Genomic DNA, 57,161 nt, shown 5'->3' on the forward strand with positions numbered 1-57,161 from the left:
CCCGCAAACGCATATTCAGATAACGTATCAGGAACTGGCGTCACCGCACCGAGAATGGTAGCTGGATCCGCACCCAGCGCCACCGAGACCGGGAATCGTTCACCCGGATGGGCCTCGCACCACTCCTGGAAATCCAGCGCGCCGCCGCGATGCGACAGCCAGCGCATAATGAGTTTATTTTTACCGATTAACTGCTGGCGATAAATCCCCAGATTCTGGCGTTCTTTATGCGGGCCGCGAGAAACCGTCAGACCCCAGGTGATCAGCGGAGCGGCATCTTCTGGCCAGCACTGCATGATAGGAATACGCGTCAGGTCAACCGCATCGCCTTCGAGGACTTTCTGCTGGCAGGGGGCGCCACGCAGCCGTTTGGTTGGCATGTTTAATACTTGCTTAAACTGCGGCAGCTTGTCGAAAAGGTCGCGAAAACCTTTCGGCGGCTCTGGCTCTTTTAAGAAGGCCAGCAATTTACCCACTTCACGCAACGCGCTGACATCCTCTTGCCCCATGCCCATCGCCACGCGCTTTGGCGTCCCAAAAAGGTTACACAGCACAGGCATGTCATAGCCTTTCGGGTTTTCGAACAATAGCGCCGGGCCACCAGCACGCAGGGTGCGGTCGGCAATTTCTGTCATTTCCAGATACGGATCAACAGGAAGCGTAATACGTTTGAGTTCGCCCTGCTTTTCCAGCAGCGCCAGGAAGTCGCGTAGATCGTTGTATTTCATGCAGTTAATCTTGGCCTCTCGGTAAGCGCTTCATTATACGGCGTAAGACCGCGTGATGCTGTATTTTTGTTAAATTAGCGTGAAGTTTCACCTTCAGCAGCCAACCCGACCATTATAATCAACTTAGCGATCCCGCCAGGGTTTTGATATGCTTGCGCCCGGAATTAAGGGAAAGAGTGATTATGCAGGCCTGGTATTTACTGTATTGCAAGCGCGGCCAGCTTCAGCGCGCGCAGGAACATCTTGAACGTCAGTCAGTCAACTGTCTGACGCCTGTGATCACGCTTGAAAAGATGCAGCGCGGCAAACGCACGATGGTGAGCGAACCGCTGTTTCCTAACTATCTGTTTGTTGAGTTTGATCCGGAAGTGATTCACACCACCACCATTAACGCCACGCGTGGCGTGAGCCACTTTGTGCGTTTTGGTGCGCGCCCCGCGGTGGTCCCCGCTTCCGTGATTCATCAGCTCTCGGTGTATAAACCAGAAGGCATCACTGACCCCGAGACCCCGTATTCGGGCGATAGCGTGGTGATCACCGAAGGTGCCTTCGAAGGGCTGGTTGCCATCTTCTCAGAGCCTGACGGCGAAGCGCGTTCGATGTTGCTGCTCAACTTGCTGAATAAACAAGTATTGCAGAGCGTGAAAAACACCGCATTCCGTAAAGTTTAAAACCGCAGGTTAAACAGACGGCGAACGTTTTCATCCGTTTGCGCCGCCAGCCAGGCGGCATCCTCGCCTCGCCAGTGCGCGATCCGCTCAACAATATGCCCCAGCCAGGCCGGTTCATTACGCCGTGAGGCCGGCTTAGGCGTCATGTCGCGCGGCAGCAGGTACGGGGCATCTGTTTCGACCAGCAAACGCTCCGCCGGGATCATCGGCAATAACTCCCGTAGCGCAAGACCACGCCGCTCATCGCACACCCAGCCCGTAATACCCAGGTAGAGCCCTCTGTCCAGACACTCAGCGGCTTCCTGACGCGACCCGGTAAAACAGTGCAGCACCGCACCCGGGAGTTTATCCAGCCAGGGGGTCAGCAATTCGAGGAAACGCGCATGCGCATCACGGCAGTGCATAAAGACCGGCATGCCCAGCTCAGCCGCCAGCGCCAGCTGTGCCGTAAACGCATGCTCTTGTTCGGCAGGGGTAGAGAAATTACGGTTAAAATCGAGACCACATTCGCCGATCGCGACTACCTGCTCCGCACGCGCCAGGGTACGCAGAGTTTCAACGCTCTGCGGCGTCCAGCTGCTGCTGTCGTGTGGGTGTACCCCAGCGGTTGACCAGCAGTGCGGGTAGCGGGACGCCAGCTGTTGTGCCTGCTCACTTTCGTGCAGATTAGTGCCCGTCAGAAGTAGGCCACTTACCCCGGCGGAAAAGGCGCGCGCCACCACCTCGTCGCGATCTTTCGCAAATTGTGAACTGGTCAGATTCAGACCGATATCGAACATACTCGCTCCCATATGACAACCGCCCTGGCGGGCGGTTGGTTTTACTCTTCGGTGGTTTTTGCGTTTTCCTCGTCTTCCATTCGCTGTCGGCCTTTGCCAACGTAGAAGCGAGAGAAGAAGACGCCGACCTCAAACAGGCAATACATCGGTATCGCCAGCAGCGTCTGCGAGAACACGTCCGGCGGGGTCAGCAGCATGCCAACCACAAATGCGCCTACCAGAATGTACGGGCGCTTCTTACGCAGATCGTCCGGCGTTGTGACCCCCATCCAGCAAAGCAGCACGATAGCCACCGGCACCTCAAAGGCCACGCCGAACGCCATAAAGAGCGCCATCACAAAACTGAGATAGCTGGCGATGTCGGTTGAGACCTGAACCCCTTCCGGCGCGGTATGCGTTAAGAACCCAAACGCCAGCGGGAAGACCACAAAGTACGCGAAGGCCATGCCGATATAAAACAGCAGCGAGCTGGAGACCAGCAGCGGGATCACCAGGCGGCGTTCGTGCTTATAAAGCGCGGGCGCCACGAAGGCCCAGACCTGGTACAAAATCACTGGCGCCGAGGCAATCAGCGACACCCAGAAAGTGAGTTTAATCGGCGTAAAGAAGGGCGAGGCCACGTCGGTGGCAATCATCGTCGCCCCCAGCGGCATCTGCTTAATCAGCGGCGAGGAGACCACCTGATAGATGTCGTTGGCGAAATAGACCAGTCCTAAGAAAATAAGGCAAACCGCGATGATGCAGTTCAGCAGGCGTTTACGCAGTTCGATCAGGTGCGTAATCAGCGGTTGAGTTTCATCTACGGCCATGTTTAAGGTTTATCACTCGACGAGGGGGTGAGGGTTCAGCGACGACATCTGCAGCCCGGGAGGTAGAAGCCGCCGTCTGCTCAGCTTTTTTGCTGGCCGGCTCAACCGGCGTCTGCACGGGCGCGCTGGCCTGATGCTCCGCGCTGGCAGGCGTGACGCCTTCATGCTGCGCTTCGTTATCTTTCACCACCGGGTTATGAATGGTGTTGGCTTCGTCGCTCGCTTTTTCCGGATCGTTGACGCTATAAGAGCGTTTCATGGACTCTGCCGCTTCACGCAGTTCATCCATTGAGGCTTTCAGTTCCGGCGTCAGGTTCTGCATGCTCGCCTTCTCAACCTTTTTCAGGCTGTCCTGAAACTCCTGCAGCTTTAGCTCTTGCGCCAGTTCGTTCTGTACCGTGGTTGCCAGCGAGCGCAGGGCGCGCACCCAGCCAGCCACAGTTTTCACTGCCACCGGTAAACGCTGTGGCCCCAGCACAATGAGGCCAATCACGAAGACCAGTATCAGTTCACCAAAACCAATATCGAACACGAATTACACCTGCTCATTATCGTGGCGTTTAATCTCTTCCTTTTTAGCATCGGCCTGCTTTTCAGCGAGGGTTTTAGCAGGGAATTCAGCGTCCTGGCTGTTTTTATCCTGCTTGTCTTCGTCATCACTGATGGCTTTTTTAAAGCCTTTAATCGATGCACCCAGATCGGAACCGATAGAACCGAGTTTTTTCGTACCAAACAGCAGCACAACGATGACGGCAATAATCAACAATTGCCAGATACTGATACCACCCATACATCTTCCTCAGTTGAAATTCATTAACGATTACTCGCGCAGTATACGTGATGCCGCTCAGCAAATCAGCGGGTTTTGCGCCAACCTACCAGCCAGACCACCAGTCCTGCGGCCATCAGCCAGGCGGGTGCCATCTCCCAGTCAGGGCGATTGATCAGCAGTAGCGTGCCGCTTAAAAGCAGCGTTGCACCGATACCGAACAGATAGCGCGACTGGCCCTGGCGAACGTGATTTGTTTGAAGCTCGCGGGCGATTTTATCCACGCTGTGTTGCAAGTTCTTGCTCTGACGCAAAGTGTCGTACACCAGTTCCGGAATTTCGGGCATTTTTTCGATCCAGAACGGGGCTTTCTCTTTTAACGACCGCGTCAGCGCAGGCAAACCAACCTGATCTTTAATCCAGGATTCAAGGAACGGTTTTGCCGTCTTCCACAAGTCTAACTGAGGATAGAGCTGGCGACCTACGCCCTCAACGTAAAGTAATGTTTTTTGCAGTAAAACTAACTGCGGCTGCACTTCCATGTTGAAGCGTCGCGCGGTGTTAAACAGATTCAGTAAGACATGCCCGAACGAAATATCTGCTAGCGGCTTCTCGAAGATAGGCTCGCAGACGGTTCGGATAGCGAATTCAAACTCTTCAACGTTGGTATCCGGTGGAACCCAGCCGGAATCGACGTGCAGTTCGGCCACTTTGCGATAATCGCGATTGAAGAAGGCGATAAAGTTCTCTGCCAGGTATCGTTTGTCTTCTTTGTTCAGTGAGCCGACGATGCCGCAGTCGATACCGATGTATTGAGGATCTTCCGGGTGTTCGTAGCTGACGAAAATATTGCCCGGGTGCATATCGGCGTGGAAGAAGCTGTCGCGGAACACCTGGGTAAAGAAGACCTGCACGCCACGTTCAGCCAGCAGTTTCATATTGGTGCCCTGCGCTTCCAGGGTAGCAACATCCGATACCGGAATACCGTAGATACGCTCCATCACCATCATGTTCTGGCTGCAATAGTCTGAATAGACTTCCGGCACGTATAGCATCGGGCTATTTTCAAAATTGCGGCGCAGCTGAATGGCGTTCGCGGACTCGCGCAGCAGATTCAGTTCATCAATCAGCGTTTTTTCATACTCGCGTACCACTTCCAGCGGTCGCAAACGGCGGCCATCGGGCAGCAGTCGCGGCACCCAGCGGGCCAGGCGGTAAATCAGTTTCATGTCCGCTTTGATCACCGGCAGGATATCCGGGCGGATAACCTTAATGACCACTTCTTTGCCGTTCGACTTGAGACGCGCAGTATGAACCTGGGCAATGGAAGCCGAGGCCAGCGGCTGGATATCGAAGTCGTCGAACCAGCTTTCAACCGGCATGTCGCCCATCGCTTTTTCAATCTGCTGCTTTGCCAGCTTGCCGTCAAAGGGCGCTACTTTGTCCTGCAGCAACGCTAACTGATCGGCAATCTGCGGCGGGAAAAGGTCGCGGCGGGTTGACAGCATCTGACCGAACTTGATCCACACCGGGCCAAGCTCCTGTAATGCCAGGCGCAGACGTTCGCCAAGCTGGCGATCTTTATGCCGATTTGGCATCCAGAAGAGGAAACGACGTCCAAAGCGCAGCGGCAGTGTAAGTCGGATACGAGGGATTAACTCATCCAGCCCATAACTCAAAAAGGTGCGGATGATAAAGTAGAGGCGCCGCATTTCACCAGGCGTCATTTGCCCTCCAGTTTTTCAATCCGTTTAGCTAGTGCATCTATCGTGCGATCCACCGCAGCCGTCTCTTCAGCGAACCACGCCATTTCAAGCGGGCCAGGGGCCATACGCCACTCTTCGGTGAGAACGTCGGCAACATAACGCTGCTGGCGTTTTACACCTTTGCTCAGAAAAGAGAGTCCGCCGCGCAAAACGTTGCTGATCCCCTCTGCGGCGATATCGCCGGTATAAGGTGCCAGCAACTCTGCCGGATCGAACTCAGCCAGATCGGCTAAAGAGACAAAGTTTTGTACTACCTGGAGATCGCCTTCAACTTCCAGCTCACCGCTACGGATGAGTGCCGTAAGCTGTTGACGATCGCGCAATTTAGGCAGTACGCGCATATGGGTAATGACAGAGCAGTCGGCCTCGCCTTCCCATTCCCCCAGCACATCAAGCTGACGTTCGCTGAAGACCAGTACCAACGGCGTTGAGAACTCTTTTACGACTACGCGCAACACTTTACCGTTCAGGCGCTGACGCGCCGTCTTCAGCGCAGGTGAGCGATAGAGAAACGTATTAAGCACATTTTCAACGCCAGCGGAGATCAAGGGTTTAAAAGGCATAGGCCACCTCCACTCAGAACTTATAGCCGCGGTGCAGAGCAACCACGCCCGCCGTCATGTTGAAGTAATCAACATTGTCAAAACCTGCGTCCTGCATCATCGCCTTCAGGGTATCCTGATTAGGGTGCATACGAATGGACTCTGCCAGGTAGCGATAGCTGTCGGCATCGTTCGCCACCATCTCGCCAATGCGTGGCAGGATGTGGAAGGAGTAGGCGTCGTACGCTTTACTCAGTGGTTCGATAATAGGTTTAGAGAACTCAAGCACCAACAGACGGCCGCCCGGCTTCAGCACCCGATACATTGAGCGCAGCGCTTTCTCTTTGTCGGTCACGTTACGCAGACCAAACGAGATGGTAATACAGTCAAAGGTATTGTCAGGGAACGGGAGTGCTTCGGCGTTGGCCTGAACATATTCAACGTTGCCCACCACGCCGATGTTGCGCAGCTTTTCGCGGCCCATTTTCAACATCGAGTCGTTGATATCTGCCAGCACCACGCGGCCCGTTTCGCCTACAAGACGCGAGAACTTTGCCGTCAGATCGCCAGTGCCCCCAGCCAAATCCAGCACGGTCTGGCCGCGACGCACACCGCTACAATCAATAGTGAATCGCTTCCACAGACGATGAATACCAAATGACATCAGGTCATTCATCACATCGTACTTTGCCGCTACGGAATGAAATACATGGGCTACCATGTCAGCTTTTTGCGCTTTGGCTACAGTCTGAAAGCCAAAGTGCGTCGTATCTTGTGAATCTTCAACCATCTCAGGGCCTGCTAATCAGTCAAATGTTCGAGAAGTGTAACAGATTGGGCGCATTTGCCCTATGATTCAACCACCCTGAGAATAACGTTCCAGGGGGTGTTGTGTGACGTGAGGGTCAGTTAATTCATTGTCTTTATTGGCTGAAACTTGCGCGTCGCTCGCCTCACGCAGGCGATACTCTTCGTCCTGCGATGTTGCATATTCTGCTAAATCCGGATTTATCTCGCGCTTTACCTCTACGCCAAGGCTACGGAATGACTCTGCCTGCGCAAGGAGGTTACCCCGCCCGGAGGTAAGTTTTTTCATGGCCTGACGATAGTTATCCTGGGCGCGATCCAGACTCTGCCCGACAGAGGACATATCATCCACGAACAGGCGCATCTTGTCGTACAGCTTGCTGGCGCGATCGGCGATCTGCTGAGCATTGCGGCTTTGGTGTTCATAACGCCACAAATTGGCGATGGTGCGCAGCGCCACCAGCAGCGTGGTGGGGCTCACCAGCATGATGTTATTTTTTAATGCTTCGGTGATCAGTTCCGGCTGCCTGTCGAGCGCCAGCAAGAAGGCCGGCTCGACGGGGATAAACATCAGGACGTAATCCAGCGACCGCAGGCCAGGCAACTGCTGGTAATCTTTGCGACCCAGCAGGCGAATATGGTTTCGCACCGAGGCGATATGCTCCTGGAGCGCCGACTCGCGAGTGTACTCATCTTCGGCGTTGAAGTAGCGCTCATAGGCCACCAGCGTCATTTTCGCATCAATAACCACGTCTTTGCCCTGCGGCAAACGCACGATAACGTCGGGCTGCATACGCGCGCGGGTGTCGGTTTCGATACTGACCTGGGTTTCATACTCATGCCCCTCTCGCAGGCCCGATGCCTCCAGCACGCGAGTTAACACCACTTCGCCCCAGTTACCCTGGGTTTTATTATCGCCTTTCAGCGCCCGGGTCAGGTTTACGGCCTCCTGAGCCATCTGGGCATTAAGCTGCTGAAGATTACGAATTTCATGCGCCAGCGTGTGCCGCTCGCGAGACTCCTGGCCAAAGCTCTCTTGCACCTGGCGGCGAAAGCCATCCAGCTGTTCACGCAGGGGGGCAAGCAGGCCGTTCAGACTCTGACGGTTTTGCTCATCGGCACGGCGATTGCTCTGTTCGAAGATGCGGTTGGCCAGGTTTTCGAACTGCTCGCTAAGGCGCTGCTCGCTGTTCATCATCTGGCGGATTTTGTCTTCTGCATGCAGTTGGGTCGATTCCAGGCGGGTGGTCACTTCGCGGAGATCGGCCTCCAGCGAGGTGTTGATGTCGCGTAAATTACGCAGTTCGTTATTAAGCAACTCACACTCATCACGCCAGTGTGCGCTTTGGGCAACCTGCTGTTTCACTGCGCTTAATTCAGCAACGATCTCTTCACGTTCCGCCAGCTGATCGGCTTTTTGTTGGGCGTGTTGATAACTGGCAAGCAGCCAGCCTATCGCTACGCTCACCAGTGCTACTACGGCATAAAAAATGACTGAGATATCCACATCGCCCCCTGCATCAAGGTATTACCGGCACAAAATAGAATTGTGCTGTATAAACGTCCACCCTGGAAAGGCTTTTCTGCGAGGGATTACGCAAAGAAAAAGGCCGAACAGGTCGGCCTTTGTCGAAGGGAAACGGCGTTAGATCAGGCGACGCGCTGCTTCAACCACGATTTTCACCGCATGGCTCTCGGTCTGTTTCATGGTTTCGGCGTTCGGGATCTCTTGCTGGGTGCGGTTTACGATAACGCCCGCCACCATACCGGCACGCAGACCCTGGCTTGCGCACATGGTCAGCAGCGTTGCCGACTCCATTTCGTAGTTCATTACGCCCATGGACTGCCACTCTTCCATCGACCCTTTGAAGCGGTTCACCACACGGCCGGAGAAGGTATCGTAACGCTCCTGGCCTGGGTAGAAGGTATCGGAAGAGGCGGTTACGCCCACGTGCGTGGTTGCGCCCACAGATTTCGCCGCTTCAACCAGCGCAGTGGTGCACTCGAAATCAGCCACTGCCGGGAATTCCATCGGGGCAAAGTGCAGACTTGCTCCGTCCAGACGCACGGATGCGGTGGTCACCAGGACGTCACCCACGTTGATATGCGGCTGAATAGCGCCGGTGGTGCCAATACGCAGGAAGGTACGAATCCCCAGCTGCGCCAGCTCTTCAACAGCAATTGACGTAGAAGGGCCGCCGATACCGGTAGAGCAGACAATAACCGCTTTGCCGTCCAGCTCTGCACGCCAGGTGGTAAATTCGCGATGCGATGCCAGCTTAACCGGCTTATCCATCAGCGCGGCGATCTTTTCCACACGCTCCGGATCGCCAGGGACGATAGCAAGCGTAGCCCCTTGTAAATCGTTTTTGGTGAGGCCGAGATGAAAAACATCAGACTTGGACATAAGTGACTCCTCTGTGGGTCGGATTGTCAGCAGAAGTAAAAAGGTACTCTACAGAAGCAGAAGGACGATTTACGTGACGCACCTCACCTTGAGTGAAAATGATTGCATACCATTTCCATAAAATAGTGATCAACATCACATTTACAAGTTATATCAGCCCTTGCAGCACAAAAGATAGCCGCTTTCGGGCACTGTGGAATAATGACCTGCAGTCTATATTTATATGCACCAATTGGTACGGAGAATGCCATGACTGAAAAATCTGCTTTTGCCCCTGCCGCTGGCCCGCAGGCCGCAACGGTTGTCTCCACCCCGGAACAGGCGATTACCGCCGGTGAGACATCTATCCCGACGCAGGGCGAGAATATGCCTGCCTATCATGCCCGCCCAAAAGATGCCGAAGGCGCCCTGCCGATCGTGATTGTGGTACAGGAAATCTTTGGCGTGCATGAACATATCCGCGATATCTGCCGCCGTCTGGCGCTGGAGGGCTACCTGGCCGTGGCCCCTGAGCTCTATTTCCGTCAGGGCGATCCCAATGAGTACAGCGACATCCCTACCCTGTTCAGCAACCTGGTGACAAAAGTGCCGGATGCGCAGGTCCTGGCCGACCTCGATCACGTGGCAAACTGGGCAGCCCGCAACGGCGGCGATCCGCATCGCCTGCTGATGACCGGTTTCTGCTGGGGCGGTCGCATTAGCTGGCTCTATGCTGCCCATAACCCGCAGCTGAAGGCGGCGGTGGCATGGTACGGCAAGCTGGTCGGTGAAAAGACCCTTAACTCACCCAAACATCCGGTTGATATCGCCACCGATCTCAATGCCCCCGTGCTGGGGCTGTATGGCGCGGAAGATACGGGCATTCCCCAGGATACCGTCGAGACCATGCGCCAGGCGCTGCGCGCGGCCAACGCGAAGGCGGAGATCGTGGTATATCCTGAGGCGGGCCATGCGTTTAATGCCGATTACCGCCCGAGCTATCATGAAGAGTCAGCCAAAGATGGCTGGCAGAGAATGCTGGGCTGGTTCCGCCAGTACGGGGCGAAAAAAAGTTAAGCGGCTCACAATTCGCACCCTCCATTCTGCCGGGTGTTTGACTTTTAAACACAATCTGGACGATATAAACAGCACAGGCGTGTAACTACGATCCGTAGGCAAGACCTGAAGCCCATCTCCCTTTCGGGGGAGATGGGCTTCAGGTCTTTTTTTTTGCTCTGGAGACAGGGGCCAGACATGAATCACTTGCAGACTGCGCTGGACATCATCACCCAGGTGGGCGGTGCTGAAAATATCGAACATATCGAACACTGCTCAACTCGCTTGCGTCTGAGCCTCTACGACAATGGTAAAGTCAACGAGGCTGCGCTGGCAAAGATTGACGGCGTACTCGGCGTGCGTATTAACGTGCAATGCCAGGTGATCATCGGCCATGAGGTGGTGCAGGTCTACGAGGCGGTGCGTTCACTTGCGGGCGAGCCGCAGGCTCAGTCCACGCAATCTGTCAGTACCAAAGCCAGCCGTGGCGCTCAGGTGGTGGATTTTGTGATCAGCGTTTTTCAGCCGCTGGTGCCTGCCATCGCAGGCGGTGGCGTGCTGAAATCGTTGCTGTTGCTGCTGGATGTACTGGGCTGGCTGAGCCGGGATAGCGACACCTATAAAGTGCTGGATAACATCGGCTCAGCACCGCTCTGGTTCTTGCCGATTCTGGTGGCGATCACCACCGCCATGAAGTTAAAAGTTAACGTTCTGGTCGCGGTTTCGGCAGTTTCCGTCATGCTCTTACCGGCCATGACCAAACAGCTGGCAGAGGGCACGGCGTTTATGTCGTTTGATCTGCGCAACGTGGCTTACGCATCGCAGGTCTTCCCGGCGATTCTCTGCGTGCTGTTTTACGCCCAGACTGAAAAACTGTTTAACCGCTATTCGCCCGGAGCGCTGCGCATCTTCCTGTCGCCAATGCTGTCGCTGCTGGTGACGGTACCCGTCACGCTGCTCATTCTGGGGCCGCTGGGTTACGAGCTGGGCGCCGGGCTGGCAACGGTGATTCTGTGGCTGTATGGCAAGCTGGGCTTTGTGGCCACCGGCCTGCTTGCCGCTGCCCTCCCCTTTATGGTTGCCGCCGGCATGCACAAACCGATGCTTCCTTATGCCGTCGCGTCGATGAGCCAGTTTGGTCGCGAAATGCTCTATCTGCCTGCGTCGCTGGCGCACAATATTGCCGAATCGGGCGCCTGCCTCGCCATCGCCCTGAAAAGCAAAGACAAAGTATTAAAGTCCACCGCCTTCTCCGCTGGGATCTCTGCGCTGTTTGGCATTACCGAGCCGGCACTTTACGGCGTGACGCTCCTGAACAAAAAAGCGCTCTACAGCGTGATTTTAGGCAGCGTGGTTGGCGGCGCCTTTATCGGCTGGATGGCGATCGAAGCCTTTGCCCTGGTCGGCCCTGGCCTTGCCAGCATCTCCATGTTTGTCTCGCCCGATAACCCAACGAACATCGTCTGGGCGTTTGCTGGCGCCGGGCTCTCTTTTGCTATCGCCTTTATCAGCGCCCTGCTGTTGTGGCGTGATAAAGCGGCGGAAAAAACGGATGAGCTGACCTTCACCCGCCCGGTAGAGGGGCAAATCATTCCGCTGGAGAATGTTAATGACGATGTTTTCGCACGCAAAATTATGGGGGATGGCATCGCCATCGTTCCCTCCCAGGGGGTGCTGCGCGCCCCGGCAGACGGCACCGTAGTCAATATATTTGAGAGTGGCCATGCGCTGAGTCTGCTCACCGATGCGGGCGTAGAGTTAATTTTTCACATCGGCATCGACACCATCAAACTTCAGGGCGAGGGCTTCTCGCCACAGGTGAAAGAAGGCCAGCAGGTGAAGCGCGGCGAAACCTTGATTGAATTTTCTCTCGACACCATCACCGCCGCCGGGCTCGATCCGGTGGTGATGATGGTCGTAACAAACGGCGAACGCTTTTCGCTGACACCAGGCAGTAACGACGATAAAAATCACAATCCTCACATCATCATGACGCTTAAGGAGTCCGTGTAATGGAGAAATCCCTCCCGTTTCCGCAAGGTTTTTTATGGGGCGGTGCCATCGCTGCCAATCAGGCTGAAGGGGCATGGAACGTTGACGGCAAAGGGCCGTCAGTGGCTGATGCCATCACCTGGAAACCGAACCTGTCATTAAAGGATTACGATGGCCATATGGCGCTCACGGATGAGAACATCCGCGATGCGTTTGAAGGTAAGAACGATGCGTTGTACCCCAAACGTCGCGGCATCGATTTCTATCACCACTATAAAGACGACATTGCGCTATTCGCTGAGATGGGTTTTACCGTGCTGCGCGTATCGATTGCCTGGTCACGCATTTTTCCCAATGGTGAAGACGCCGCGCCAAACGAGGCGGGCCTGCGGTTTTATGAAGAGATGTTCCGCGAACTGCGTCGCCATAATATCGAACCGCTGGTGACGCTCTCCCACTATGAGATGCCGCTGGCGCTCAGTGAAAAGTATAACGGCTGGGTCCATCGCAACGTGGTGGATGCCTTTGTGCGCTTTAGTAAAGTCTGTTTCGAGCGCTATAAAGATCTGGTGCGTTACTGGCTTACCTTTAATGAGATCGACAGTATTCACCGCCACCCCTTTACCACCGCCGGTATCCGCGAGGAAAAAAGCGCCCCGGGCAAAGCGAAGCAGGATATCTACCAGGGGCTGCACCACCAGTTCGTCGCCTCAGCGCTGGTCACCCGCGACTGCCATGACATCATTCCGGGCAGCCAGGTGGGCTGTATGCTGACCAAGCTCACCACCTACCCGCACAGCTGCCGTCCAGAAGATGTGGAAGCAACGCTGAAGAAAAACCTTGAGAACTACTTCTATGCCGATGTGCAGGTGTTCGGCGAGTATCCGCCGCTGATCCTGCGCGATCTGGCCCGCCGCGATATTCAAATTGAGATGCTGGCCGACGATCAACGCATTTTAAAAGAGAATACCGTCGACTTTGTCTCATTTAGCTACTACATGTCGCTGACAGAATCCACCCAGCCTGATGTAGAACGCATCCCTGGCAATACCGTCCTCGGCGTGAAAAACCCCTACCTTCCTGCCTCAGAATGGGGCTGGCAGATCGATCCGGTAGGGCTGAAAATCTCGCTGCTTGAACTCTATGACCGTTATCAGAAGCCGCTTTTTATCGTCGAAAATGGGTTAGGTGCCAAAGACGTTGTGGAAGATGGGAAGATTCACGATAGCTACCGTATCGACTATTTCCGTGCCCACTTCGCGCAAACTTTGGCAGCTATTAATGAAGGGGTGGATGTGATGGGATTCACCACCTGGGGCTGCATTGACATTATCAGCGCAGGGACGTCACAAATGTCCAAGCGCTATGGCTTTATCTATGTCGACCAGGATGATGAAGGCAAAGGCACCCTCAAGCGCCTGAAAAAGGACTCCTTCTGGTGGTACCAGAAAGTGATTGCCAGTAATGGCGCGGATATGGGCTAAGCGGCGCGGCCGCAGGAAATGACCGTGATTACGATAAAAAAATCGCTTAATAACAGCATGCTGCTGGTCGATCATGACCAGCGTGAGATGATCCTGTTCGGCAAAGGGATCGGTTTTGGCGCAAAACCGGGTACCCCGATCGACCTGAATCAGGTCGAGAAAGTGTTCCTGCCGTTAAACGATCTTAAGTCTCGCCATTTTTTATCGCTGACCGATACGATTCCTGCGGCATTCTTCGAACTCAGCCACGAGATCCTGCTCCTCGCTCGCGGTCTATGCGGCGATAAGCTGAATTCCGTCCTGCTCTTTACCCTTGCCGAACACCTCCATTTTGCCGTGGAGCGCAGCCGCAGCGGCCAGGTCATCCTCAATAAACTGAGCTGGGAGGTGAAGCGCTACTATCCGCAGGAGTACAGCGTTGGGGTGCAGGCGCGGGAGCGGGTCAGCGCGCTATTTGACGTTTCCCTGCCGGAAGATGAAGCCGTGAATATCGCTTTTCACCTCATTAACGCCAGCAGCCAGAGCGACGATAGCCATGCCCATCAACAGGTGGAGTTAGTCAATCGCATCGCGGAGATCGTGCGCTATAAGTTAAGAAATGCCATCGATACCGGATCGGTGAACTATATGCGCTTTATTACCCATCTGCGCTATTTTGCCGAACGCGTGCTGACAGGAAAAATTGTCTTTAGCGAGACGGAAGATTTTTATCAGGAGCTGATGCGTCATCGACCGGACGCCATGACCGTCGCATGGGTGATTCGGGATTATGTGCAGGAGAAGCATCAGCTCACCTTACCGAAAGATGAACTGACGTGGTTAAGCATTCATATCAGCCGACTGATGGATGGGCAGGCATAGCCCATCCCAATTTTTGCTTACGCCTGACGTAAGTTGCGCGCGGCTTCTACCATGTTCGCCAGTGCGGCACGGGTCTCCGGCCAGCCGCGGGTTTTCAGGCCACAGTCCGGGTTTACCCACAGGCGTGCGGCCGGAATACGCTGTGCCGCCTTCTGCAGCAGGGCCTCAATCCACTCTACGCTCGGCACGTTTGGCGAGTGAATATCATAAACGCCAGGCCCGATTTCGTTCGGGTAGTCAAATTCCTCGAACGACTCCAGCAGTTCCATATCCGAACGCGAGGTCTCGATGGTGATCACGTCAGCATCCAGCGCGGCAATGGCATCCATGATGTCGTTGAATTCGCAGTAGCACATATGGGTGTGGATCTGCGTATCATCCCTGGCCACAGCGGCGTTGATGCGGAAAGCGTCCACGCCCCACTTGAGGTAAGCATCCCAGTCGCTGCGGCGCAGCGGCAGACCTTCACGCAGCGCCGGTTCGTCAATCTGGATGATGCCAATGCCCGCCGCTTCCAGATCCGCGACCTCATCCCGCAGCGCCAGCGCGATTTGCTTCGCGATGGTTTCACGGCTGACGTCTTCACGGGGGAAGGACCAGCAGAGAATAGTCACCGGGCCGGTGAGCATGCCTTTCACCGGTTTGTCGGTCAGCGACTGTGCATATTTTGCCCACTCGACGGTGATCGCCGCCGGACGGCTGATGTCGCCAATCACCACTGGCGGTTTTACGCAGCGGGAGCCGTAGCTCTGTACCCAGCCATTCTGGGTAAAGACAAAGCCATCCAGGTGCTCGCCAAAGTATTCCACCATATCGTTACGTTCAGCCTCACCGTGCACCAGCACGTCCAGGCCTAAGCGCTCCTGCTCCACAATAGCCTGTTTGATGTGCTCAGCGATGCCGGTGCGATAATGGGCGGCATCAAGATTGCCCTTTTTGAAGTCCAGCCGCAGGCCGCGGATCTCCGTGGTTTGCGGGAAGGAGCCGATGGTGGTGGTTGGCCACGCAGGCAGCCTGAAGCGGGCGCGCTGCGCTTCAGCACGTACCGCATAGGGGCTCTGACGCTGGCTATCCTGGGAGGTAATGGCGGCCAGACGTTGTTCTACCGCCGGATTGTGCACGCGCGCCGAGTGACGACGCGCCTGAATCGGGGCACTCCACGCGATTATCGCTGCCGTATCACCGCTGTTAAGTGCATCGCGTAGTAAGGCCAGCTCTTCACACTTTTGCAGGGCGAAGGCAAACCAGCTTTTCACCTCTGGGTCCAGACGGGTTTCCACGCTGAGATCGATGGGGCTGTGCAGCAGGGAGCAGGAGGAGGCCACCCACAGTTCACGCAGGCCTGCGATATCGTTAATTTGACCATATTTCTCCGTGAGATCGGCGCGCCAGACGTTACGTCCGTTCACCAGACCGGCAGAGAGCAGCCACTCCGCGGGCAGGCGCTGGTGCAGTTCAGCGACATCATCTTTGCCGTGAACCAGATCGACGTGTAGCCCCTGCACTGGCAGCGCAGTAATAGTGTCGAGGTTCGGTGTGACGCCTTCGAAATAGGTGGTCAGCAGCAACTTCACCTGACCCGTTAAGGCTTCATACGCCGGTTTGTAAGCATCCAGCCACGCCTGCGGTAGCTCAAGCACCAGCGCCGGTTCGTCGATCTGTACCCACTGAATGCCGCGTTTGCCCAGTTCAATAAGCACCTGTTTGTAGATCGGCAGGATCTCGTTCAGCAGGCTCAGGCGATCAAATTGCTCACCCTTCACTTTACCCAGCCACAGGTAAGTGAGCGGGCCCAGCAGCACCGGTTTGACGTGGTGGCCCAGCGCCAGCGCTTCGTCCACTTCCTCCAGAAGCTGGGTCCAGGTCAGCTTGAACTGCTGGCCTTTGACAAATTCCGGCACCATATAGTGATAGTTGGTGTTAAACCACTTGGTCATTTCCGCCGCAGCCGCTGGCTCCCCCGTCGGGGCACGGCCACGGCCTATACGGAACAGGGTATCGATATCTACCGATCCATCTTTGTTCTGATGACGAGCCGGCACGTTACCAAGCAGCAGGCTAGTGGTCAGAACATGGTCGTACCAGGCAAAATCCCCTACCGGCAGCAGATCGATGCCCGCCTGTTTTTGCTGCTCCCAGTGGCGTGCGCGCAGCTCGCGTCCGACCGCCAGAAGCTCCTCACGGGTAGCGTTGCCCGCCCAGTAGCGCTCTTGTGCTTTTTTCAATTCGCGGCGCAGGCCAACGCGAGGGAAACCGAGTGTGTGATTGCGGATAGTCATGGTATGCCCCTTATGAAATTCGTTATTTAGACGTCCAGATGTTTACACATCTATAATTGGCAGGTAGTGTATATTCCTCAAGCGCAAAATATTCACGGCGAAGTGAAGGACTTTCATGATTGAGATTAAACACCTGAAAACGCTCCAGGCGTTGCGGAACTGCGGCTCCCTGGCAGCGGCGGCGGCCACGCTGCACCAGACCCAGTCCGCCCTTTCTCACCAGTTCAGCGATCTGGAACAACGCCTTGGCTTTCGTCTGTTTGTGCGCAAGAGCCAGCCTCTGCGCTTTACCCCGCAGGGGGAGATTTTGCTCCAGCTGGCCAATCAGGTACTGCCGCAAATTGCCAGCGCCCTGCAAGCCTGTAACGAGCCGCAGCAGACCAAATTGCGTATCGCCATTGAGTGCCATAGCTGTATTCAGTGGTTGACGCCCGCGCTTGAGAACTTCCGCCAGAAATGGCCGCAGGTTGAGATGGACTTTAAATCTGGCGTGACCTTTGATCCGCAGCCCTCGCTCCAGCAGGGCGAGCTGGATCTGGTGATGACCTCAGACATTCTGCCGCGCAGCGGTTTGCACTATTCGCCGATGTTTGATTTTGAAGTGCGTCTGGTGCTGGCGCCGGATCACCCTCTGGCCAGCAAAACGCGCATTACCCCGGAAGATCTGGCGACGGAAACCCTGTTGATCTATCCGGTGCAGCGCAGTCGCCTGGATATCTGGCGTCACTTCCTGCAGCCCGCGGGCATTAGCCCGCAGCTGAAAAGTGTGGATAACACTCTGTTGTTGATTCAGATGGTGGCGGCCAGCATGGGGATCGCCGCGCTGCCGCACTGGGTAGTGGAGAGTTTTGAACGCCAGGGTCTGGTGGTGACCAAAACCCTGGGCGATGGGCTGTGGAGCCGGCTGTACTCTGCCGTGCGCGATGGCGAGCAGCGTCAGCCGGTAACGGAGGCGTTTATTCGCTCAGCGCGGAACCACGCGTGCGACCATCTTCCGTTTGTACGGAGCGCGGAGCGACCCAACGCCGATGTACCCACAGCGAAGCCAGGATCACTGTTCCCCCAATAACGAAGCTCGGCCAGTGGGGTTGTTCCTGCCAGATGGCCAGATTCACCAGCAGCCCTGCGGGCACATGCACGTTGTTCATAATGCCCAGCGTCCCGGCGTCGACCTGAGTTGCCCCATAGTTCCACATGAAGTAACCCAAACCGGAGGCCACCACACCCAGCCAGACCAGCACACCCCACTGTAGGGAGGTCGTTGGCAGTTTTTGCGGATTTCCCAACATAAACCACGCCGCCACCGCCACAATCGCCGCGCCCATATAAAACCAGGCAAACGCATTGTGCTGGGGCATCGGACGCGTTTCCATCAGCCGTTTATAACCCACCATACCGATGGCAAAGCTAATATTTGCCAGCTGAACGAACATCAGTCCGGTCCAGAAATGATCGCTCACTTTGTCGTAGCGGATGATCGCCGCGCCCACTACCGCCAGCGCCGCGCTGAGCAGGTAGCCCCAGCGCAGACGGCGTTTACTGAGCAGATCGTAAATCAGCGTGATATAGAGCGGCGTTAGCACCGTAAAGAGCAGAAACTCCGACACCGACAGGTAGATATAGGCCCGAAAGCTAAAGAGGTACATGATGCCAAGCTGCATCGCCCCCACCAGCATGTACAGCAGAAGGGTTTGCAGCGACTGTCCGCGAGTGCGCAGAAACGGCAGGAACACTAGCGCAGCCAGTCCAACGCGCATCAGCACAGAGAAATAGCTGTCAACTGACCCGGCAAGATATTCGCCGATCAGGCTAAACGAGAAGGCCCACAGAATAGTGGTGATGATGAGTAGCGCCACAATGCTTGTCTCTCAGAAAGAAGGACAGGCATTGTAGCGAACTCTTTAGTTGACAACTGAGCAATAAACAACCAAATGAAGATTATTCAAGAAACAGTTTGCGCAGGTATTTCGGCACGGCGTTATCACCATTAGTGCCAATCACTTCCAGCTCCGGATGCAGATCTTTCAGGCGCTGATGAGCGTTGTCCATAATGCAGCCCTTCCCCGCCATGGAGAGCATTTCGGCGTCGTTCATGCCATCGCCAAAGGCGATGCAATCTTTCAGCTCAAAACCCAGACGTTTGGCGACCGCTTCCAGGGCATGACCTTTTGAGACGCCACCGGCCATGACTTCCAGGCAGGTCAGCGTGGAGAAGCTAACGTTGACGCGATCGCGCCAGCGCGCGTTGATGGCCTGCTCAAGCGGCAGCAGCGCCTCGTGGGTGTCACAGGTGAAGAAGACTTTGCTAATCCCTTCTGGCTCCAGTAGACCAGGCTCATAGAGGGAGTAGTTAAACACCGCCTCTTTGAAGAAACGCATCTCGTCCGGGCGATGGCGGTTCATAAACCACTCATCATCGCGATAGACGTTAGTGATGATATCCGGGTTGTTATACATCATGCCAAAGAGATCGACGGCAATGTCGCGATCCAGGTTGTGGGTGAAGATCAAATTACCATCGGTATCGTGAACACGCGCACCGTTGGAGGTGATCATATAGGCTTTGATGTCGAGGTTATCGCGGATCTGCCCCACATCTACGTGGTGGCGACCGGTCGCGAAGACAAAGTTCACGCCACGCGCGGTCAGGAGTTTTAGGGTCTCTTTCGCGTAAGGCGATAAGGTGTGGTCGGGTGAGAGCAGCGTGCCGTCGAGATCAGACGCAACAACCTGGTACATAAGAAAATTTAACCTCTGGTGAATATCAATTATGCCGGTCGAAAAAACCGACGATGGCGTTGAGCGCAACTGAGCGCATATCGTCCTTTTCGAAAAGGATCTCATGGTACGCGCCTTTTATGACCATCGGCTTACCCCCTTCACAAGGGTGACCGGCGGCGGCACGCAATTCACAAAAGCGGTCGTGCATGCGGTTATCGACCACACGCTCCTCTTCCGCCTGAATCAGGAGTGTTGGAGTCGCATCATCTGCGACCCCGGCCAGCACCTGCTCACCGGCCAGAATACCTTCCCGCACCCAGTGCCAGGTGGGGCCGCCGACGCGTAAACGCGGTTCGTCGGCATAAAAGCGTAAATTCCGGCGATAACGCTGGCGACTATGGGTCAAGACGTTAATGGCAAAAGGCAGCGCACGCCAACGCCCGGTGCCTATGGCATAGCCCTCACGAATGCGCTGATGGCCCTCAGCCCAGTCGAGAATGTGGCGCACCATCCAGTCGGGTAAACGTATGATGATGCCAAACATCGGTGCCGTGAGCGCAATGGCATCGCACTGATGCACATGGCGTTGTAAAAAGAGCGTTGAGATGGCACCGCCCATGGAGTGAGCAAGGATATAACGCTTGCGCCATGGGCCGGGCAGGACCTCCTGAGTCCAGAACGCGGCCAGATCCTCAACATAATCGCTGAAGTGATCAACATGCCCACGATGCGTATCGGACAGCATACGACCCGACAGCCCTTGCCCACGATGGTCGATAATTAAAACATCAAAACCCATGTGGAACAGGTCATAGGCCAGCTCGGCATATTTTACGTAGCTTTCGATACGGCCTGGACAGACAACGATAACGCGATCGTTTTTCTCATCCCGAAAACGCACAAAGCGCACGGGAATCTCATTCACACCCGTAAACTCATCTTCCTCACGCTGACGCCAGAAATCGGTCAGCGGCCCCATGGAGAAAGCAGCAAAAGTGTTTTCTCGAGTTTCCCAGTCCTTTTTCTGCTGAAACATCGGGTTTCCACCCCCGTAAGCCAAGGAATATCGTTTTTTCGCAGCAGCTCACAAAACGAGCCGACATTAGCGTATTGTGGCATAAAAACAGACATTCCGGGAGTTTCAAATGACCTTCGAATGGTGGTTCGCCTACCTGCTCACTTCTATCATCCTCAGCCTTTCACCGGGTTCTGGCGCGATTAATACCATGACGACCTCTATCAGCCATGGCTATCGCGGTGCCGCGGCGTCTATTGCCGGTTTGCAGACCGGGCTGGGTATTCATATTCTGCTGGTCGGGATTGGTCTGGGTACGCTTTTCTCCCGCTCGGTACTGGCATTTGAAGTGTTGAAGTGGGCAGGTGCCGCCTACCTGATCTGGCTGGGTATTCAGCAGTGGCGCGCAGCCGGTTCGCTGGACTTAAACACGCTGGCGGTGAGCCAGAATCGTAGCCGCCTGTTTAAACGCGCGGTGTTTGTAAACCTGACTAACCCGAAGAGCATTGTGTTTCTCGCCGCCCTCTTCCCGCAATTCATCGTCCCTCATCAGCCACAGGTGATGCAGTATGTGGTGCTCGGTGCTACCACTATTATCGTCGATATCATTGTGATGATTGGTTATGCGACCCTGGCGCAGCGGATTGCCGCGTGGATTAAAGGGCCAAAACAGATGAAGGCCCTCAACAAAGTCTTCGGTTCACTGTTCGTGCTGGTGGGGGCGCTATTGGCCTCGGCACGGCATGCGTAACGAGAATGTATTGTGTATGAAATCCGGCGCACAGCGCGCCGGAAAATAGCGAAAGAAGGAGAAGCAATAAAATACCGAGTGTGGCACGACGGTAAAGAGTATTTGCCAGAATAATATTTAAATAGAAAAGAATAAGTTTTAGGGTAATGACTCCAACTTATTGATAGTGTTTTATGTTCAGATAATGCCCGATGACTTTGTCATGCAGCTCCACCGATTTTGAGAACGACAGCGACTTCCGTCCCAGCCGTGCCAGGTGCTGCCTCAGATTCAGGTTATGCCGCTCAATTCGCTGCGTATATCGCTTGCTGATTACGTGCAGCTTTCCCTTCAGGCGGGATTCATACAGCGGCCAGCCATCCGTCATCCATATCACCACGTCAAAGGGTGACAGCAGGCTCATAAGACGCCCCAGCGTCGCCATAGTGCGTTCACCGAATACGTGCGCAACAACCGTCTTCCGGAGCCTGTCATACGCGTAAAACAGCCAGCGCTGGAGCGATTTAGCCCCGACATAGCCCCACTGTTCGTCCATTTCCGCGCAGACGATGACGTCACTGCCCGGCTGTATGCGCGAGGTTACCGACTGCGGCCTGAGTTTTTTAAGTGACGTAAAATCGTGTTGAGGCCAACGCCCATAATGCGGGCGGTTGCCCGGCATCCAACGCCATTCATGGCCATATCAATGATTTTCTGGTGCGTACCGGGTTGAGAAGCGGTGTAAGTGAACTGCAGTTGCCATGTTTTACGGCAGTGAGAGCAGAGATAGCGCTGATGTCCGGCGGTGCTTTTGCCGTTACGCACCACCCCGTCAGTAGCTGAACAGGAGGGACAGCTGATAGAAACAGAAGCCACTGGAGCACCTCAAAAACACCATCATACACTAAATCAGTAAGTTGGCAGCATCACCCGGTCCCTTTAAGCAATATCACTTAGCTACGCCCAGCAATACACCCGAGCGGCGACCGCTTCTCAGGATGTGAAGCATTCACTTAATTCACTATTTCAATAACAAAATTTCAGATTTCATTTAATTGGCAGGAGCCATAATGAATAAAATATATCGATTGATCTGGAACCCAGCATTACGTACCTGGGTTGCCGTGAGCGAATTTGCAAAAGCGAATGGAAAAGGCAAATCCGGGCGCACGGGCTTAAGTGCAACTGCCGCTGGCCTTATCGGCGCGTTGACCCTTTCGTCGCTAGTAAGTACCAGCGCATACGCTGATGATCCCGTCACCACCAGTACTGACCCCGACTCGGTGACGATTGGTACCAACGCAGAGACCGGCGATACCACCACTCTGGACGCGAATACCATCACCACAGGCAATACCAATGTTAACCAGCAGGAGCTGTCTAACGTCGCAGTTGGCGAAAGCGCTAAAGCGGCTATGGGCGGTATCGCGCTTGGCGATCACGCTGACGCAGATACCAGCACCTCGCAGACACCCGGCGGCAGTGTGGCAATTGGCGCCTATGCTACGGCAAACAAAAGCGGCGGGGCGACGGCGATCGGCTTAGCCTCTGAAGCAGACGGACAAAACGCGGTCGCCTTTGGTGCTGGCGCGCACGCTAACCGTAGCGGCGATATCGCCATCGGCTACAGCTCCACTTCCGGCACCTATACCGGCACGCAGAACAGTAATGATCTCGAAGGAGAAAATATTTCGCTGGGTAACTGGTCAACCGCCTATGGTGGACAGGCCCTGGCGGTGGGTAACCATGCCGAAGCTACGGCAAAATCCAGCATGGCGCTGGGCATCGGTAGCCGGGCATACGGTGTAGAGTCGTTATCCATAGGGAGTGATTCAACCTCCTCGGGTAATAACTCTCTCGCAATTGGCAGTGACTCTACCGCAACCGGTGTGGATGCCCAGGCGATTGGCAACAGCGCAACTGCGTCTGGTGAAAGCTCGCTGGCCATTGGCAGCCACGCCAGTTCCAGCGACAAGCAAAGTTTCGCCGTAGGCTATAAAGCTCAGGCAACCAAAGCGGACACCGTTGCACTGGGGACCCAGGCCAAAGCACAGGGAGATAGAGCACTGTCGTTTGGCTACAACTCTTCCGCCACGAAAAACGATGCTATCGCGATGGGCTCAAACGCCAAAGCTCAGGGGATGTCTTCCCTGGCCTTTGGTACCAACGCGACCTCCGCAGATGATAACAGCGTAGCCCTGGGGTCCAGCTCTCTGACCGCAGCGGCCGTAGGGACGCAAGCTATCACTATCGATGGCAAAACCTACGCATTCGCGGGCACGGCGCCGCTCAGCACCGTCAGTATCGGTAAAAAAGATGCGGAACGGACACTGACCAACCTGGCCGCAGGCCGTATTAGCAAAACCAGCACCGATGCGATCAACGGCTCGCAGCTTTTTGCCGCCACACAAGCGACAGAAGCCCTCGCCAATGTCGCGGTTAAATACGACCTGAACCAGGACAGCACGGTTAATTACGATAGCATTACCCTTAACGGCGATACGTATGACAGTACCGACAACAGTGGCGGCACCACCATCACTAACATTGCTCGCGGGGTCGACGACAGCGATGCGGTGAATATGTCTCAGCTTAACGAGACCAACGCCGACGTGGCAGACGTCACCAACATCGTTAACAACATCGCGGGCGACACCAGCACGACCTACACCGACCTGAACGGTAAAGGTATCCGCTATGCGCGGACCAACGAGAAAGGGCTGACCCAGGCCGATGCCTACGCGAAAGGTAAAGGCAGCTCCGCCGTCGGCTATAGCGCCACCGCCATAGGCGAAAACAGCCTTGCCCTCGGCTATAACGCCAAAGCCAACAATGCTAAAGACGTGGCGCTGGGTGCTGACTCACTCACCGCTGCGGCCGTTGCGACCACCGGCACGACCCTTCGCGGCGAAGCCTATACCTTCGCGGGCACAGCCCCTGCAAGCACCGTCAGTATTGGCAGCGTGGGTAAAGAGCGTACTCTCACCAATCTCGCTGCCGGACGCCTCAGCGCCACCAGCACCGATGCGGTGAACGGCTCTCAGCTGTATGCCACCAACCAGGCCATTGATGGGATATCCGGCGATATTTCCGATCTCAGCGATCTGGCGGTCAAATACGACACCAATCCGGACGGCACCATCAACTACAACCGCGTGTCCATGGGCGGCACCACCTATAACAGCACGACGAAAGCGGGCGGTACCACCCTCACTAATGTCGCTTACGGGGTGAATGACAGCGATGCGGTAAACGTACAGCAACTCAGAGACGCCACCAGCGATATGTATAACAACGGGGTGAAGTATTTCCACGCTAACTCCACCAAAGCAGATTCCGTTGCCACCGGCACCGACTCCATTGCGGTAGGCCCGGCTGCGAAATCGGTGGGCGAAAGTTCGATTGCCATGGGTAACGCGGCCACGTCAACCGGCGCAGGCAGCATGGCGATGGGGCAGAACGCGCGGTCAACCGGCGAAAACAGCGTTGCCATTGGCGCTGGCGCGGTCGCTAACAATAAGGGTGACGTGGCGCTGGGCGCAGGGGCCACCACGGAGCAAGCCGTGGGTACTCAGGGCGTAACCATTCGCGGCAACGACTATCAATTTGCCGGCACAACGCCGACTGGCACCGTCAGCGTAGGCAGCCTGGATAACGAACGCACCATCACCAACGTTGCAGCGGGCCGTATCAGCGCCACCAGCACGGATGCCGTGAACGGCTCGCAGCTGTATGCCACAAATCAGGCGATCGAAGCCATCAACACCAATTTCTCCGGTCTGGATAACTCCGTGGTGAAATATGTGGTAAACGGCGATGGATCCATTGATTACAGCAAAATAGCGCTGGCGGGCGATACCTACGATCAATCCACTAAAACCGGCGGTACCACCATTACTAACGTTGCGGCGGGCGTCAATGCCAGCGATGCCGTAAATAAGCAGCAGCTGGATGAAGTCAGCCTGAACGTGACCAACATTGCCGAGGGCAAGGACGGCATGTTCCAGGTGAATAACACCAGTAACCTGCCGAAGCCGAAACCGACGGGCCAAAATTCCATCGCTGGCGGCGCAGGCGCGGTGGCTGGCGCAACAAACAGCATGGCCCTGGGTAACAGCGCGAAGGCTACCCACAGCAACGCCGTGGCGCTAGGAACAAACTCCGTTACCGATCGTGATAACAGCGTTTCCATGGGATACGCGGGCGGCGAGCGTCAGATCACTCACGTGGCAGCCGGTACCGCAGCCACCGATGCCGTCAACGTGGGTCAGTTGAAACAGAGCATGGGCGATTCTTACACCTATACCAATAACAAGTTTGGCGAACTGAAAGAGATGATTGCCGATCAGGACGACAAGCTGAGCGCGGGTATCGCCGGCGCGATGGCCATGGCGAGCTTGCCACAGCCTTATTCGCCAGGCGCCAGCATGTTCAGCATGGCGGGGGGAACCTATCAGGGCGAGTCTGCGATTGCGATGGGGGTATCAACCGTCTCTGACAATGGTAAATGGGTCACGAAGCTGTCTGGCTCCTCTAACAGCCAGGGCGATCTGGGTGGTTCTGTTGGTATTGGCTATCAGTGGTAAGTCTGAATTAACAAACATCTCCGGCGAACACGCCGGAGAGTAAAAGAGAAATTATGATGAATTGTAAAAAGATGACCCGGCTGGCGCTGCTTATTGGCAGCATGGCTTTGCTTACCGCCTGTACCCGCGCTGTTAGCGACGTAAATGGTGAAGGGAAGACCGATAACGCGATATTCCCGGATAAATCGCACGCAGTACGTACTGACGGCAGCTTCGTGAATAAAGACAATCTTAACGAGATGCACGCAGGTTTAACCAAAGCGCAGATCTATGAGCTGCTCGGCGCACCGCATTTCAGTGAAGGCATGTTTCGCGTGAAAGAGTGGGATTATATTTTCCACTTCACCCAGCCAGATCACAGCGTGCGTACCTGTCAGTACAAGGTGCTGTTCGACTCACAGATGAAGGCGCAAAGCTTCTATTTCCTGCCTGAAAACTGCCTGACGCCGCAGGCAAAACCGCAGCAACCTGTTGCGGTCGTTCAGAAAGAGCTGAGTGCAGAAAGCCTGTTTGCCTTTGGTAGCGCAGCGCTGAGTCCGGAGGGCATCAAGCAGGTGAATCTCATCAGCGGCGGGCTGAAGGCTGAAACACAGCAAGGTAAACACCTGATCGTTAAAGGCCATACTGACCGTATCGGCGACGAGGCCAGCAATATGACGCTGTCCAAAGCACGCGCGGAATCGGTGAAGCGCCAGCTCATTGAAAACGGGATTGATGCCACCCGCATCGAAACCGAAGGTCTGGGCGAAAGTATGCCGCGCGTTGATTGTCCGGGTGTCGCCACATCACATGTCATTGAATGCCTGGCCCCCAATCGCCGCATAACGATTGAAATCGTGGCTGATAACGCAGGTAAATAACGTCATGCGCCTCACTCTAATCAAGACCGCCGTCGGCGGTCTTTCTTTACTGACCGCAGCCACCGGCTTTGCGGCTTCCCAGGAACTGCCCGTCAGATTTGTTAGCGTGCCCGCTTATAGCATTATTACCGATACCCTGTTCAATTTGACGCCTCAGGTTGCAGGGAAACGTAATACCTTTTTGATGCAGCAAATTTGCGATTTAGCGCGTGGCGATGCAACCCAGCAGGAGGTGAATCAGCGGCTTATCCAGAATAAAGTTGACCCGATGCAGCTCGCGAAATTAGGCGTGCCGGGCATGCTGGTGTTAAAAAGCGAGCGCGAGGAGCGCCAGCTCGCCTGTGCGGCGTTTCTGGCGACGTCGCTCTTCCAGCCGGTAGATATGACAAGTTACTACCTGCAGGACAAAAAGGAGAAGGAGAAATCCAGCTGGTTACCCTGGCGCCCGGCGAAAGAGGAGCGGACAGAAAAGAGCGACTTCCTGAGGGATCGATTTATCCATGATGCACAGGTTCAGCTCGCGGTCGCGCGCGCCACGGCTCAGCTTTATGCCGTTATCGCGCAGAATATCCCCCCGCAGCCAATCGGCGACTGGAAGACCAGGCAACAACAAATCACAGACGTCGTTAAACACTATGCGCCGGACTATCTCAACGCCATCACCAGTTTTTACAAAGCCGAGGGCAGTGGCGCACTGACGCTGGATTACGTTACCAGCAACAGCTACAGCGTTCGCAATACCTTTGGCAACCGGCTGGTCAAAAATAGTGAAGATGTTGAGCTCTATTCCCGGGGCGTGACCTGGTTCGGCAAGGGCATGATTATTGGCAAAAGCTATTTTGTCGATATTGCGATTCTTGCCGCACCCGCGCATGACGATGCAGAGCAGAAGAAGAAGTAAAGGCAAGATGGCGTACAGGGTCCTGTACGCCATTGAAGCAATTAGCGAGAGATGATGAGGTGAATACCGAAGCCCGCAAAGAGTGCACCAGCAAAGCCATCGATCCACTTCGCAATGCGCTGATAACCACGGCGCATTGCCGGCAGGGCAAACAGACTTGCTACCAGGGTGAACCAGGCAAAGGTTTCCACCACAATCAGCAGGAAGATGCCCCAGCGCGCTCCCGCGCCGACGCTGTCGCCCACAAAGAGTGAGAACACCGAGCCGAAGTAGATAATCGCTTTCGGGTTCGCCAGGTTCGTCAGCAGCCCTTTCATAAAGCTACGACCGCCGGTAGCCAGCTCAACTTTTGGCTCCTGCGGCGTTGCTACCTCTTTTTTCAGCGCGCCGCGCAGCATCTGGTAGCCCATCCAGCACAGATACAGGCCACCACCGACCATGATGATGTTATGCAGCCAGGCCATCTTCGCCAGAATCAGGTTCAGACCAAGCAGCGCCACCGCCGCCCAGACCATGACGCCCATGGTAATACCGAGTACGCCCATCATCGCCTCTTTGCGGGAGCGGCTGACGGCAGTTTGCGATACGAAGAAAAAGTCAGGGCCGGGGCTCATCAGCGCAACGATGTGCACTAATGCCACGGTGAGAAAAAGCATTAACATAATTAGCTCGCGGGGAAATAATACAGTGAGTCATCATACTGGCACTTTTTTGGCTGGCTGACTACTCCTCATCATCACCATCGGCATGAGAGCGAATAAGCGCCATAAACTCCTTGCCGAAACGCTCGAGCTTGCGCGTGCCAACACCGTTGACGCTGAGCATTTCACCGGCGCTAAGCGGCATCTGCTCGGCCATTTCTATCAGCGTCGCGTCGTTAAAGACCACGTACGGCGGGATGTTCTCCTCATCGGCGATGGCTTTACGCAGCTTGCGCAGTTTGGCAAACAGCTTCCGGTCGTAGTTGCCGCCGTAAGATTTCTGCATTACGCGCGGCTTCAGGGCAATCACGCGCGGCACGGCGAGCTTCAGTTCAATTTCGCCGCGCAGCACCGGGCGTGCCGCTTCGGTCAGCTGCAGCGCCGAGTGCTGGGCAATGTTTTGCGTAGCGAACCCCATGTGGATCAGCTGGCGGATAATGCTGACCCAGTGCTCGTGGCTCTGGTCTTTACCGATGCCGTAGACAGGCAGCTTGTCGTGGCCCATATCACGGATACGCTGATTATTCGCGCCGCGCAGCACTTCCACCACGTAGCCCATCCCGAAGCGTTGATTGACACGATAGATCGTCGAGAGCGCCTTGCGCGCGTCCATCAGGCCATCGTACTGCTTCGGTGGGTCGAGGCAGATATCGCAGTTACCGCACGATTCCTGTCGTCCTTCACCAAAGTAGTTGAGCAGCACCAGACGGCGGCAGGTTTGCGCTTCGGCAAAGGCCCCCATCGCGTTCAGCTTGTGGCGCTCAATGTCCTGCAGTTGCCCCTGCGGTTTCTCTTCCAGGCAGCGGCGCAGCCACGCCATATCCGCCGGATCGTAAAACAGCATCGCTTCCGCAGGCAGGCCGTCACGCCCGGCGCGGCCCGTTTCCTGATAGTAAGATTCGATATTGCGCGGGATGTCGAAATGCACCACAAAGCGCACGTTGGGCTTGTTGATCCCCATGCCGAACGCCACCGTCGCAACAACGATTTGCAGATCGTCGCGCTGGAATTTCTCCTGCACGTCGGCGCGGATGTGGTTTTCTAACCCGGCATGATAGGCCGCGGCGCTGAAGCCACGGTTTTGCAGGCGCGCGGCGGTGTCTTCCACCTTTGCGCGGCTGTTGCAGTAGATGATGCCCGACTTACCGCGTTGCTCCTGGACGTAGCGTAAGAGCTGATCCAGCGGCTTGAACTTCTCCATCAGCATGTAGCGGATGTTAGGGCGATCGAAGCTGCTAACCTGGATAAAGGGGTCATTCAGCCCCAGCAGTCGGACGATATCCAGACGGGTCGTGTCATCTGCCGTGGCGGTGAGCGCCATAAAGGGCAGCGCCGGGAAGCGCTGGCGCAACTGACCGAGCGCGGCATACTCCGGACGGAAATCATGCCCCCACTGGGAGATGCAGTGCGCTTCATCCACCGCCAACAGCACCGGGTTCCAGTGCGTCAAATGGTCGAGGAAGTTATCCAGCATCAGCCGCTCTGGAGCGATATAAAGAAGACGGATCTGCCCGGTACGGCAACCGGCCATCACCTCTTGCTGCTGCTCGCGGGTTTGCGTCGAGTTCAGGCAGGCCGCTGCCACGCCGTTAGCCAGCAGTTGATCGACCTGGTCTTTCATCAACGAGATAAGCGGAGAGACCACCACCGTCAGGCCATTAAGCACCAGCGCGGGCACCTGATAACAGAGCGACTTCCCGCCGCCGGTGGGCATCACGACCAGGCAATCACGCCCTTCGAGGACGGCATCAATGATGGTCTCCTGGCCCGGGCGGAATTGCTGGTAGCCAAAGGTCTCATGCAGAACCTGTTTAGCCAGCAATGTCTGATTCAAAACTTCCGCCTGCGCCACATTAACCACCTGCCTGAAATAAAAACAGGCGCTATTTTCAGCGCCTGAGAGAGAAACTTCAACGATTAAGACAAAAACATTCGAGGATGCTAGAAAAGATCGTTCAGCATCACGCCCACACCGACGCGGGTCTGGTTGAAGTTATAATCGATAAGTGACTCGCCATAGCCGCTATATACCTGAGTATAAAGGCGTACATGCCTGGTCATCGGATAGCTGAGGCCAATCTCCGCACCGCCGTAGCCGGTATTCCAGTTGTACTGCCCTTTCGCGCTTAATACCGCCTCGCCCAGCTGATAACCCACGCGCAGCTGGTAATAACCCATATATTTGGTGATATCCGGGTTATCGTCGGTATCGCCTACGACGTACCAGGGCTTCACTTCAACCAGCCAGTTGCCGTTTTGCGCCGCCAGTCGGGTGTACAGACGGTTCCAGCTACGTGAGGTCGGGTCTGAACGCCCATTGGAGTCGTGGTTGTAACCAAATTCCACATCGCGCAGCGTCCAGCCAGCAAATTCATAGTCAGTCGCAAAGCCGAGGAACAACTGCGGTTCGTAGTTGGTCTCGCGGAACGGCGATGATTCACCGCTGTTTGAGAGCTGCCACCAGGATTTCTGCGTATATGAGGCGCCCAGCACCGAATTCGGCCCCAGAATACCGCGCCAGAACGGGAAGGCCAGGCTCAGCTGAAATTTTACCTCATCTTTACGCGCGTTATCAGACCAGTTGTAGGTGCTAATAGCTTCTTTGTTCAGGTCGCTGGTGGTCGTGTAAAGCAGGTAGTTAGTGTCGTACGGATAGAGCGTAAATGGGTTGTCATGCTCCTGCAGCAGGTTAGCGATGATGCTCCCGCGTACCGCCGGGGCATCGTGCACCTCTTTAACGGTCGCTTCCTGCGCATAAGCTGTGAAAGGCAGCGCAACCGCTGCAAGTAACCAGACCAGATACGTCCGCATCGGTGGTGTTCTCCAGGTAGATAGTTTTTAAGAATAATTTTGCCCACCACATTCTACATATTTATTTGCCGTCTGCTGCATCCAGATGTCTTAAAGTGGTAAATCGCGTTGGCGAGGGATAAAATCAACATTTTATTAACAATAAGGATCTGTTGTGCCATGTCAGCCACGCTAACTGCGGAACAAGCTCTGAAGCTGGTCGGTGAGATTTTTGTCTATCACATGCCATTTAACCGCGCACTGGGCCTGGAGCTGGAGCGCTACGAGAAGGATTTTGCGCAGCTCAGTTTCAATAACCAGCCGATGATGGTGGGAAACTGGGCGCAGAGTATTCTGCACGGCGGGGTGATTGCCTCAGCGCTGGATGTCGCCGCCGGGCTGGTCTGCGTGGGTAGCACCTTAACGCGCCACGAGACCATCAACGAAGATGAACTGCGTCAACGTTTATCAAGAATGGGCACGATCGATTTACGCGTTGACTACCTGCGGCCCGGCCGCGGAAATCGCTTCACCTGCACCAGCAGTCTGCTGCGTGCGGGTAACAAAGTCGCCGTTGCCCGCGTAGAGCTGCATAACGACGAGCAGGTTTATATCGCCAGCGCAACAGCCACTTATATGGTGGGTTGAGGTGAAAAAATCGGGTAAAGTGAGTTCACTTATTTGTAACGGATTTTCCCGATGGATGCTAAACAGACGCGGCAGGGCGTTTTACTCGCTCTTGCCGCTTATTTTATTTGGGGTATCGCACCGGCGTACTTCAAACTGATCGCCTACGTGCCGGCGGACGAGATCCTCACTCACCGCGTTATCTGGTCCTTCTTCTTTATGATTGCGCTGATGAGTATCAGCCGTCAGTGGTCGGGCGTTAAAACGCTGCTCAAAACGCCGAAAAAGGTCTTTCTGCTGGCGCTCTCTGCCGTGTTAATTGGCGGCAACTGGCTGCTGTTTATCTGGGCTGTGAATAACCATCACATGCTCGAAGCAAGCCTGGGTTATTTTATTAACCCGCTGGTGAACATTGTGCTGGGGATGATTTTCCTCGGCGAGCGCTTCCGCCGGATGCAGTGGGTGGCGGTACTTCTCGCCTTCTGCGGGGTGCTGGTCCAGCTATGGACGTTCGGCTCGCTGCCTGTCATTGCGCTGGGGCTGGCGTTCAGCTTTGCTTTCTACGGCCTGGTGCGCAAAAAAATCGCCGTCGAAGCGCAGACCGGAATGCTGTTCGAAACTCTGTGGCTGTTGCCGGTCGCCGCGATTTATCTGTTTGGCATTGCCGATAGCGCCACCAGCCATATGGGCGGCAATCCATGGTCGCTGAACCTGATGCTGATGGCCGCAGGTGTCGTCACTACGATCCCGCTGCTGTGCTTTACCGGTGCGGCAACGCGCCTGCGCCTCTCCACGCTGGGCTTCTTCCAGTACATCGGCCCCACGCTGATGTTCCTGCTGGCGGTGGTGTTTTACGGTGAAGTACCGGGTGCAGATAAGATGGTGACGTTTGCGTTTATCTGGGTTGCACTGGCGATTTTCGTTACCGATGCGATTTATACCCAGCGTCGCCTAAAAAGAGGATTGTAGTATTTCACCCTCTCCCCAGGGAGAGGGTGATGTGCTTACAGCCAGTTACGGCGCTTAAAGTAGAGGTAAGGCGCCAGCCCGGCGAGGATCATAAAGACAATCGCGCCCGGATAGCCAAAGCTCCACTTCAGCTCCGGCATAAACTCAAAGTTCATTCCGTAGCTTGAGGCCACCAGCGTCGGTGGCAGGAACACGACCGATACCACCGAGAAGATCTTGATGATGCGGTTCTGCTCGATGTTGATAAAGCCCATTGCCGCCTGCATCAGGAAGTTCACCTTCTGGAACAGGGATTCGTTGTGCGGCAGCAGGGATTCGATATCGCGCAGGATCTCACGCGCCTGCTCCAGTTGGCCACCCGGCAGACGCGCCTTGCGTACCAGGAAGTTCAGCGCGCGCTGGGTATCCATCAGACACAAACGTACCTTCCAGCCAATATCTTCCAGCTCGGCCAGCGTCGAGAGCGCTTCGTCATACTCATCGCCCTGGTGCCCTTCCATAATGACGCGGCTCAGCTTTTCCAGATCGCTGTAGATATTTTCAATTTCGTCTGCCAGCTGTTCAATTTTGGTTTCAAACAGATCCAGCAGCAGTTCGTAAGCGTTTCCGTCCACCATCGCCTGGCTGCGGGCCCGCATGCGGTAGAGGCGAAACGCGGGCAGTTCCCGTTCGCGCAGCGTGAACAGGCGGCCATCACGGATGGTAAATGCCACGGTGGAGTTGCCAGCGTGATCTTCGGCATCTTCAAAGAAGAAGAAGGAGTGAATATGCAGGCCGTCTTCGTCCTCGAAGAAACGGGCGGATGCTTCGATGTCTTCCAGTTCCGGTCGGGTGGCCAGACTCTGCCCGAGCTCTGACTGAACGCGTGTACGTTCCTCGTCATCCGGCTCGACCAGATCCACCCATACGGCATCAATGAGGGGTTGTGACTCCTCGGCTTCAAGCCGGGTTAGTCGGTTGTTTTCCAGTTGAAATGCGCTCAGCATGACCGGGACTCCCAATGCAAAAAATATCGGACAGTTCGGTGGGCACACAGAAACAAATTGGGTTTCAGACCATTAAACAGCCTGACTCAGCGCGACGGGAATAATGCAGTCGCTGACAACCACTAAGGCCATCAGCGTGAGGAGATAGCCTTAGGAGTTGTTCCTGGATGACAGGGAATTGAGCCAGTATCTACTGGGTGTGTCCAAGGCGAATGTCCTCTTAGCGTAATCGTGCGCGCATGTTACGCCAGCAATAACTGCGGCGTCAACACGCAACGGAACGCTGAAGAGCAATAAATCACCCTCAACGTATAAGGCTAGCAGATAATTACAAAATTATGATGTTTTTCTGAAAGTTACACCGCTTCCAGCTTCGCGTAAGCGGCCACCAGCCATTTAATTCCCTGGCCCTGAAACGCGACCTGCAGGCGACTGTGCTCGCCGCTGCCTTCCAGATTGACGATGGTGCCCTCGCCAAATTTAGCATGGCGGACACGCTGCCCCAGCTTGTATCCCGTGTCGTTTTCAGAGACGGGCGTTCCCATACGCTGATGGCTGACCGGACGGCTGATGCTGGCGCGCAGGCGTACCTCTTCCACGCACGCTTCTGGCAGCTCACCAATAAAACGTGACGGGCGATGATAGACCTCTTTGCCGTACAGACGACGGGTTTCGGCGTAGGTGAGCGTCAGCTTCTGCATTGCACGCGTCACCCCCACGTAGGCCAGGCGACGCTCTTCTTCCAGACGACCGCCCTCATCCAGCGACATCTGGCTGGGGAACATCCCCTCTTCCATCCCGACGATGAACACCTGCGGGAACTCCAGCCCTTTCGCGGAGTGCAGGGTCATAAGTTGCACCGCGTCCTGCCAGGTATCCGCCTGCCCTTCGCCCGCTTCCAGCGCGGCGTGAGAGAGGAATGCCTGCAGCGGCATCAGGTCTTCGTCTTCTTCGTTGTAGCTGAACTGGCGCGTTGCCGTCACCAGCTCCTCTAAGTTTTCGATACGGGTCTGGCCTTTCTCGCCCTTTTCCTGCTCATACATGGTGCGCAGGCCGGAATCTTTAATCACCCGGTCGGTCTGCACGTGCAGCGGCATGTCGGCGGTCTCTTGCGCCAGCGCTTCGATAAGCTCGAGGAAACGCTGCAGGGCGCTGGCGGCACGCCCGGCGAGGGCTCTCTCCTGTAATAACTCGCGACAGGCCTGCCATAACGTGAGCTGACGTTCACGCGAGGTCTGACGCACCACGTCCAGGGTACGATCGCCGATCCCGCGCGTCGGGGTATTCACCACGCGCTCAAAGGCGGCATCGTCATTACGGTTGGCAATCAGGCGCAGATAGGAGAGCGCATCTTTGATCTCCTGGCGCTCGAAGAAGCGCATGCCCCCGTAAATGCGGTACGGCATGCTCACCTGCAGCAGCGCCTCTTCCAGCACACGCGACTGGGCGTTGCTGCGATAGAGAATAGCGCACTGCTCCAGCGCGCCGCCGTTGTCCTGCCAGGTCTTGATGCGGTTCACCACAAACCGCGCTTCATCGAGTTCGTTGAACGCGCAGTAAAGAGAGATTGGCTCGCCATCGACGCCGTCGGTCCAGAGCTTTTTGCCCAGACGCCCGTTGTTGTTCTCGATCAGGGCGTTGGCCGCGCTCAGAATGTTGCTGGTTGAACGGTAGTTCTGTTCCAGGCGGATAGTCTGCGCACCGGGGAAGTCGTTGAGGAAGCGCTGGATATTTTCAACCTGCGCCCCGCGCCAGCCGTAGATCGACTGGTCGTCATCGCCAACGATCATCACCTTGCCGGTGTCGCCCGCCAGCAGGCGGATCCACGCGTACTGAATGTTGTTGGTATCCTGGAATTCGTCCACCAGGATGTTGGTAAAGCGCTCGCGATAGTGCTGCAAAATATGCGGCTTGTTGAGCCACAGCTCATGGGCACGCAACAGCAGCTCAGCGAAGTCAACCAACCCCGCACGGTCACAAGCTTCCTGATAGGCCTGGTAAACCTTCTGCCAGGTCTGCTCGACCGGATTACCGAAACTCTGGATATGGTGTGGGCGTAGCCCTTCGTCTTTTTGGCCGTTGATGTACCACATCGCCTGACGCGGCGGCCACTGCTTCTCATCAAGGTTCATCGCCTTGATCAAGCGCTTAAGCAGACGCAGCTGGTCTTCGCTATCGAGGATCTGGAAATCCTGCGGCAGGTTAGCATCCAGATGGTGAGCGCGCAGCAGGCGATGCGCCAGGCCGTGGAAAGTACCCACCCACATACCGCCCTGGCTGGTGCCCATCAGTTGGGTGATACGGTGGCGCATCTCCGCCGCCGCCTTGTTGGTAAAGGTCACCGCCATGATGGAGTAAGGCGAGCAGTTTTCTACGCTCTGTAACCAGGCGATACGGTGCACCAACACACGCGTCTTACCACTCCCCGCCCCTGCCAGCACCAGCAGGTTAGTGCGCGAGGCGGCAACCGCATCACGCTGTTTATCATTAAGGCTGTCGAGAAGGTAAGAAACGTCCATTGGCACCGCCAGAAGTGAGCTGCCCGGCGGAGCTTGCCACCGGACATACTGTTAATTTATACAATACTGCTGGTGATTATATCAGCGTCGTGAGGGATGCCAACCGCGAAATTTCCACGTGTGGCAGCAGGCGGCTGTCGAAAGCCTGCATCAGGTCGGCGTTTTCAGGCTTGATCCAGCAAGCCTGCATGCCACAGCGGATCGCCCCCGCCACGTCGGTGGTGAGGTCATCGCCTACGTGCAGGATCTCGCCCAGCGGTACGTTGAGTCTTTTAGCCGCCAGATGGTACATGTCGTTGAACGGCTTCGAGCGTCCGTCCGGGCCGGCACGCAGTACAAATTCGAAGTAATCACCCAGGCCAAAGAGCTCGGGCTGAGCATTGCCGTTGGTGATAGCCACCAGCGGCCACTTTTCGGCAAGCGCGGCAAGGGTATCGTGCGTCTCTTGCGGCACATCGATACGGCTACGCCATTTAGCAAAATGCGCCATCGACGCCTCCGCGCCCAGAGCCGCTTCGGACGCCGTGAGGCCGGCATCCAGCATTGCCTGTTCAACTGCCCGACGCCGCCATTCGGTGACATCGTGATAAATATCCGGTTCAGTCTCCCGTAACGCCTGGCGCAGGCGATGAAACTCGCTGTTTTGCAGCGTTTTTAACGCCGGGTGATAGTTCTGAACAAAGCTCAGCGCTTCCTGCTCGGTGCGCAGGATCACCTGACGGTTATCGTACAGCGTGTCATCAAGATCAAAGGTCAGCGCAGAAATCTGGCCGACCGGACGGTAAAAACGCATTATTTCCCCCGTTTGGCGCGTGGATGCGCCGCGTCGTACACCGAGGCAAGGTGTTGAAAATCGAGATGGGTATAGATTTGAGTGGTGGATAAATTGGCATGCCCCAATAACTCCTGAACGCCGCGCAGATCGCCGCTGGACTCCAGCATATGAGAGGCGAAGGAGTGGCGCAGTTTGTGAGGATGCACATGGCTGTTCAGCCCCTGCTTGATGCCCCACTCAGCGAAGCGTTTTTGCACGTTACGCGCCGAGATGCGCTTGCCCAGCTTCGAGAGAAACAGCGCATCGTCGTCGGCACCAAACAGCCCGCGCAGATCCAGCCAGTGTTCAATCCAGACGACGGCGTTGCGGCCAATCGGCAGACGGCGCTCTTTGCTCCCCTTGCCTATCACCCACACTTCCCCGGTGTCGAGATCGAGATGTTTACTGTCCAGGTTCACCAGTTCAGAGAGTCGCAGGCCGGCGCCATACATCACTTCCAGCATCGCCCTGTCGCGCACCGCCAGCGGATCGTTAAGGTCGATATTCAGAAGGCGGTTAACGTCATCCACATCGATATTTTTAGGCAGATGACGCGGTGCTTTCGGCGCGGAGATGCCTTTCGCCGGATTGGCCGTGAGTTCGCCCTGAGCCACCAGCCAGTCAAAGAAGCTACGTAATGCCGAGAGGCGTAACGCCAGGCTCGCCGGGCCAAGGCCTTTGCGGCGGCTGCGTACGGCAAATCCCCGTACCGTGGCAGCATCGCACTGCTGCCAGCTTTGCAGACCGCTCTCTTCCGCAATCTGCATGATGGCATCCAGCTGACGCTGATAATTCTTAAGCGTAATGGGGCTGAGCTGGCGCTCAACGCCCAGGTAGCGCATAAAGCGCGTCACGGCAGAAGTTAGCGAGGCCCCGGTCATAGGCGCTCGACCCAACGCTCCAGCAGTTCTGGCAACATCAAAGCGATCTCCTGGAGCAGCTGAGTGCCCTGTCCCTGCTGATAATGCTGCGCGTCCCGGCTGGTAAAGAGTATCACGCCAAGATCGCCGTCACGTCCCATCAGCGACATCGCCACCGACCCGATGGCTTTAGCCTCAGGTAGCACCACCAGCAGTTCCGGTCCGTTGAGCGTACCCAGATAATGATGCTCTCTGCCCAGACGCTGAATGCGCAACGGTTCGAAGGCCTGACGGTTCAGTGCCAGATGGGTAAAGCCAGAGGGCGCGCCGATACGCCAGCGGTCAGGAAACAGGCGGATCGTTGCGCCTGCCAACCCCAGTTCGCGGGCCCAGCGATGGAAACGGTTGAGGAATTCGTCCAGGCTGCTGGCAGATGCCAGCCGGGACTGCAGATGCAGCAGCCGGTAGAAGAGGCTCTCATTGCTGGTGGCTTGTTCCATCAGCAGAGAGATATTCTCTTCCAGATGCGAGATCTGATGACGCGAGCGCGCCATATGCCACTCGACCAGTGACACGGTTTCGCGAACCGGATGCGGTACACGCATCTGTTCGACAACGCGCGCATTGCGGATAAAAAACTCAGGATGGCGCAGCAGATAATCAACAACCGCCCGATCGTCCAGCTCTGTCAGTGACTCCTGCAGTTCTTCCCCTGGTTGCTTCATAGATGAATAAATCCGTCGTAAACATGTGCCGCCGGGCCGGTCATATACAGTGGGTGACCCGGGCCTTTCCAGGCAATATCCAGTCGGCCGCCGGGTAACTCCACGCGAACCTCTTCTGCCAGTAACCCTTGTGAGATACCTACCGCAACGGCGGCACACGCGCCGCTGCCGCAAGCTTGTGTCTCACCCGCACCACGCTCATACACGCGCAGCCGGATATGCTCGTTTTTCACTACCTGCATAAAGCCGATATTGGCGCGCTCCGGGAAACGTTCATGGCTTTCCAGTATCGGGCCAAGGGTTTCGACGGCGGCGGTAGTGACATCATCAACCTGAATCACACAGTGGGGATTACCCATGGAGACCACGCCGCACAAGACTGTCTGTTCCGCGGCGCGCATGATATAGGTCTTTTCCGCTTTGTTGGCGCGAAACGGCACCTGCGAGGGCTCAAACTGCGGCTCACCCATGTTAACCCGCACCAGTTCATCATCGGTAACGCTAAGCACCATGCGGCCATTGGCGGTGCTGACGCGAATGTCACGCTTGTTGGTCAGCCCTTTCAGGCGGACAAAGCGGGCAAAACAGCGCGCACCGTTGCCGCACTGAGAGACTTCGCTGCCATCCGCGTTAAAAATGCGGTAATGAAAATCGAGATCCGGATCGTAGGGGGGTTCAACCACCAACAGTTGGTCAAAACCCACGCCCAGGTGTCTGTCTGACAGACGGCGAATCAGCTCCGGGGAAAAGAAGACATTCTGCGTTACCGCGTCGACGACCATAAAATCGTTGCCAAGGCCATGCATTTTAGAGAACTGCATCATTTGCTCCATTGCGCGGGTACAGAACGGGTCGTCAGTAGTTCACCTGAGTCGGGCCGCCGTTGTCGCCACGATCGTTACTGACCGGGGTGGTTGACTCAATATGGCTCTCCACCGGCCGGGTTGGCGGCGGCGCCGTTTTATCCGCGGGTGGGAAATAGAGCGGCCCCTTCAGACCACAGCCGGTCAGGCTCAGCAGCGTGAGGAGAACGGCCAGCGTTCCAAAAACGTTTTTCATTATTTAGTTGCCTGTAAGTTCGTGCTTTATGCTTTCTATCATCGCAGGAGAAGACACAAAAGCAAGAGTTTGCCGCTTACCTGCAACGGGAATTATTTAGCGTTATACTGCCGCCATCACGAAAAACAGGAACAGACCCATGAATGACAGTGAATTCCATCGCCTTGCAGACGACCTGTGGCAGACCATTGAAGAACGCCTGGACGACTGGGACGGCGACAGCGATATCGATTGTGAAATCAACGGCGGCGTGCTGACCATCAGCTTCGAAAACGGCACTAAAATCATCATTAACCGTCAAGAGCCGCTGCATCAGGTGTGGCTGGCGACCAAACAGGGCGGCTACCATTTCGATCTGAAAGGTGATGAGTGGATTTGTGACCGTAGCGGCGAGCGCTTCTGGGATCTGCTGGAACAGGCGGCAACATCCCAGGCAGGTGAGACAGTCAGCTTTAGCTAACGCGTTTTAGCCCGGTAGCGTCACGCTTACCGGGCCCGATTACGAGAAATACTGCTGTAGCAGCGGTGCGCCGGCGTCCTGATTCGCGGGGGCGGCGGCAATCACCTGCGTACGGAACGGAATCACCTGAGCACGGCCATCCACTTTCACAATCTGATAGAACTGCGGCAGGTTAAAGTTGATAAAGCTGGAGCCGTAGGTGAAGCGATCGTGCGATGAGGAGTAGAAGCGGCTCACGTCACGTACCAGCTCCTCTTTGCTGCCTTCACAGTGGTGATAAACTTCGGCGCGGTTGGTCTCATCCAGGATATAGATGTTAAACCCGGCGTCATCCCCCACCTCTTCAAAGAAGAACTGAATAATCCCTTCACTGGCAAAGCCATCCACCACCTGCGGCAACTTCACGTGGTTGGTTTCTACCTGTACCGACAAGCCATGCAGCTTATTATGGGAAATCGCGCCGTAAAACTCGATGGCATTTTCCAGTTTCTGCACCGATACGTTCAGCCGCTCGAAGAACAGCCCCCAGGTCTGGCCGGAGACACGCAGCGCTTTGAAGCGGCCAGTTTCGTGGCGGGTGCTTGAAAGACGCAGTTCGATACACTCGGAGACCAGTTGCTGCACGCGGGTACGGATCAAACCGCGCAGGTGCTGGCTATAGCAGAACACCTCGACGCTGTCCGGCGGAGCCGCATCCTGGTGCATCTTGCCGAGAATGGTCTTCAGCGCTTCGATCATCGCTTGCTCGCCGTTAAAGTGCAGCGTACGCACTTCGTTCCAGGAGTTGCGATAGAGCAGGTCGATACTGCCCACCAGGCAATTTTGCTGCTCGCCAAAGCTAAAGACATCCAGCTTGCGGAAATCAAAGTGAACCACCTGATTGCGGAAGGCCGCCGTCGGGTCGTACTCCAGGTTAACGATGATCGCCAGATGGCGAATTTCGCACGGACTGTAGAGCGCTTTTGGCGTCGGTGCCGGCAGACGCAGCGGGAAGTGGCTCGATACGTCTGCGACCATCTCCTGCAGCTTGGCTAAGTCGACGACCTCATTGCCTTTGATAAACAGCCGGGTGCGCGACGTCAGCAGGCCATTGAACCAGGCCCAGGCCACCAGCTTGTTCAGGTAGCGGTTATATTCCAGCGGCTGATGGCTGATAATCGAATCCATGCTTGGCGCACGGTTATACAGATACCACCCGGTGCGGTTCGCGCGGCCCGGCGGTACATAGATAAAGGTCAGATTCGGTTCAGACAGGTCTGGCGAAATCTGCGGGTTAACCAGCGTGACTTTACCCGGCAGCGCTTCAAACGCAGCGTACAGTTTACGGGTCAACACCCCAATATCCTGCGGACTGGCGGAAACGCTGAGGTTGTTGCGTCGAGCAAAGCGAATCAGGTTACGGTAGCTCTGCATCATGGCATCGAGCAGTTCATTATGCGCTTCTCGCACCTGATCGATCTTCCAGTTGGCGCGATTATCGAGCATTGCCAGCCGCTCTTCGTCCCATCCCCACTCTTTGACCAGTTGACTGACTACTTCACGACGCCAGCCCACGCAGGCCCGTTCGCGGCTCAGCTTCTCACAGACTTTGAGATAGAAACAGCGACGCACCAGGTCCAGACGGGTAGTGTCGTCAATGGCTTTCAGGTATTCCGTCACGCGCTCCAGCATCATGCAGTAGGCATCGAGCCCGAAGGAGACAATCTCCCCGTCGTGCAGACGCTGCTTGATGTCTTTCGCCAGCAGGCGCGGCGTAGGATATTCCCAGGAGTAGGTTTCGAGGAGCAGGGTTTTCAACACCGCTTTGTACGGTGAGTCGATACTTTTATAGAGCTGCCAGAGGCTGGCGCCAAAATACTCTTCAGCGGAAAGGGAGCTTAAGCCGCCCAGGTCCAGCCACTCGTTTGGCGTCAGCACACCCTGAGAATAGAGCGACATGACGTAATCGTCGTAATGCTCTTCTTCATCGCACGGCACCATATTCCACAGAATACGCTTACCGGCCAGGCGAACAGCACTACGGTAAAATTCATCCAGCAACAGCATATGCTGAGTCGAGCCGCAGTCTTCACCACCCAGACTGCCGCTTTCGTTATGACGGAATCGGTTTTCATCAATCAGGAAGAAGCTCACTTCCACACCGAGCGATGCCGCCCAGCTCTCCAGCAGGCTGCATTTACGCTGCAACAGCTGGCGCTCTTCGTTATCAAGCCAGGATTGATGGCAGACCCAGATATCCAGGTCAGAAGAACAGCTTTGCCCTACCGATGAGGTACTGCCCATTGTGTAAACGCCGGTGATCGGCAGTTCACCTTTCGGAGAGTCTTGTGGCGGCATGCCACGGTAGAGTTCCAGCTCGTTCAGATAGTGCTGTTGGGTTTCATCAGGCGTGAAAAGACAGATGCCTCTGGGAACGTTACCGTCCAGGTAGCCTGGCATCAGCGGATGGTGATAGTGCAACAATGTCGGCAGTAGACTGTAAACCTGCTGGAAAGCGGGTCCCATTGCAGCAAGCGCGCGATCTACGCGCAGTTGGTTAATGGCATCCAGTCTCTGTTTCAGAGTCTCAATATAGAGGTACAAGACGTATCGCCTGATGTTCTGAAGGCGTTGCCGTTGGCGGGGCCGCGAGAAACGCATTCACACTATTTCAAAAATAAACCGTCACTTTTCGCCCTGGGTCATTATGGTCATAACGACGAAAAAATGGTCTAAAACGTGATCAATTTAACACCTTGCCGATTGACCGTAAAGAAAGATGCGCTACATACAAGTGTAGCACCGTTCTGTACGTGTAAATTCCTGAATACGGCGCCAGGCAACTTGTGCCGCTGCCTTGTCCCTCTTCCCATCATCGTCCGTAAAACTGCCATCCCAGAGACAACAATGTTAGGATGGTCTGTAGACGAAAATGACGGTAACAAGCATGTTAGACAATGTTTTAAGAATTGCCACACGCCAAAGCCCTCTTGCGCTCTGGCAGGCACATTATGTAAAGCAGCGCCTCGAAGCCTACCACGCCGATCTCCATGTTGAGCTGGTTCCTATGGTGACGCGGGGCGATGTGATCCTCGATACGCCGCTGGCCAAGGTGGGCGGTAAAGGGCTGTTTGTCAAAGAGCTGGAACTGGCCCTGCTCGAAGGCCGTGCCGATATTGCCGTTCACTCCATGAAAGACGTTCCGGTTGAGTTTCCCGAAGGGCTGGGCCTGGTCACGATTTGCGAGCGTGAAGATCCGCGCGATGCGTTTGTCTCCAACCACTTCGCCTCGCTTGACGCGTTGCCTCAGGGCAGCGTGGTTGGCACGTCAAGTTTACGCCGCCAGTGTCAACTGGCCGAGCGCCGCCCGGATCTGGTTATCCGATCGCTGCGCGGCAACGTGGGTACCCGCCTGAGCAAACTTGATAACGGCGACTATGATGCCATCATCCTTGCGGTCGCTGGGCTGAAACGTCTGGGGCTGGAGTCACGCGTACGCGTGGCGTTGCCACCCGAACTCTCTCTGCCTGCGGTGGGCCAGGGTGCGGTGGGTATTGAGTGCCGTCTCGACGACCAACACACCCGCGACCTGCTCGCCCCGCTCAATCACGACGAAACCGCGATTCGTGTCCAGGCGGAGCGCGCCATGAATACCCGCCTCGAAGGCGGCTGTCAGGTGCCGATTGGCAGCTATGCTGAATTAAAGAATGATGAGCTGTGGCTGCGGGCGCTGGTTGGCGCCCCGGACGGCTCTAAAATGGTGCGCGGTGAACGTCGCGGTAAGCCGCAAGATGCCGAGCAGCTTGGCGTATCGCTCGCTGAGGAGCTGCTCGATAACGGCGCGCGCGAGATCCTGGCAGACGTTTATAACGGAGAACCCCCGGCATGAGTATTCTCGTCACCCGCCCTTCTCCCGCAGGAGAGCAGTTAGTGAGCCGTCTGCGCGCACTGGGGCAGGTGGCATGGAGCTTTCCGCTGATTGAGTTCTCTCAGGGAAGGGAGCTGCCTCTGCTCACAGAGCAGCTTCACGCCCTACGGGAAGGCGACCTGCTTTTTGCGCTGTCGCAACATGCCGTGGAGTTTGCCCATGCGCAATTGCAACAGGAAGGCCAAACCTGGCCGCTCTCCCCCGGCTACTTCGCCATTGGCCGAACCACCGCGCTGGCCCTGCATACCGTTAGCGGAATCGATATTCGCTATCCGCGGGATCGGGAGACCAGCGAAGTATTGCTACAATTACCTGAATTACAGTCTGTTGCAGGAAAGCGCGCACTGATTCTGCGCGGAAACGGCGGGCGTGAGCTGTTGGGTGAAACGCTTCGCGAGCGCGGCGCAGAGGTGAAATTCTGCGAATGTTATCAACGTTGTACCAGGCATTATGATGGTGCGGAAGAGGCCATGCGCTGGCATCAACGCGGCGTGACAACGCTGGTGATCACCAGCGGTGAAATGCTGCAACAGCTCTGGTCGCTCATTCCACCATGGTATCGTGAAAACTGGTTACTCCGCTGTCGGCTGATTGTCGTCAGTGAGCGTCTGGCGAACCTCGCCCGGGAACTGGGCTGGCAAGATATTAGGGTCGCTGATAACGCCGACAACGATGCGCTGCTGCGCGCATTACAATAACTCTCATAATGGGAAGCCATAATGACGGAACAAGAAAAATCCTCCGCCGTGGTTGAAGAGACCAGGGAGACGGTGGACACCACGCCACAGTCAGAGAAGACCGAGAACACTACTGCCCAGAAGCGCGACACGAATAAAACCAGCCTTGCGCTAAGCGCCATTGCGATTGCGATCGCGCTCGCCGCGGGCGTAGGTCTGTACGGTCTGGTAAAAAATCAGGCCTCCAACCAGACCGCCACCAATGATGCGCTGGTGAGCCAGGTCACCGCCTTGCAAAAAGCGCAGGAGACGCAAAAAACGGATCTGGAAGCGGTTATTAAGCAGCAGGCCGATGCGCTGACCGCCGCCAATAACAAGCAGGCTGAGCTGACAAAACAGCTGGACGAGGTGCAGCAGAAGGTGGCCACCATCTCCGGTACCGATGCCAAAACCTGGCTGCTGGCCCAGTCCGATTTCCTGGTCAAACTGGCCGGACGTAAGCTGTGGAGCGATCAGGATGTCACCACCGCCGCCGCTCTGCTGAAAAGCGCCGACGCCAGCCTGGCCGATATGAACGACCCGAGCCTGATCAACGCGCGTCGTGCCATCACCGAAGATATCGCAAGCCTGGCCGCCGTTTCTCAGGTCGATTACGACGGCATTATCCTTAAGGTTAACCAACTGTCGAACCAGATTGATAACCTGCGTCTGGCGGATAACAACGATGACGACACCCCGATGGATTCTGATAGCGGCGAACTTTCCAGCTCTATCAGTGAGTGGCGCATAAACCTGCAAAAAAGCTGGCAGAACTTTATGGACAGCTTTATTACCATTCGCCGCCGTGACGAAACCGCCGTACCGTTACTGGCGCCTAATCAGGATGTCTATCTGCGTGAAAACATCCGCTCCCGCCTGCTGGTCGCCGCCCAGGCCGTGCCGCGCCATCAGGAAGAGACTTACAAGCAGGCGCTGGACAACGTCTCCACCTGGGTTCGCGCCTATTACGATACCGACGATGCCACCACCACCGCGTTCCTGGAAGAGGTGGATAAGCTCAGCCAGCAGAACATCACCATGAATGTCCCGGACAAGCTGGAAAGCCAGCCGGTGCTGGAAAAACTGATGCAAACGCGCGTGCGTAATCTGCTGGCACAGCCTGGTGTCGCCTCCGAAGCAAATACCGCTGCGCCTGAAAGCGCGCCACAAAGCGCACCGCAGGGAGAGTAACCATGATCAAAGTCTTGTTGCTCTTCTTACTGTTGATCGCCGGGATCGTCCTCGGCCCAATGCTGGCGGGCCATCAGGGGTACGTCTTGATCCAGACGGACAACTACAACGTTGAAACCAGCGTCACGGGGCTGGTGATCATTCTGATCCTGGCGATGGTTGTGCTGTTCGCCGTCGAGTGGATCCTGCGCCGCATCTTCCGGACCGGGGCTCACACCCGGAGCTGGTTTGTGGGACGTAAACGCCGTCGCGCACGTAAACAGACTGAACAGGCGCTGCTGAAACTGGCCGAAGGCGACTATCAGCAGGTTGAAAAGCTGATGTCGAAGAATGCCGACCACGCTGAACAGCCGGTAGTGAACTACCTGTTGGCGGCCGAAGCGGCGCAGCAGCGAGGTGATGAAGCTCGTGCCAATCAGCACCTGGAGCGCGCCGCTGAACTGGCGTCCAACGATCAGATCCCGGTGGAAATTACCCGCGTACGCCTGCAGCTGGCGCGTAACGAAAACCATGCAGCACGCCACGGCATTGACCGTCTGCTGGAGATCACTCCGCGTCATCCTGAAGTGCTGCGTCTGGCCGAACAGGCCTATATCCGTACCGGTGCCTGGGGCTCGTTACTGGACATCATTCCCTCGATGGCGAAAGCCGACGTGGGCGACGAGGAACAGCGCGATGAGCTGCAACGTCTCGCCTGGATTGGGCTGATGGATCAGGCCCGGGCCGATTTGGGCAGCGATGGTCTGAAAAGTTGGTGGAAGAACCAAAGCCGTAAAACGCGCCAGCAGGTATCGCTGCAGGTGGCCATGGCGGAGCATCTTATTGAATGTGACGATCATGACACCGCACAGGAGATCATCCTCGATGGCCTGAAGCGCCAGTATGACGATCGCCTGGTCATGGTCATCCCGCGCCTGAAAACCAACAATCCAGAGCAGATCGAAAAAATGCTGCGCCAGCAGATCAAAACCGTGGGCGATCGCCCGCTGCTGTGGAGCACGCTGGGCCAGTCGCTCACTAAACACGGTGAGTGGAAAGAGGCCAGCCTCGCCTTCCGCGCCGCGCTTAAGCAGCGTCCGGACGCGTTCGACTATGCCTGGCTTGCCGATACGCTGGACAGGCTGCACCAGCCAGAAGAGGCCGCCGCGATGCGTCGCGATGGCTTGCTGTTAACGCTGCAAAATAACAGCGTCCAACCGTAGCGCATCAGGAGGCCGTAAGGCCTCCTTTTTTTATCGCTGCAGGCCTGCTACAGTCTGTTCATCGCCATCAGAGAAACGTCCCGCCAATGTAACGACATCCTTTCATCAACCTTTATTCATACACGCGCTTTGCCGCGTGGATTAAACCGTTTTTGAAAGGACTGTGTTCATGAACACCCTTCTGTACGCGCTCTTGAGCGCGTTGCGGTGCCATCGCTGGCTCCGCCTGCTTGCCTGTGCTTTTATTTTTACCTCACTGGGTAATGGACTCACGCAGGTGCTGGTGTTTGGCCTGTTGCTGGAGTGGCAAGCGCCCCCATCATTACTGACCCTTGCCTGGCTTTTTGCCACCCTTCCCGGCTTTGTGGGTAGCCTGCTCGGCGAAAAGCTCTGCACGCGATTTGCCCCCATCAGGATCTTAATCATCACCGAGTTACTGGGTTTACTGGCGCTGTTATTTCCCCTGTTGGGGATGCACTATCACAGCATCACGGCGCTGCTGGCGGTACAGTCGTGCGAAGCATTATTGAGCGGTATGAGCTGGCCTGCGCTGACGTTGCTCTTCAAACGGGGCCTTCCTGAGCCAGAGCTGCCAGCCGCGACTTGCCTTGAGCATGTGATTTTTGCCTCACAGGTGCTGCTGGGCACCGGGCTTGGGGTTTTGTTGTTTCAACATGTCCCTATGGCCGTGTTACTGGCGACAGATGCGCTCAGCTTTGGGGGATCTTTACTGTTGCTTTATCAGACCGGGCGAGCCTTTTCTGGCAAACCTGCGCCTTCAGAGTCCGACACCCCGCAGGCGGTAACCGTATCCTGGCGAAGCCTCACGCTACGGCAAAAACGCAGCCTGTTACTCTTGCCTGCACTGGCGGCCGTCGGTGCGCCCGCTATGGCCCTCCTTCCTGCACTGGCGCAGCAAATTCAGCCTGCTGACGCTGCCGGTATGGCACTCCCGTTACTGTTTGCCCGTAGCCTGGGGCAACTTTGCGGGCCGCTGCTGATCAATAAGGAGAGTCTTCCCCGCTATGCAGGTCAAAACCGACCGCTACTGCTTTGTCTGGGGCTGTTTTTCGTCGCTTACGCATTTATTCCGGCTCTGCCTGGAAAGCAAACCATCGCTCTGGGGCTGATTTTTATTGCTCACCTGGCATCGAATATTATCTTTGCAGCCGGAACCTTTGGTGTGCTGAGCAGTTTTGCAGCCACGCATATCGCCGCCGCCAGTGGCAAAGCATGGCGGTGGCAAACAATAAGTGCCTCGGTCTTTACCAGCATCGCGGCGCTGATTGCCGCCACGCACGGGGCGATACAGGCGTTTTATCTGGTGTCGGCGAGCGCGCTGTTGCTGGTCGCTGCCGTGATGATCCGCTACCGGGAATAAACCAAAAAAACGCCTGCTATAAAAGCAGGCGTTAAACAGGTCTGTTTGACAACATAGTGGTGCTTCACTCAACGTTATGTCCATGATGTTTGATGAGGCCGAAGCGACATCTGTCGGTGGACGATAAGCACCTTAAATGGCTCTGCATCATTCCTGAGTTTATGAGGCACTAAGGCGAACATAAGAGATGGAATGAGCATCTACATTTATATTATTGCACGTAACGTGCCAACGTCGCATCTGAAAATGGATTTCACTACAACTTTTTAAGTTCTAAGGGATTTATGTCAGTTCATAGGGAATGAGGCAGGAGAAAAAGGGTCAGCGATACAATAAGTGTCTCCTGGTAGCGACACGAAAGGCGTTCAAATAAAATATGTAGATTATTCAAAGCGTTATTTGTCACCCATTCACGACAATGCTTAACGGGATTGTCGGCGATGTGCAACACAGCAGGAAAGGTAGAAAACAAAAAACCCCGCCGAAGCGGGGTTCAAAATTGGTCGGCGAGAGAGGATTCGAACCTCCGACCCACTGGTCCCAAACCAGTTGCGCTACCAAGCTGCGCTACTCGCCGATGTACTGCTTTTTTACTTTTTACTTCAACCCTGCGAATCGTAATTCGTCGGGTGGGATACAAAAAACCCCGCCTTGGCGGGGTCCAAAATTGGTCGGCGAGAGAGGATTCGAACCTCCGACCCACTGGTCCCAAACCAGTTGCGCTACCAAGCTGCGCTACTCGCCGCTTTACTGCTTTTTTGAATTTTTAGTTCAACTCATTAAGTCGTGGTGCGAGGGGGGGGACTCGAACCCCCACATCCTAAGGACACTAACACCTGAAGCTAGCGCGTCTACCAATTCCGCCACCTTCGCATTTCACAACTTTAAATAATGGGGTGGCTAATGGGATTCGAACCCACGACAACTGGAATCACAATCCAGGGCTCTACCAACTGAGCTATAGCCACCACTGCAAATCTTTTCTACGCGGTATCGAAACCACCGCAGCTCCAGCACCGGGTTAATGGTGCGCCCGACAGGATTCGAACCTGAGACCTCTGCCTCCGGAGGGCAGCGCTCTATCCAGCTGAGCTACGGGCGCTTAGCGCCGTTGCGGGGCTGGATATTACGGAGGTCTCGTAGTTCTGTCTAGTGCTTTTTTTAAAAAAATGCGCGTTTGGTTACGCTTTGCGCATTTTGCCGCTTATTCGCCCATATTATGACGCGTGACGTGGCGCCCAAGCCCAAAAAGCTTGTAGAACGCTGTTACCAGCGCCAGGAAGGCGACCCCGACAAACAGCGACATACGGGTATCTTCGTTAAAATACATGCCGATCAATACGCAGACCAGGAACGCCATTGTCGCGTAGTTGGTCCACGGGAACAGAATCGAGCGGAACGGATGGCTGGCGATGGCTTTTTTATGCGCTTCACGGAAACGCAGCTGGCTAATCAGGATCACGAACCATGGCACCATACCCGGCAGCACGCTGGCGCTGTAGACATACACAAACACGCGCTGCGGGTTCGGGATAATGTAGTTGAGGCAGGAGCCGATCAGCAGTATCGCAATGGAGATCGCCACGCCCGCTACCGGTACGCCCGCACGCGAGACCTTACCTACCGCCGCCGGAAGCTGGCGGTTCTTCGCCAGAGCATAGAGCATACGGCCGCAGCTATACATGCCGCTGTTACAACCCGAGAGCGCCGCCGTCAGCACCACGAAGTTGATGATGCCTGCCGCCGCCGTAATACCAATTTTGGCAAAGGTGAGAACAAACGGGCTGCCATTGCTACCAATCTCGTTCCACGGGAAGATGGTGACGATAACGAAAATCGCGCCCACATAGAAAATCAGGATACGCCACAGCACTTTGCCTACCGCGCTACGCAGCGTCACCTGCGGATTTTTCGCTTCACCGGCGGTGATGCCGATCAGCTCTACGCCCTGATAGGACGCCACCACGATACACAACGCCGTCAGGAAGCCTTTCCAGCCGCCGGCGAAGAAGCCGCCGTTCTCGGTCAGGTTGCCAAAGCCAATCGACTCGCCACCATTACCCAGGCCAAAGAAGATCACCCCCAGCCCGACCACAATCATCACGATGATGGTGGTGACTTTAATCATCGCAAACCAGAACTCAATTTCGCCGTAAAGACGTACGGCAGCAAGGTTAGCTAACGCGACCAGCCCCACGGCAATAAGCGCGGGTATCCACTGCGCCATCTCCGGGAACCAGAACTGGACATAGACCCCTATCGCCGTAATTTCAGATATCCCTACCGCCATCCACATAAACCAGTAGGACCAGGCGGTAAGATAGCCGAAGAATGGGCTCATATACCGGTGAGCATACACTGCAAAGGAGCCAGCCACCGGCTCCAGGAATAGCATCTCGCCCATCGAACGCATGATGAAGAAGACGAACAGCCCCGCGATAATGTAGGCGAGCAGGACGGACGGGCCTGCCCACTTCAGGGTGCTGGCGGAGCCCATAAACAGCCCCACGCCAATAGTGCCGCCGAGGGCAATCAATTCGATATGACGAGCTTCCAGCCCACGCTGTAGCTCCGGTTTTTTCTCTGCCATAAATCCTCAGTTGTGCTTGCTACTCTCCCGGCGTCAGCCGGTTATTGTTATGGTAAACATGCGCCATAACAGGCCATGCAGCGTCGACCGTCTGATTGACGGTTGGCGCAAAAAACACCATGGCACTGCGACGGGAGGGAATGGTTTCTTAAAATCGGAGAAATGGCAAACGGTGTGTTAAAAAAATAGATGTATCGTACAATAATGCAGCAGGTTTACAGGTGGGTTGCAGCGCGACCACTCTGTCGCGCTGCCCGGCCAACTTTATAAGCGCCCGGTATAGTGCCAGCGCAGATAACGCAGCAAACGGAGCTGACGCGTGATGCGGCTCGGCTGAGAAAGCAGACGATAGAGCCACTCAAGCCCCAGGTTTTGCCACACTTTCGGCGCGCGTTTCACATGCCCGGTGAAGACATCGTAAGTCCCGCCCACGCCCATATAGAGCGCATCCGGACAGACCTGACGGCAGTCTCGCATCAGGATCTCCTGGCGCGGCGATCCCATCGCCACGGTAATAATTTTGGCTCCGCTGTCGCGGATACGTTCAAATAGCGCCTGCCGATCGTCCGGTTTGAAATAGCCGTCCTGGCTGCCCACGATATTGACGTTCCACAGGCGGCGTAGCTTCTGTTCCGTCTGCGCAAGGATTTCTGGCTTACCCCCAACCAGGAACACCGGCGTGCCGTCCGCGCCTGCACGTGCCATCAGCGCCTCCCAGAGATCGGCCCCTGCCACGCGGGAGATATTCGCCGCGGGGTATTTTTTACGTACCGAACGCACTACGCTGATGCCGTCGGCGTATTTAAATTCTGCCGCCTCGATCAGTTGACGAACCTCGGGGTTGTCTTCAAGGGTAAGCATCTTTTCTGCATTGATGGCGACCAGGGTGCCAGTTTTGATGTGGCCGCCAGCACACAGATAGTCCAGCGCATGCTGCATATCACGCCAGCCGATCAGTTTCAGACCACGCAGGTCATACTGCGGCGCAGAGGTATTGTCAGTCATTCTTATCCTTACTCAGACTTGCGAGAGCGTTCTGCTGGGTCTTGATTCACGTTTATGCACCAGTCCGGCGCTGTCGAATAGCCAGTACAACAGTTTCGCCATCAGCAGACAGGCACCAAAAATCATCATGAAAAAAACCACACGGGAGACGAACGAATCCAGCCCCTCTCGCGCCAGCACGATCATATTGAAAATGGCACCAAAACAGAAACTATGCAAAATCGCGGCCTTATAGCGGTTTGTCTCCTGGTTACCCAGGGTGTAGAGCCAGTCAAACCACTTGATAATCAGCCCCACGACAATCGCGCCCGGCAGAATAAACCAGCCGCCGCCCATCACCACCAGCGAGCCGATAAGCGTGGGGGAGATAGCCAGCCCGGAGTGGTTATTCAGCACTTCCCAGGTAAAGTAGTTGGCAGTATTGAGCACAATGCCAGGTCGGTCTGGCCACAGCCAGGTGGGGATAAAGACATAAAAATCGCGGACAATCGGCGCCAGCCCCTGGAAGTCGATCTTGTCGTAGTTTTGCAACAGTAGCGCCAGATTTTCCCATGGCGAAAAGGTATCGCGGGTCAGGTAGAGGAAGGTGTAAAACGCCTCGTCTCCGCTCACGTCCATACCGTAGCGTTTAAGCGCCAGCCAGAACATCCCCACAATGCCCATCACTCCCGCAGCGACCAGCATCCACAGCGAAATCCAGCCACGAATAATGCCGATAAACAAGAAGATGGCGAAGGCGATAATAATATTGGCCCGCGTGCCGCCGACGATCATATAGGTCAGCAAGCCAAACGCCACCGTACTGACGAGGAAGAAGAGCCATCCTCGGGCATCCTGGCGCAGGAAATAGACCACCAGCATCGCCGGTATAAAGAAGTAGAAGAACCTTTTCAGCGCTACACCGGACACTTCACTGGAGAAAATCTGGCTGTAAGAGTGCAACTTAAACAGCAAAAATCCGTTGTGCATAAAGAAGATGCCGACGCTTACCAGCGCGATCATCATCAGCATTATCCAGGTCAGATGCGTCTCGACCCGATTCATAGTGAACAACGCGCGGCGCGGCGCGGTGCTGGCGTTCGACCTTAGCCGCGTCTTGTAGGTGACGTAATAGACACCATAGAAACAGGTAGCCGACAGCAGCGCCTGCATGAGAATTTCGGGCGGCACCACGGCTACATCAAAGCGGAAGACCAGGATGCTGGTTAGCGGGAAGCCGAAGTAAAAAGTGAGCAGAAACAGCAACGAGAAAAAGACGTTGAAGTTAAAACGCACGCGACGGAACTCGAACCACGTCAGAGTAGCGATGAAGAGCGTGCTCAGCAGCCATACCACCAGCAGGCCGCTGAATTGCAACTGGCTCATTTCTGACCTCCTGAAGCGATCCGTAATGCCTGATGCCAGGGAGCAAGATAGTTCGGGCTGAAAAATGTGATAGCGTTTTTATCAACCAGTGCGAGCTGGCGCTGTGCTTCGCGTACCACCTCTACATTCAGTTCATCGCTGGTGAACAGCACCGGGATGCTCTGCTCAGCCATGTCCTGCCAGAAGGGATTTTCGCGATTCAACACACAGGGCACGCCCGCCTGAATCAGCAGACAGAGTGTGCCAATGCCCTGCTGTCGCGCAAAGATAAAATAGCCTAAATCGCACTGACGCAGCAGCGCCAGATAAGCGTCAAACTCCAGCTTATCACTGAGGATCTGGACATTGTCGGCGCTGAAAAGCCCCAGCGCACATTGGCGCACCTCGGCGATATACCCTTCGTTATGTGCAGGGTAGCCCATCGGCACAACCACATTAACCGTATCGCCAAATTGCTGGTGTACCGCTTTTAGCGCCGCGAGATGGTCATTGCTGCGGTCCCCGGAGTTCCCCACCAGAATGGTTAACTTCCCTTCCCGGCGGATATCCTTCGCCAGACTGTTCAGACCAGGATCCATACGGGTGGGAAAGTAGAGCAACTCACCACGGACAGCCGGATGCTGTTTCGCAAAATAATTGAGATCGCCTCGGGTGGCAAAAACGCACCCTACCCGCCCTTGTGCCATCCGGCGTATCGGGTAAAAGAGGCGGAATTTCCAGCCCCGCGATGCTTCATAGAGGTCGGCGCCCCAGATGTGCCAGCTCACCTGCGAAGGCCGCAGCCCACCGCTTAGTAGTCCCAGCCAAAGCCCGGTATTGAATTGCCCATGGAAGAAAAATCGCTGCTCGCGGTTCGCTTTCGCTTTCGCGATAACGGCTTTTGCCAGGCTGGCTTTATCAGGCCAGACGGTGATAGCCAGAGCTGGAAAATGAGCAACGGAGTCGGGCGTTTGACTAACCACCATAAACGCGCGCGCATCAGGATTACCTGACGCCAGTTGATCGTTAAAAAACCGCAATACGGTCTGGTTATGGTGCGGGATATCCGATCCCAGTACGTGAATCAGTGCAGTCATGCGCGTCTACGCCAAAGTAAAAATACGCCGCAACAGGCAGCGAAATAGACAATATAGGTGGCCATATAGGCCTGGGCTGCCCCCAGCGCACCGTGCGCAGGTATCAGCCAGTAAGAGAAAGCAGTTAACAAGGTGAACTGGCTGATTTCCGCCAGGATGTACAACCGCAGCGAGGCTTTCGCAATCACCAGATAGCCGAAGACGTAAGCGCCTACTTTCAGTACATCCCCCACCAGTTGCCAGGCGAACAGATCGCGCATGGGGGTGAATTTGTCGGAAAAGAGGAGCCAGATGGCAACATCGCGCAGCAGCCAGACAGTTAAGCTGGCCACCGCTACAGCAGGTAACACAAAGCGCAGCGAACGGCCAATCTCGCGGGTGATATCCTCGCGGGAGGTCAGGCGCGACAGCGTTGGCAGCAGCCAGACGCTAAAGGAGGCCGTGATAAACTGCAGGTAGGCGTCAGAAATACTGCTCACCCCCTGCCAGATCCCCACTTCATCCCAGCTGTAGTGCGCCGCCAGCAGGTTTCGCATCATCACATAGGCAACAGGCAAGGTGACTGAGGTGATCAACGCCATCAGGGTAAACTTGCCAAGGCTGCTGGCCAGCATCTTGTCCCACTGCGGCTTCAGATAATGCAGCGGGATATTATCGCGCCGAAGCAGGAAAAATCCTGCCGGGATCACCACCAGTGCAGGCACCAACGCCAGCCCCAGCAGCGCCCCTTCGTAGCCGCCCAGCCGATAGCACGCATAATAGGCAATCACGCCGATTATGCTGCCAGAGATGAGCGCCAGCGCGTTACCGGCCGCGTCACGGAACCCTTTCATCAGCGCCAGGAGCAGGTTGGCCCAGGCGATGCCCATCTGAACCAGCGCCACCAGGCGCACCAGCCCCTGGTAGTGGGTGTGCCCGAACAGCCCCTGGCTGATAGGCGCAGCAGCCAGAAGAAAGATGACAGCCAGCAGCGTAGAGAAACCCAGTACCATCGCCGACGAGGTGCCCACCACGCGGCGCAACTGTGCCGTGTCATCCTGGTATTGCGCGACGTATTTGGTCACGCCGTTAAAAATCCCCGCCCCGGCCAGTACGCCAAGCACGGTGACCAGCTGGCGGAAGTTACCCGCCTGCCCAACACCAGAAGGACCATAAGAGACCGCCAGTAATTTCACAACCAGCAGTCCCGTGCCGATTTTGACGAGGGTGGACGCGGCGGTCCACACCGATGCTTTCGCCAGAGACATATCAGCTGAAGTAGCTCAGAAGGGAATTAATAACCGTGCGCTGATTAGACGCAGTAAGGTTGTAGAACAGCGGCAAGCGGAGTAACCGCTCACTCTCTTTCGTCGTAAAGCGGTCTTCGCCCACGAAACGTCCGAAGGCTTCGCCAGCCGGGCTGGAGTGCAGCGGAATGTAGTGGAAAACGGCCAGAATCTCGGCTTCTTTAAGATAGTCGATCAGCTTGCTGCGATCGTCGTTGTCACGCAGCTTGATGTAAAACATGTGCGCGTTATGGACGCAGTCCGCCGGAATCGTTGGCAGCGCAATACGCCCTTTCTTCGCCAGCGGGGCCAGCGCATCGTAATAGGTCTGCCACAGCGCAAGGCGCTGCTGATTGATGCGGTCTGCAGCCTCAAGTTGTCCCCACAGATAGGCGGCCTGCAGGTCGGCCATCAGGTAGCTGGAGCCAATATCACGCCAGGTGTATTTATCCACCTGGCCGCGGAAGAACTGGCTGCGGTTAGTGCCTTTCTCGCGGATGATCTCGGCACGCTCTACCAGCGCGCGATCGTTAATCAGCGTTGCGCCACCTTCACCGCCTGCGGTGTAGTTCTTCGTTTCGTGGAAGCTGAAACAGCCGACATGGCCAATGGTGCCCAGTGCGCGCCCTTTGTAGGTGGACATCACCCCCTGTGCGGCATCTTCTACCACGAACAGGTTGTGTTTTTTGGCGATCGCCATAATGGTGTCCATCTCACAGGCCACGCCCGCGTAATGCACCGGCACAATCGCCCGCGTTTTATCCGTAATAGCCGCTTCGATCAGCGTCTCGTCAATGTTCATGGTATCCGGACGCACATCAACAAAGACGATTTTTGCACCGCGAAGCACAAAGGCATTCGCCGTCGAGACGAAGGTATAGCTCGGCATGATCACTTCATCGCCAGGCCCAATGTCCAGCAGCAGCGCGGCCATCTCCAGCGAGGCGGTGCAGGACGGGGTCAGCAGGACTTTGGCGCTGTGGAAGCGCTGCTCCATCCACTGCTGGCAACGACGAGTAAAACCACCATCGCCGCAGAGCTTGCCGCTGCCCATTGCAGACTGCATGTAATCAAGTTCGGTGCCCACCACAGGAGGCGCATTAAATGGAATCATCTTGTCACCTGTATAGCCAGTAAGCAGTCGCTGTAATGTTGGCGCCGCTCGCAATGTAACGTTTAAGTGCGGCGGTGTTGCCCAACTGGGTCGCCAC

Annotated in this window: 52 protein-coding genes and 5 tRNA genes (2 of these 57 running past the window's edge); 18 read left to right on the plus strand and 39 right to left on the minus strand. The window is 55.8% G+C overall.

Annotated elements, in window-relative coordinates:
* On the minus strand, positions 1-737 hold the 5' portion of the coding sequence (gene ubiD, locus JZ655_RS20040) for a 4-hydroxy-3-polyprenylbenzoate decarboxylase (RefSeq protein WP_154298922.1). 766 nt of this gene lie to the left of the window's left edge; 737 of the gene's 1,503 nt are visible here — the first part of the coding sequence; its start codon is at positions 735-737; the stop codon falls past the left edge of the window.
* Between the two features lie 173 nt (positions 738-910).
* Here ubiD and rfaH point away from each other — a divergent pair, with 173 nt between their 5' ends.
* On the plus strand, positions 911-1,399 hold the full coding sequence (rfaH, locus tag JZ655_RS20045; RefSeq protein ID WP_046886551.1) for a transcription/translation regulatory transformer protein RfaH: 489 nt from the start codon (positions 911-913) through the stop codon (positions 1,397-1,399).
* Here the strand turns inward: rfaH and tatD are convergent.
* From tatD to udp, 9 genes are all read right to left on the minus strand, one after another.
* On the minus strand, positions 1,396-2,178 hold the full coding sequence (tatD, locus tag JZ655_RS20050; protein WP_207292587.1) for a 3'-5' ssDNA/RNA exonuclease TatD: 783 nt from the start codon (positions 2,176-2,178) through the stop codon (positions 1,396-1,398). The two genes, rfaH and tatD, sit on opposite strands and share 4 nt — an antisense overlap.
* Positions 2,179-2,219: 41 nt before the next feature.
* A complete protein-coding gene (tatC, locus tag JZ655_RS20055; RefSeq protein WP_046886549.1) occupies positions 2,220-2,987 on the minus strand; it encodes a Sec-independent protein translocase subunit TatC in 768 nt (255 codons plus the stop codon).
* On the minus strand, positions 2,974-3,519 hold the full coding sequence (tatB, locus tag JZ655_RS20060) for a Sec-independent protein translocase protein TatB (RefSeq protein WP_207292588.1): 546 nt from the start codon (positions 3,517-3,519) through the stop codon (positions 2,974-2,976). The genes tatC and tatB overlap by 14 nt, the downstream gene beginning before the upstream one ends.
* Before the next feature lie 3 nt (positions 3,520-3,522).
* Entirely contained in the window at positions 3,523-3,777 is a 255-nt protein-coding gene (gene tatA / locus JZ655_RS20065; RefSeq protein ID WP_046886547.1) for a Sec-independent protein translocase subunit TatA, read from the minus strand.
* 65 nt (positions 3,778-3,842) lie between these two features.
* The gene (gene ubiB, locus JZ655_RS20070; RefSeq protein WP_207292589.1) at positions 3,843-5,483 is read right to left on the minus strand and encodes a ubiquinone biosynthesis regulatory protein kinase UbiB; all 1,641 of its coding nucleotides are present in this window, start codon (positions 5,481-5,483) and stop codon (positions 3,843-3,845) included.
* A complete protein-coding gene (ubiJ, locus tag JZ655_RS20075; protein WP_046886545.1) occupies positions 5,480-6,085 on the minus strand; it encodes a ubiquinone biosynthesis protein UbiJ in 606 nt (201 codons plus the stop codon). The genes ubiB and ubiJ overlap by 4 nt, the downstream gene beginning before the upstream one ends.
* 13 nt (positions 6,086-6,098) lie before the next feature.
* Positions 6,099-6,854: a bifunctional demethylmenaquinone methyltransferase/2-methoxy-6-polyprenyl-1,4-benzoquinol methylase UbiE gene (gene ubiE / locus JZ655_RS20080; protein ID WP_032615102.1), complete on the minus strand. Its 756-nt coding sequence runs from the start codon at positions 6,852-6,854 to the stop codon at positions 6,099-6,101.
* Between the two features lie 66 nt (positions 6,855-6,920).
* Positions 6,921-8,378: a DNA recombination protein RmuC gene (rmuC, locus tag JZ655_RS20085; protein WP_046886544.1), complete on the minus strand. Its 1,458-nt coding sequence runs from the start codon at positions 8,376-8,378 to the stop codon at positions 6,921-6,923.
* A 138-nt stretch (positions 8,379-8,516) separates the two neighbouring features.
* Complete coding sequence (gene udp, locus JZ655_RS20090; RefSeq protein WP_040078135.1) at positions 8,517-9,278, minus strand: uridine phosphorylase; 762 nt, start codon at positions 9,276-9,278, stop codon at positions 8,517-8,519.
* Positions 9,279-9,527: 249 nt separating this feature from the next.
* Here udp and JZ655_RS20095 point away from each other — a divergent pair, with 249 nt between their 5' ends.
* The 4 genes from JZ655_RS20095 to JZ655_RS20110 all read left to right on the plus strand — a co-directional run bounded on the left by JZ655_RS20095 (position 9,528) and on the right by JZ655_RS20110 (position 14,650).
* On the plus strand, positions 9,528-10,334 hold the full coding sequence (locus JZ655_RS20095; RefSeq protein WP_207292590.1) for a dienelactone hydrolase family protein: 807 nt from the start codon (positions 9,528-9,530) through the stop codon (positions 10,332-10,334).
* Between the two features lie 177 nt (positions 10,335-10,511).
* Positions 10,512-12,326 (plus strand): beta-glucoside-specific PTS transporter subunit IIABC, encoded by a 1,815-nt coding sequence (locus tag JZ655_RS20100; RefSeq protein WP_207292591.1) that lies wholly within the window; start codon positions 10,512-10,514, stop codon positions 12,324-12,326.
* Positions 12,326-13,789, plus strand: a complete 1,464-nt coding sequence (locus tag JZ655_RS20105; RefSeq protein ID WP_046886541.1) for a glycoside hydrolase family 1 protein — start codon at positions 12,326-12,328, stop codon at positions 13,787-13,789. The genes JZ655_RS20100 and JZ655_RS20105 overlap by 1 nt, the downstream gene beginning before the upstream one ends.
* Positions 13,790-13,813: 24 nt before the next feature.
* The gene (locus JZ655_RS20110; RefSeq protein ID WP_207292592.1) at positions 13,814-14,650 is read left to right on the plus strand and encodes a PRD domain-containing protein; all 837 of its coding nucleotides are present in this window, start codon (positions 13,814-13,816) and stop codon (positions 14,648-14,650) included.
* Positions 14,651-14,667: 17 nt separating this feature from the next.
* On the opposite strand, the gene metE is transcribed toward JZ655_RS20110, so the two are convergent.
* Positions 14,668-16,929 carry a 5-methyltetrahydropteroyltriglutamate--homocysteine S-methyltransferase gene (gene metE, locus JZ655_RS20115; RefSeq protein WP_207292593.1) on the minus strand — a complete coding sequence of 754 codons (2,262 nt, stop codon included), beginning with the start codon at positions 16,927-16,929 and terminating at the stop codon, positions 14,668-14,670.
* A gap of 115 nt (positions 16,930-17,044) precedes the next feature.
* Here metE and metR point away from each other — a divergent pair, with 115 nt between their 5' ends.
* Entirely contained in the window at positions 17,045-17,998 is a 954-nt protein-coding gene (metR, locus tag JZ655_RS20120; protein WP_040078127.1) for an HTH-type transcriptional regulator MetR, read from the plus strand.
* On the opposite strand, the gene JZ655_RS20125 is transcribed toward metR, so the two are convergent.
* The 3 genes from JZ655_RS20125 to pldB all read right to left on the minus strand — a co-directional run bounded on the left by JZ655_RS20125 (position 17,886) and on the right by pldB (position 20,686).
* Positions 17,886-18,785 (minus strand): carboxylate/amino acid/amine transporter, encoded by a 900-nt coding sequence (locus JZ655_RS20125; RefSeq protein WP_046886539.1) that lies wholly within the window; start codon positions 18,783-18,785, stop codon positions 17,886-17,888. The two genes, metR and JZ655_RS20125, sit on opposite strands and share 113 nt — an antisense overlap.
* An 82-nt stretch (positions 18,786-18,867) precedes the next feature.
* Entirely contained in the window at positions 18,868-19,668 is an 801-nt protein-coding gene (gene yigL / locus JZ655_RS20130) for a sugar/pyridoxal phosphate phosphatase YigL (protein ID WP_207292594.1), read from the minus strand.
* 25 nt (positions 19,669-19,693) lie between these two features.
* Complete coding sequence (gene pldB / locus JZ655_RS20135) at positions 19,694-20,686, minus strand: lysophospholipase L2 (RefSeq protein ID WP_046886537.1); 993 nt, start codon at positions 20,684-20,686, stop codon at positions 19,694-19,696.
* Between the two features lie 109 nt (positions 20,687-20,795).
* Between pldB and rhtB the strand changes: the two genes are divergently transcribed.
* Positions 20,796-21,416: a homoserine/homoserine lactone efflux protein gene (gene rhtB, locus JZ655_RS20140; protein WP_207292595.1), complete on the plus strand. Its 621-nt coding sequence runs from the start codon at positions 20,796-20,798 to the stop codon at positions 21,414-21,416.
* A 157-nt stretch (positions 21,417-21,573) separates the two neighbouring features.
* On the opposite strand, the gene JZ655_RS20145 is transcribed toward rhtB, so the two are convergent.
* Positions 21,574-22,271, minus strand: a protein-coding gene (locus tag JZ655_RS20145; protein ID WP_242637262.1) for an IS1-like element IS1A family transposase whose coding sequence is annotated in 2 segments (ribosomal slippage) — positions 21,574-22,022 and positions 22,022-22,271 — 699 coding nt in all. Because the reading frame shifts where the segments join, the coding sequence is not laid out codon by codon here.
* Positions 22,272-22,465: 194 nt separating this feature from the next.
* Here JZ655_RS20145 and JZ655_RS20150 point away from each other — a divergent pair.
* The 3 genes from JZ655_RS20150 to JZ655_RS20160 are packed head-to-tail and all read left to right on the plus strand — an operon-like array spanning position 22,466 to position 27,742.
* A complete protein-coding gene (locus JZ655_RS20150) occupies positions 22,466-25,981 on the plus strand; it encodes a YadA-like family protein (RefSeq protein ID WP_207292596.1) in 3,516 nt (1,171 codons plus the stop codon).
* 53 nt (positions 25,982-26,034) lie between these two features.
* A complete protein-coding gene (locus JZ655_RS20155) occupies positions 26,035-26,841 on the plus strand; it encodes an OmpA family protein (RefSeq protein WP_207292597.1) in 807 nt (268 codons plus the stop codon).
* A gap of 4 nt (positions 26,842-26,845) precedes the next feature.
* Positions 26,846-27,742 (plus strand): hypothetical protein, encoded by an 897-nt coding sequence (locus tag JZ655_RS20160; protein ID WP_207292598.1) that lies wholly within the window; start codon positions 26,846-26,848, stop codon positions 27,740-27,742.
* Between the two features lie 41 nt (positions 27,743-27,783).
* Here JZ655_RS20160 and rhtC read toward each other — a convergent pair whose 3' ends face one another.
* The 3 genes from rhtC to pldA form a co-directional block, all read right to left on the minus strand.
* Positions 27,784-28,404, minus strand: coding sequence for a threonine export protein RhtC (gene rhtC, locus JZ655_RS20165; RefSeq protein ID WP_040078118.1), 621 nt, complete (start codon positions 28,402-28,404; stop codon positions 27,784-27,786).
* Between the two features lie 61 nt (positions 28,405-28,465).
* Positions 28,466-30,295 carry an ATP-dependent DNA helicase RecQ gene (recQ, locus tag JZ655_RS20170; RefSeq protein ID WP_040078116.1) on the minus strand — a complete coding sequence of 610 codons (1,830 nt, stop codon included), beginning with the start codon at positions 30,293-30,295 and terminating at the stop codon, positions 28,466-28,468.
* 89 nt (positions 30,296-30,384) lie between these two features.
* Positions 30,385-31,254: a phospholipase A gene (gene pldA / locus JZ655_RS20175; RefSeq protein ID WP_207292599.1), complete on the minus strand. Its 870-nt coding sequence runs from the start codon at positions 31,252-31,254 to the stop codon at positions 30,385-30,387.
* Between the two features lie 159 nt (positions 31,255-31,413).
* On the opposite strand from pldA, the gene yigI reads away from it, so the two are divergent.
* Together yigI and rarD are read left to right on the plus strand one after the other, a co-directional pair.
* Positions 31,414-31,881 carry an acyl-CoA thioesterase YigI gene (yigI, locus tag JZ655_RS20180; RefSeq protein ID WP_040078113.1) on the plus strand — a complete coding sequence of 156 codons (468 nt, stop codon included), beginning with the start codon at positions 31,414-31,416 and terminating at the stop codon, positions 31,879-31,881.
* A gap of 51 nt (positions 31,882-31,932) precedes the next feature.
* Positions 31,933-32,829 (plus strand): EamA family transporter RarD, encoded by an 897-nt coding sequence (rarD, locus tag JZ655_RS20185; RefSeq protein ID WP_207292600.1) that lies wholly within the window; start codon positions 31,933-31,935, stop codon positions 32,827-32,829.
* Between the two features lie 35 nt (positions 32,830-32,864).
* Here the strand turns inward: rarD and corA are convergent, their stop codons facing one another.
* The 8 genes from corA to lptM all read right to left on the minus strand — a co-directional run bounded on the left by corA (position 32,865) and on the right by lptM (position 39,792).
* Positions 32,865-33,815 carry a magnesium/cobalt transporter CorA gene (corA, locus tag JZ655_RS20190; protein WP_040078111.1) on the minus strand — a complete coding sequence of 317 codons (951 nt, stop codon included), beginning with the start codon at positions 33,813-33,815 and terminating at the stop codon, positions 32,865-32,867.
* Positions 33,816-33,965: 150 nt separating this feature from the next.
* The gene (gene ysgD, locus JZ655_RS21460) at positions 33,966-34,022 is read right to left on the minus strand and encodes a YsgD/CorL family protein (protein WP_212743980.1); all 57 of its coding nucleotides are present in this window, start codon (positions 34,020-34,022) and stop codon (positions 33,966-33,968) included.
* 149 nt (positions 34,023-34,171) lie between these two features.
* Complete coding sequence (gene uvrD, locus JZ655_RS20195; RefSeq protein WP_040078109.1) at positions 34,172-36,334, minus strand: DNA helicase II; 2,163 nt, start codon at positions 36,332-36,334, stop codon at positions 34,172-34,174.
* 76 nt (positions 36,335-36,410) lie between these two features.
* On the minus strand, positions 36,411-37,127 hold the full coding sequence (gene yigB / locus JZ655_RS20200) for a 5-amino-6-(5-phospho-D-ribitylamino)uracil phosphatase YigB (RefSeq protein WP_040078108.1): 717 nt from the start codon (positions 37,125-37,127) through the stop codon (positions 36,411-36,413).
* A complete protein-coding gene (gene xerC, locus JZ655_RS20205; RefSeq protein ID WP_207292601.1) occupies positions 37,127-38,029 on the minus strand; it encodes a tyrosine recombinase XerC in 903 nt (300 codons plus the stop codon). Before xerC ends, yigB begins: the two co-directional genes overlap by 1 nt.
* Positions 38,026-38,733: a DUF484 domain-containing protein gene (locus JZ655_RS20210; protein WP_040078105.1), complete on the minus strand. Its 708-nt coding sequence runs from the start codon at positions 38,731-38,733 to the stop codon at positions 38,026-38,028. The genes xerC and JZ655_RS20210 overlap by 4 nt, the downstream gene beginning before the upstream one ends.
* A complete protein-coding gene (gene dapF, locus JZ655_RS20215) occupies positions 38,730-39,554 on the minus strand; it encodes a diaminopimelate epimerase (protein WP_040078104.1) in 825 nt (274 codons plus the stop codon). The genes JZ655_RS20210 and dapF overlap by 4 nt, the downstream gene beginning before the upstream one ends.
* A gap of 34 nt (positions 39,555-39,588) precedes the next feature.
* Positions 39,589-39,792 carry an LPS translocon maturation chaperone LptM gene (gene lptM, locus JZ655_RS20220; protein WP_040078103.1) on the minus strand — a complete coding sequence of 68 codons (204 nt, stop codon included), beginning with the start codon at positions 39,790-39,792 and terminating at the stop codon, positions 39,589-39,591.
* A gap of 139 nt (positions 39,793-39,931) precedes the next feature.
* On the opposite strand from lptM, the gene cyaY reads away from it, so the two are divergent.
* Positions 39,932-40,252, plus strand: a complete 321-nt coding sequence (cyaY, locus tag JZ655_RS20225) for an iron donor protein CyaY (protein WP_207292602.1) — start codon at positions 39,932-39,934, stop codon at positions 40,250-40,252.
* Between the two features lie 39 nt (positions 40,253-40,291).
* Here cyaY and cyaA read toward each other — a convergent pair whose 3' ends face one another.
* On the minus strand, positions 40,292-42,835 hold the full coding sequence (gene cyaA, locus JZ655_RS20230) for a class I adenylate cyclase (RefSeq protein ID WP_040078101.1): 2,544 nt from the start codon (positions 42,833-42,835) through the stop codon (positions 40,292-40,294).
* Positions 42,836-43,178: 343 nt separating this feature from the next.
* On the opposite strand from cyaA, the gene hemC reads away from it, so the two are divergent.
* The 5 genes from hemC (at position 43,179) to JZ655_RS20255 (ending at position 48,649) form a co-directional block, all read left to right on the plus strand.
* Positions 43,179-44,120: a hydroxymethylbilane synthase gene (hemC, locus tag JZ655_RS20235; RefSeq protein ID WP_040078100.1), complete on the plus strand. Its 942-nt coding sequence runs from the start codon at positions 43,179-43,181 to the stop codon at positions 44,118-44,120.
* A complete protein-coding gene (gene hemD, locus JZ655_RS20240; RefSeq protein ID WP_046886529.1) occupies positions 44,117-44,857 on the plus strand; it encodes a uroporphyrinogen-III synthase in 741 nt (246 codons plus the stop codon). Before hemC ends, hemD begins: the two co-directional genes overlap by 4 nt.
* A 21-nt stretch (positions 44,858-44,878) precedes the next feature.
* Complete coding sequence (gene hemX, locus JZ655_RS20245; protein WP_046886528.1) at positions 44,879-46,066, plus strand: uroporphyrinogen-III C-methyltransferase; 1,188 nt, start codon at positions 44,879-44,881, stop codon at positions 46,064-46,066.
* Positions 46,067-46,068: 2 nt separating this feature from the next.
* On the plus strand, positions 46,069-47,268 hold the full coding sequence (gene hemY, locus JZ655_RS20250) for a protoheme IX biogenesis protein HemY (protein WP_040078095.1): 1,200 nt from the start codon (positions 46,069-46,071) through the stop codon (positions 47,266-47,268).
* 169 nt (positions 47,269-47,437) lie between these two features.
* Positions 47,438-48,649 carry an MFS transporter gene (locus JZ655_RS20255; RefSeq protein WP_207292603.1) on the plus strand — a complete coding sequence of 404 codons (1,212 nt, stop codon included), beginning with the start codon at positions 47,438-47,440 and terminating at the stop codon, positions 48,647-48,649.
* 500 nt (positions 48,650-49,149) lie between these two features.
* On the opposite strand, the gene JZ655_RS20260 is transcribed toward JZ655_RS20255, so the two are convergent.
* From JZ655_RS20260 to rffC, 12 genes are all read right to left on the minus strand, one after another.
* Positions 49,150-49,226, minus strand: a tRNA-Pro gene (locus JZ655_RS20260).
* Positions 49,227-49,317: 91 nt separating this feature from the next.
* A tRNA-Pro gene (locus tag JZ655_RS20265) sits at positions 49,318-49,394 on the minus strand.
* Between the two features lie 42 nt (positions 49,395-49,436).
* Positions 49,437-49,522, minus strand: a tRNA-Leu gene (locus tag JZ655_RS20270).
* 19 nt (positions 49,523-49,541) lie between these two features.
* Positions 49,542-49,617 (minus strand) — tRNA-His (locus JZ655_RS20275).
* Positions 49,618-49,674: 57 nt separating this feature from the next.
* A tRNA-Arg gene (locus JZ655_RS20280) sits at positions 49,675-49,751 on the minus strand.
* Between the two features lie 102 nt (positions 49,752-49,853).
* On the minus strand, positions 49,854-51,239 hold the full coding sequence (thrP, locus tag JZ655_RS20285) for a bifunctional threonine/serine APC transporter ThrP (protein WP_046886610.1): 1,386 nt from the start codon (positions 51,237-51,239) through the stop codon (positions 49,854-49,856).
* 264 nt (positions 51,240-51,503) lie between these two features.
* A complete protein-coding gene (wecG, locus tag JZ655_RS20290) occupies positions 51,504-52,244 on the minus strand; it encodes a lipopolysaccharide N-acetylmannosaminouronosyltransferase (protein ID WP_040078092.1) in 741 nt (246 codons plus the stop codon).
* Between the two features lie 12 nt (positions 52,245-52,256).
* Positions 52,257-53,609: an ECA oligosaccharide polymerase gene (gene wzyE, locus JZ655_RS20295; protein ID WP_207292604.1), complete on the minus strand. Its 1,353-nt coding sequence runs from the start codon at positions 53,607-53,609 to the stop codon at positions 52,257-52,259.
* Positions 53,606-54,685 (minus strand): TDP-N-acetylfucosamine:lipid II N-acetylfucosaminyltransferase, encoded by a 1,080-nt coding sequence (locus tag JZ655_RS20300; RefSeq protein ID WP_207292605.1) that lies wholly within the window; start codon positions 54,683-54,685, stop codon positions 53,606-53,608. Before JZ655_RS20300 ends, wzyE begins: the two co-directional genes overlap by 4 nt.
* Positions 54,682-55,932 (minus strand): lipid III flippase WzxE, encoded by a 1,251-nt coding sequence (gene wzxE, locus JZ655_RS20305; protein ID WP_207292606.1) that lies wholly within the window; start codon positions 55,930-55,932, stop codon positions 54,682-54,684. The genes JZ655_RS20300 and wzxE overlap by 4 nt, the downstream gene beginning before the upstream one ends.
* Before the next feature lies 1 nt (position 55,933).
* Positions 55,934-57,064, minus strand: a complete 1,131-nt coding sequence (gene rffA, locus JZ655_RS20310) for a dTDP-4-amino-4,6-dideoxygalactose transaminase (RefSeq protein WP_046886615.1) — start codon at positions 57,062-57,064, stop codon at positions 55,934-55,936.
* Positions 57,065-57,068: 4 nt separating this feature from the next.
* A protein-coding gene (gene rffC / locus JZ655_RS20315) for a dTDP-4-amino-4,6-dideoxy-D-galactose acyltransferase (RefSeq protein ID WP_425352459.1) crosses the window boundary here: on the minus strand, positions 57,069-57,161 show its final stretch. It continues 582 nt past the right edge of the window; 93 of the gene's 675 nt are visible here — the last part of the coding sequence; the start codon falls outside the window, past its right edge; it ends in the stop codon at positions 57,069-57,071.

This window comes from Leclercia pneumoniae (assembly GCF_017348915.1).
GTDB lineage: Bacteria > Pseudomonadota > Gammaproteobacteria > Enterobacterales > Enterobacteriaceae > Enterobacter > Enterobacter pneumoniae.

What these genes read in the sequence shown, in the direction of transcription:
- cyaY (WP_207292602.1), top strand. Translation starts at nt 39,932, where the DNA reads ATGAATGACAGTGAATTCCATCGCCTTGCAGACGACCTGTGGCAGACC.
- lptM (WP_040078103.1), bottom strand. Translation starts at nt 39,792, where the DNA reads ATGAAAAACGTTTTTGGAACGCTGGCCGTTCTCCTCACGCTGCTGAGC.
- yigL (WP_207292594.1), bottom strand. Translation starts at nt 19,668, where the DNA reads ATGTACCAGGTTGTTGCGTCTGATCTCGACGGCACGCTGCTCTCACCC.
- hemD (WP_046886529.1), top strand. Translation starts at nt 44,117, where the DNA reads ATGAGTATTCTCGTCACCCGCCCTTCTCCCGCAGGAGAGCAGTTAGTG.
- dapF (WP_040078104.1), bottom strand. Translation starts at nt 39,554, where the DNA reads ATGCAGTTCTCTAAAATGCATGGCCTTGGCAACGATTTTATGGTCGTC.
- JZ655_RS20300 (WP_207292605.1), bottom strand. Translation starts at nt 54,685, where the DNA reads ATGACTGCACTGATTCACGTACTGGGATCGGATATCCCGCACCATAAC.
- ubiB (WP_207292589.1), bottom strand. Translation starts at nt 5,483, where the DNA reads ATGACGCCTGGTGAAATGCGGCGCCTCTACTTTATCATCCGCACCTTT.
- tatC (WP_046886549.1), bottom strand. Translation starts at nt 2,987, where the DNA reads ATGGCCGTAGATGAAACTCAACCGCTGATTACGCACCTGATCGAACTG.
- pldB (WP_046886537.1), bottom strand. Translation starts at nt 20,686, where the DNA reads ATGTTTCAGCAGAAAAAGGACTGGGAAACTCGAGAAAACACTTTTGCT.
- udp (WP_040078135.1), bottom strand. Translation starts at nt 9,278, where the DNA reads ATGTCCAAGTCTGATGTTTTTCATCTCGGCCTCACCAAAAACGATTTA.
- wzxE (WP_207292606.1), bottom strand. Translation starts at nt 55,932, where the DNA reads ATGTCTCTGGCGAAAGCATCGGTGTGGACCGCCGCGTCCACCCTCGTC.
- JZ655_RS20150 (WP_207292596.1), top strand. Translation starts at nt 22,466, where the DNA reads ATGAATAAAATATATCGATTGATCTGGAACCCAGCATTACGTACCTGG.
- JZ655_RS20160 (WP_207292598.1), top strand. Translation starts at nt 26,846, where the DNA reads ATGCGCCTCACTCTAATCAAGACCGCCGTCGGCGGTCTTTCTTTACTG.
- wecG (WP_040078092.1), bottom strand. Translation starts at nt 52,244, where the DNA reads ATGACTGACAATACCTCTGCGCCGCAGTATGACCTGCGTGGTCTGAAA.
- rffA (WP_046886615.1), bottom strand. Translation starts at nt 57,064, where the DNA reads ATGATTCCATTTAATGCGCCTCCTGTGGTGGGCACCGAACTTGATTAC.
- xerC (WP_207292601.1), bottom strand. Translation starts at nt 38,029, where the DNA reads ATGACCGGGGCCTCGCTAACTTCTGCCGTGACGCGCTTTATGCGCTAC.
- hemY (WP_040078095.1), top strand. Translation starts at nt 46,069, where the DNA reads ATGATCAAAGTCTTGTTGCTCTTCTTACTGTTGATCGCCGGGATCGTC.
- uvrD (WP_040078109.1), bottom strand. Translation starts at nt 36,334, where the DNA reads ATGGACGTTTCTTACCTTCTCGACAGCCTTAATGATAAACAGCGTGAT.
- JZ655_RS20255 (WP_207292603.1), top strand. Translation starts at nt 47,438, where the DNA reads ATGAACACCCTTCTGTACGCGCTCTTGAGCGCGTTGCGGTGCCATCGC.
- yigB (WP_040078108.1), bottom strand. Translation starts at nt 37,127, where the DNA reads ATGCGTTTTTACCGTCCGGTCGGCCAGATTTCTGCGCTGACCTTTGAT.
- JZ655_RS20155 (WP_207292597.1), top strand. Translation starts at nt 26,035, where the DNA reads ATGATGAATTGTAAAAAGATGACCCGGCTGGCGCTGCTTATTGGCAGC.
- metE (WP_207292593.1), bottom strand. Translation starts at nt 16,929, where the DNA reads ATGACTATCCGCAATCACACACTCGGTTTCCCTCGCGTTGGCCTGCGC.
- JZ655_RS20100 (WP_207292591.1), top strand. Translation starts at nt 10,512, where the DNA reads ATGAATCACTTGCAGACTGCGCTGGACATCATCACCCAGGTGGGCGGT.
- yigI (WP_040078113.1), top strand. Translation starts at nt 31,414, where the DNA reads ATGTCAGCCACGCTAACTGCGGAACAAGCTCTGAAGCTGGTCGGTGAG.
- ubiJ (WP_046886545.1), bottom strand. Translation starts at nt 6,085, where the DNA reads ATGCCTTTTAAACCCTTGATCTCCGCTGGCGTTGAAAATGTGCTTAAT.
- JZ655_RS20210 (WP_040078105.1), bottom strand. Translation starts at nt 38,733, where the DNA reads ATGAAGCAACCAGGGGAAGAACTGCAGGAGTCACTGACAGAGCTGGAC.
- JZ655_RS20105 (WP_046886541.1), top strand. Translation starts at nt 12,326, where the DNA reads ATGGAGAAATCCCTCCCGTTTCCGCAAGGTTTTTTATGGGGCGGTGCC.
- rhtC (WP_040078118.1), bottom strand. Translation starts at nt 28,404, where the DNA reads ATGTTAATGCTTTTTCTCACCGTGGCATTAGTGCACATCGTTGCGCTG.
- corA (WP_040078111.1), bottom strand. Translation starts at nt 33,815, where the DNA reads ATGCTGAGCGCATTTCAACTGGAAAACAACCGACTAACCCGGCTTGAA.
- tatD (WP_207292587.1), bottom strand. Translation starts at nt 2,178, where the DNA reads ATGTTCGATATCGGTCTGAATCTGACCAGTTCACAATTTGCGAAAGAT.
- metR (WP_040078127.1), top strand. Translation starts at nt 17,045, where the DNA reads ATGATTGAGATTAAACACCTGAAAACGCTCCAGGCGTTGCGGAACTGC.
- hemC (WP_040078100.1), top strand. Translation starts at nt 43,179, where the DNA reads ATGTTAGACAATGTTTTAAGAATTGCCACACGCCAAAGCCCTCTTGCG.
- wzyE (WP_207292604.1), bottom strand. Translation starts at nt 53,609, where the DNA reads ATGAGCCAGTTGCAATTCAGCGGCCTGCTGGTGGTATGGCTGCTGAGC.
- rhtB (WP_207292595.1), top strand. Translation starts at nt 20,796, where the DNA reads ATGACCTTCGAATGGTGGTTCGCCTACCTGCTCACTTCTATCATCCTC.
- ubiE (WP_032615102.1), bottom strand. Translation starts at nt 6,854, where the DNA reads ATGGTTGAAGATTCACAAGATACGACGCACTTTGGCTTTCAGACTGTA.
- JZ655_RS20095 (WP_207292590.1), top strand. Translation starts at nt 9,528, where the DNA reads ATGACTGAAAAATCTGCTTTTGCCCCTGCCGCTGGCCCGCAGGCCGCA.
- hemX (WP_046886528.1), top strand. Translation starts at nt 44,879, where the DNA reads ATGACGGAACAAGAAAAATCCTCCGCCGTGGTTGAAGAGACCAGGGAG.
- rarD (WP_207292600.1), top strand. Translation starts at nt 31,933, where the DNA reads ATGGATGCTAAACAGACGCGGCAGGGCGTTTTACTCGCTCTTGCCGCT.
- thrP (WP_046886610.1), bottom strand. Translation starts at nt 51,239, where the DNA reads ATGGCAGAGAAAAAACCGGAGCTACAGCGTGGGCTGGAAGCTCGTCAT.
- pldA (WP_207292599.1), bottom strand. Translation starts at nt 31,254, where the DNA reads ATGCGGACGTATCTGGTCTGGTTACTTGCAGCGGTTGCGCTGCCTTTC.
- rfaH (WP_046886551.1), top strand. Translation starts at nt 911, where the DNA reads ATGCAGGCCTGGTATTTACTGTATTGCAAGCGCGGCCAGCTTCAGCGC.
- tatA (WP_046886547.1), bottom strand. Translation starts at nt 3,777, where the DNA reads ATGGGTGGTATCAGTATCTGGCAATTGTTGATTATTGCCGTCATCGTT.